Source organism: Micromonospora sp. NPDC048871, assembly GCF_043198155.1.
Taxonomy (GTDB): Bacteria; Actinomycetota; Actinomycetes; order Mycobacteriales; family Micromonosporaceae; genus Micromonospora.
Genome location: NZ_JBICUM010000002.1, coordinates 190076 through 246129, shown reverse-complemented (window position 1 = coordinate 246129; position 56054 = coordinate 190076). Strand labels below are relative to the sequence as shown.

The following is a 56054-nucleotide window of genomic DNA, read 5'->3' as shown; positions in this document are numbered from 1 at the left end:
TGGGCGGTGAACATGAACCTCCCGGGTGGCACCTCGGTCACCAACTCGTGGAACACCCAGGCGAGTGGCAACAGTGGCGCCGTGACCTTCCGCAACGTCGGCTACAACGCCAACGTGGCACCGGGCACCACTACCGAGTTCGGGTTCCAGGGCACGGGCTCCGCCCCCTCCGGCACCCCCACCTGCAACGCAGGCTGATCTGAAAGGAGGGGCCCCTTCCTAACGCCTCGTGCATAGGAAGGGGCCCCTTTTAACGCGTCCGGACGCTCAGCAGCGGTTGATCGTCGAGTTGTTCAGCCCCACATTGCTGATCACCAGGTTGGCCGTGCAGGGGCTCTCCAGGATCCGGCTGTTGACCAGGGCGAAGTTGCGCAGGGTGATGTCCCGGTTGCCGGGGAACTCGCTGCGCGCGGCCAGCCGCACCTCACCACCACCGCTGATGGTGCCCCCACCCGCGGCGATGTCCACCCCGTAGCAGTTCTCGATGAGGATGGCGTTGTTGCCGGTGTTGGCGATGTCCACCCGGTTGACCGCCAGGCCGCCGGACTCCGAGACACAGAAGATGCCCCGGCCGCCGCCGCGCGCCCGTACGGTGTCCACCCGGATGTTGATCGGGTAGCTGGAGCCGATCCGGCCGGCCCGGTTGGCGATCCGGAAGGCCGCGTACCCGGTGCCGGCGCCGGCGTTCTCCGCGTCGACCGTGTTCACGGTGGCGTTGATGGTCTGGTTGAGCAGCAGCCCGGACTCCCCGACATTGCGGGCGGTCACCGTGCCGATGGTCAGCCCGTCGACACCGTAGGTCTCCACGGCGTGCGCACGGGCACCGGAGACGTACACGTTGTCGATGCGGATGTTGCGGCTCCACTGGCTGGTGTCGCCCCGGTTGTCGATGCGGATCCCGAGCCCGCTGGACAGCCGCATGTCGATCTGACCGAGGATCACGTTGGTGACGTTGCGCATGAAGATGCCGTACAGCGGGGTGCCGGTGACGCTGAGGTTCTGCACCTCGACCTGGGTGGTGCCGCGCGAGTAGATCGGTGCCTGGTCGCCGCTGCCGGAGCCGGTCACATTGATCGTGCCGCACACGTCGATCGTGGTGTAGCTGGGCAGGGAGATCCGGGAGCCCGCGCTGATCGAGCCGGAGCCGCGTACCACGACCCGCTGCTTGCTGGTCCGCCCGGAGCTGAGGCTGTTGATCGCGGCCTGCACGGCCTCCCGCATGTCGCCGCCGGTGTAGACCGTCGTGCCGCCGTTGCGGGCCGTCCAGGTGCCACCGTTCAGCACCGCCTCGGCCTGGAAGCTGCCACTGCCGCAGCCACTGCCGCTGCCCAGGGTGATCAGCCGCCACTGCTGGTTGGCGCCGTTGACGTCCTGGTACTGCGAGATCATCGCCCCGTCGGCGGTGGACCAGCCCCACAGGTCCAGCGCCTTGTTGGAGTGTCGGTTGATGAACCGGACATGACCGCCGTCGGAGTCGGCCAGCCGGAAATGCTGCCGGGTGTTGCCGCCGGCCGAGGAGTTCTGCACCAGCTGTACGCCGTCGTTGGCGTTGGGCAGCTCAAGGACCTTTCCGCTGTGCACCGACCGGATCTGGTAGTAACCGTTGCCGGCGTCGACGAAGCGCCACTGCTGCACGGCGGCGTCGTTGCGGGTGAACTGGTTGATCGGGGCCTGGTCGGCGGTGGACCAGTTCCACACGTCCATCGCCTTGCCGCTGTGCCGGTTGACGAAGACGTAGGTGGCGTTCGGGTCGACCGTTGCGGCCTGCGCGGGGCTCGGCGCCGCGATGGCCGTACCGGCGGCGACCAGCAGCACCGTGCCGGCGGCGACCAGCCATCGGGGCGTACGCCGGGGTGTTGTCGTTCTGGACGGCATGTGAGCTTCCTTTCCGGACGGACGGGTGGTGGTGAAGAGGGCGAGGCACCTGTCAGGGTAAGCGCTTTCCTGGACGGCGCGAATCGGTCCCGACCCGCAGCGTGTACGAGGTGCCGGTGCGGTTCCCGTGCCGGCACCCCACGTCGTGCCCCCGTGGGGTGCCGGCCTTACCGGGATCAGCCTGAGAAGTAGCAGGAGCCGCCGTTGAGCGTGAAGACGCCCGGCTTGCCGGCGTCGCCGGTGTGGTTGGCCTGGAACCCGATCGTCGTCGAGGTCTTCGGCGCGATGGTGCCGTTGTAGGAGACGTTACGGGCGGTCACCGCTCCGGAGGCCGGCGAGTACGTCGCGTTCCAGCCGTTGGTGATGGTCTGCCCGGCGGGCAGGGTGAACGCCAGGGTCCAGCCGTTGATGGCCGTACTGCCGGTGTTGGTGATGGTCACCGAGGTGGTCAGCCCAGTGTTCCAGGCGTTGACCTCGTAGTGGACCTGGCAGCCCGGCCCCGGCGGCAGGGTCGGCGACGTCGTCGGCGACGGCGGCGGGGGCGGGGTGGGGGTCGGAGTGGGAGTCGGGGTCGGGATCGGGCTCGGAGTCGGATCAGGCGTCACCGACGGCGACGGGGACGGGTTGTTGAGGCCGAAGAAGCGGATCGCCTGCGCGGCGTCGACCGGCAGGTTGTGCGATACGCCCTGCATGCTGATCGCCTCCACCGGCGCCTGGTCGCCGGTGGAGCCGTAGCGGGTGCGGGTGTAGCCGGCCTGCGGGCTGTCGGTGTAGACGGGGGTCTGGGTCCGCCCTTGCACGTTGGTCCACTGCTTGATCTGCTCGCCGAAGTTCGGGTATCGCAGGATGTCGTCGTTGGTGCCGTGCCAGATCTGCATCCGCGGACGGTTGCCGCTGTAGCCCGGGTATGCATTGCGTACCAGGTCACCCCACTGCGCAGGGGTGCGGCTGATCTGCCCGTTGGCGCACTCGCTGTTCCACTCCGAGCCGTTGGTGGTGGCGAAACAGCCGAACGGAACCCCCGCGAAGGCGGCCCCGGCGGCGAAGACGTCCGGGTAGAGCCCGAGCATCACGTTCGTCATCATCGCCCCGGACGACACGCCGGTGGCGAAGATCCGGCCCGGGTCGACCGGGTAGCGGGCCCGGACGTGGTCGACCATCGACATGATGCCCACCGGGTCACTGCCGCCGCCCCGACGCAGTGCCTGCGGCGAGTAGACGTCGAAGCACTGGCTGCTGCGGGTCACCGACGGATAGATGACGATGTAGCCGTGCTGGTCGGCCAGGGCGGCGAACCGGGTGCCCGAGTGCAGGGCCGGTCCGGTGCCGGTGCAGTAGTGCATCGCGACCAGAATTCCCGGTCGCGGCGCTACCCGGTCCGGTACGTAGAGGTACATGCGCAGGTTGCTGGGGTTGGCACCGAAGTTGGTCACCTCGGTCAGGCTGGCCGCCGACGCCGGACTCGGGATCGACAGTGCGGCCAGCGCTGTCAGGATGATGGCCGCGAGCGCGGCCGAGCCGAGTTTGATCGCCTTCTTCATGGGCAGAATGTCCTCCGGACGGATGCGAACAGGGGGATGTTCCGATCGAGGCTGCCCGGTGCCTCGTCTCGTCCGGCTCAGGAACATTGATGATTATCAGTCGTGGGGGTGTGCGGTGACAAGCCGCGCCATGCTGCTCACCGTTCGTCGTCGACCACCTCGGACTCGCCGTCGTGGTCGTACCGCACCGCCGGATGCTCGTCGGGCTGTGGCGCCTCCGCCAGGGTGTGGTGCGGATCGCCGTCCGGGGAGAAGAGCACCCGATCGGTCTTGCGGGTCTTCTCCTGGTCCTCCTCCGGCTCGGTCACCGGCCTACTCCTCACCTCGGGGTCACGTCCCACCGACGCTATGCGGGTGCCCGCCGGCGGCTGCCACCGCCGGAGCAACCACCACCCGTTCGGGGGTACGCCATCAGGTGATCTACCTTGCGGTATCGCCGCAGGTCAGCGCCCACGCGGCCGGCGATGTGAGCTGTCCGACCCCGGGTGCCCGCAGACCGGGATTCGTCACCCAACCGTCATATGTCCGCGCGTTGCTCGCCACCTGACCGGTGCAGGGTGGGTGGTCGATCATTACGACGTGGGAAGGAGCCCGGTATGGCCGTCGTCCTGGCTGCCCAACTGGTCACCCTGACCTGTGACAACTGCGGGGACACCGTCGTCGGCGCGCGTCCGCCCGCCGACGGGGAGATGCTCTGGACCCTGCTGTCCGAGCACGGCTGGGGCGGATCGCCGCTGCCCGACGGCCCCCACCGGTGCGCCCACTGCATCCGGCTCGGCCCGGCCTCTGACGCCCTGTCCGGCGGCATCCTCGGCATCGAGCATCTCGGTGGGGTGACGGTGGTGACCGTCGCCGGTGACGTCGACCTGGACACCGGCGACACCCTGCGGATGGCACTGCAGCACGCGGCAGACATGGGTGGTCACGTACTTGTGGACCTCGTCCGAACCGATCTGATCGACTCCACCGCCCTGGGCATGCTGGTCCGCGCCCACCACGACGCCGTCGAACGGGGCGCGCGGTTCTGCGTCGCGGTCACCTCACCGCTGATCCGCCAGGTCCTCCAGGTCACCGGCGTGGACAAGGTACTGGCCGTAGCGGACAGCCGCCCCGCCGCCCTGGCCCACCTGACCACCACCCCCTGACACCCCCGGCCCGTCCGCGCTCGCCGGTGCCGGGCGGCGCGGACGGGCCGGAAGTCAGCGACGGCCGCGCCGATGCCCGACAAGCCGCAGGGCGTTGCAGACATCCGCGACGCCCTCGACATCCCAGGCCAGTTCACCGGCGGCCCGCCGGGTCTCCGCACCGGCGACCAGGCCGGTGAGGATCACGACGCGGTTCTGCACCATCACCGTGATCTGCTGTCGACGGGTGCTCCAGTCGGCGCTCAGTCGCTGGGCGACCAGCGCGGCGAGCCGGACGTCCTCGTCATGGTCCTGCGGCTCGTCCCACAGCGCCCGGAATGAGTGATCGTCGGGCATCGGCCAGGGCCAGGGCATCACCACAACGGTCTCCTTCGTCGTCGAGGCCGGCGACCCGACGCGCCGTCCCGATCGGTGATTACCTTGCGCAAGGACCTTGGAGTCGACCGCACGGTTGGATGACATTTGCGTGACAGATCCCGCCGCTCACCGGTGCCCACGTCCGGTGATGTCAGATCTTGAGGAGGCTACCCCTGGGTCCGTCAGGAGATTCACCTCGAAGGCGGCTTGGATCGTTCCGTGAACGCGGTGGCGGTTCAGGGGCGACGGTCGTCCGTCTTGATGCTGCTGACGAAGGCTTCCCAGGCGGTCGGGCCGAAGCTCAGCGTTGCGGCAGCAGGAGCCTTGGAGTCGCGTACGTCGATCTCGGTGCCTCGGTCGCGGACCTCGACGCACTGGCCGTTGCTGCCGGAACGGCTCGACGTGCGCCAGACGTTACGCTCCATGCGCGCTCAGCTCCTTGACGAACTTGATCGACTCGGCCGGCGACCTGGCCAGCATCCTCAGATTGTCGTACGCCGCCGACAGTCGCGCCAGGTCGCTGCTGGACTCCAGGAACAGCTCACCGGCCAGGGTCTCGATGTAGCCCAGCGGCGGCTCGTCCTGTTCGAAGCTGAGCAGCGCGAAGCCGCTGCTGATCGCCAGGTGGGCGCCCGCCTCGAAGCGGAGCACCTGGATGGTGACGTTGGGCAGTCGGCTCACCTTGACCAGGTGGTGAAGCTGTTCGGCCAGTACCTCCGGGCCGCCGACCTCGGTCCGCAGTGACGCCTCCGACAGGATGGCGTGCAGCCGTAGCGGGGTGGGCTGCCGGTGCAGCACCTCACCAGCCCTGCCCCGATCGTCTGTCCCGAATCACATGCAGCTTCAATCGATCATGATTACAAGCTTGCCTGACATCACTTGATGCGCCAATGCTCGATCACGCCGCCACCTTGGCGGATCGACAGGTCGACGCCACCGACCCGCACCACACCGGCTTCGGGCCGGTCGCCGTCGAACTGGCCCGGTCCCTCGCCGCCCACCGCCTCGGCGACACCATCGAGGCGGTACGCCGACACGAACACGCCGTACGCAGCGACGGATGGCGGCGGCTGTCGCCGGAACAGCGCGCCGCTGCCCTCGTCGACGCCGCCCGCGCCCACCTGGACACCGGCGACCCGGTCGCGGCCGGGCACGCCCTGCTCGACGCCGACCGCATCGCCCCCGCCGAGATCCGCAGCCGCCCGGTCGCCCGTACCCTCCTCGCCGAGGTCATCCAACGCGCCCCCGCCCCGCCCGACGTGGCGCGCCTGTCCACCACCCTCGGCCTCACCCCCTCGGGCAGTTGATCAAGAGGTTTCGGTCACGCGCCCGGCGTGTCGAAACCAAAACTTCTTGATCGACCCCTCGGGGAGGAGGGTTACCGTGCCGGTATTCATCCGGCGAATATCGTGTGCAGGGCATTGACGACCTCGTCGGCCCGGGTGAGCGGCGCGAGATGGACGGAGTCCCGCCGGACGACATGCCAGCCGGCGCGTTCGGCAGTGTCCGCGGCGTCATCGTAAGCGGGCGTGAGCCGGACGTACGCGTGCGGCAATCCGTCGAAGACGGGGGTCGGTGACGGGCACTTCTCCGCGCAGAGCGCGAACGGCGTCGGGCGTAGGTCGGCGCTGAACCTCTCGCGGACCTCATCGTCCGGTATCTCGGCGGCCAGCGCCTCGGCCGGAAACCAGGTGTTCCACGGCGGCAGTTCGCCGTCCGCGGCCATCTCGAGCAGCCGGGCCGCCCGTTCCCCGTCGAGGGATTCCAGCCAACTGAGTCCTGGATGCGGCAGGCGGGCATCCACGAAGATCGTGGCTGCCGCAGCCGGGCCGAGGGCCTCGACGATCGCGGGTACGAGCGGGCCGGCGGCGCTGTGGGCGACCAGCGTCGTCGGGTGCTCGACGGCGGCCACCACGGCTTCGCGCAGGCGACCCTGATAGGGCGGCGGGCCGGTCAGGGCCGGGCGAAGATCGGGCACGACCACGCGGTGACCGTCAGCCCGCAGCGTGCGGGCGACGGCATCCCAGCTGTACGGGCTCAGCAGCGGACTGTGAACGAGGGCGATCGTACGCATCATGAATACCTCTACTTGCAGATATTTACTGATATAGATCTAATTGGCAGATGGATCCGCGCCATTGTCTCAACCTCATCAACGATGCATGGCTGGCTGCGGAAGGAGAACGAGTCACTCCCAACGTCAACCCTGCCGACTCGGGTGACGTGATCGGACTGTTCGCCGATTCCTCCGCGGACGACGCACGGGCCGCGGTGGCCGCCGCCGCTGCCGCTGGTGCCGGCTGGCACGAGACTGGGCCGGTGGCGCGGGGGGCGCTGCTCTTCCGGGCGGCCGAGCTGCTCGCCGAGCGGGCCGGGGAGTTCGCCGAGGCGATCGCCCGAGAACAGGGAAAACGCCCGTCGGAGGCGCGGGCCGAGGTGGTCCGCAGCGGTGAGGTACTGCGCTTCCTTGCCGGCGAGGGCCGCCGGCTGACTGGTGTTACCGCACCTGCCGACGACGCCCGCACCCTCGCGTACACATTCCGGGCGCCGATCGGCGTGGTCGGGCTCATCACCCCGTGGAACTTCCCGCTCGCGATTCCGCTGTGGAAGTCGGCGGCCGCGCTGGTGGCCGGCTGCACCGCGGTCCTCAAGCCGTCGCCGCTCGCCCCCTGGACCGCGGCACTGATGGTGCAGCTGTTCCTTGATGCGGGCGTACCGCCGGGGGTGCTCAACCTGGTGCAGGGTGGCCGAGAGCCCGCGGAGACGATCGTGACGCACCGGGACGTCGCGGGAGTGTCGTTCACCGGTTCGGTTGCGGTCGGCGTCGCGATCCACGAGGCAGCGGCGCCGCGGCTGCTGCGCACCCAGCTTGAGCTAGGCGGCAACAACGCGGTGGTCGTCCTGCCCGGCGCCGACCTCGACGCGGCCATCAGCGCCGTGCTGTCCGGCGCGTTCGGCCAGGCCGGGCAGCGGTGTAGCGCGACCAGCCGCGTGATCGTGGACGCAGGTCTCGCCGCCGCGTTCCTGCCGGCGCTCGCGGCACGGGTGTCGGCCCTGCAAGTCGGCCGCGGCGACGATCCGGACGTGGACATGGGGCCGGTAATCACTGCCGCGGCACGCCGGCGGTGCCTCGACGCGATCGAGGACGCGCGGGCACGCGGTGCCCGGATCTGGTGCGGCGACGAACCGTTGCCCGGCGGGCTGCCCGACGGCAACTTCCTGCGGCCCGCAGTGCTGTCCGACGTGCCGCCGGATTCGGAGCTGGTGACGGGTGAGGTCTTCGGGCCGGTGGTCTCGGTCCTGGTGGCCGAGAGCCTGGACGCCGCCATCTCCATTGCCAACTCCGTTCCGTACGGTATGTCCGCGGCCGTTTTCACCCGCGAGACCGCCCTCGCCCTGGAAACCGTGCAACGGCTGCAGGCCGGGATGCTTCACGTCAACCGCCCGACCGTCGGCGCCTACGCGCACCTGCCGCACATGGGTACCAAGATGTCGCAGTTCGGCCCGCCCGAATGCTCGCCGGAGGCGATGGACTTCTTCACCGAGTTGCGGTCGGTCTGCGTCAGGTACTAACGGGCTTCTCGAAGACCAGGTGCCAGTGGAAAGAACCCGGCTGCTCGTGCTCCCGGTCCGCAGCGGAGACCAGACGTAGGTGCGGGTGAAGACGCAGTATGTCCCCCATATCGGTGTACAGGTGCGGATGCGCCTTATCCTCCGGCCCGTCGTGCTGAACGAAAACGTCCGGGGCGATCTGCTCGCCCCGGCCGTACTGGACATTGTGCTTCGACAGCATTGTGCTCAGGTACTGCCCGCCGGGCCGGAGGACGCGGGTGATCTCCGCAGCCGCCGTAGCAGCGTCCGCCGGTGTACCGTGATAGATCACATTCCAGGCGACGACGAAGTCGAAGCTGCCGTCCGTATACGGCAGCGACGTCATGTCGGCCATCCGTGTCGTGACTTCCACCTTGCGCCGGGCGGCCTCGGCGGCGACCCGCGCCAGGCCTGCTTCGCTGCGGTCGATCGCGTGGGCCTCGAATCCCATGTCGGCGAGGGCCAAGGCATGGCGGCCGATGCCACACCCCAGATCGAGGCAGCGCTGGCCGCCGGCGGCCAGCACCTTCTCACCGAGCGCTGTCACGTCCGGGTCCGGCTGCGCCCACGTGGTGATTCCCTCGGTACGGCGCCACTGCTGGTCCCAGTGCTGGTACGCGCCCACTGTGCTGGTCTCGGTCATCGGGCGTCCTCCGGGTCCGCGCTGTCCGCGCCGCCGTTCGGCGGGCGGGGCGTTCGCTTGCCGATCACATTGCCCTCCCGGTCCAGTCGCAGGCCCCGCGTGATGGCGGCGCCGCGACTGGCGGCGGTCACCGCGCCGCTTCCGTTCGTCATGGTCGACATGAAGTCGGAGAACCGGGGTTCCGGCGCGCCGATCTGCTCACCGGCGGCCCGGAAGAGGTCGAGCCAGCGGCGGCGGTGCTGGTTCGAGATTACGTACTCGAGGTGGGCGGCGATGAACGCCGGGTTCCAGCCCTCGGTAAGGTCCGGCGTGCCGTACATCCGCTCGAAGTGGCCCTTGAGGCGACGCGCGTGCTCCTCGGCCGAGCGGGCGGTGAACATGTGCCCCAGCAGCGGATCGTCCATCACCAGCTTGTAGAAGGCGGTACCGCTGAGGTGGGCGATGCCAAAAGCGGTCTCGGGCAATGTGCGAGCGGCGCGGCGGTAGTCGCGCAGGATCTTGCAGGTCTTCACGCGGGCCGGGGCGTGCTCGACGCGCGAGTTGACCAAGAGGTTTCGGTCCCGCGGTCCGGCGTGATGACCGAAACCTCTTGATCAACCCGGTGGACGGGGAGGAGCGGTCAGGGGCGGTGGCGGTCGGTGCGGTAGCGGCGGATGAGGGTGGCGGTGGAGGAATCGAGGGTGGTCAGGTCGGCCTCGTCGCCGGTGAGCAGCGGGGCCAACTGGTTGGCCATCACCTTGCCGAGTTCCACGCCCCACTGGTCGAAGGGGTTGATGTCCCAGATCGCGCCCTCGGTGAGGACGATGTGCTCGTACAGGGCCACCAGTTGGCCGAGGGTGGCCGGGGTCAGGCGGTCGGCCACGATCGAGGTGGTGGGGTGGTTGCCGGGCATCACCCGGTGCGGCACCAGTTCGGGCGGGGTGCCCTCGGCGGCGACCTGCTCGGCGGTGCGGCCGAAGGCCAGCGCGGCGGTCTGGGCGAAGAAGTTCGACATGAACAGGTCGTGCATGTCGCCGATGTCGTGGTGGGGTTCGCTGAAGGCGATGAAGTCCGCCGGGATCAGCCGGGTGCCCTGGTGGATGAGCTGGTAGAAGGCGTGCTGGCCGTTGGTGCCGGGCTCGCCCCAGAAGATCTCCCCGGTGTCGTACGACACCCGCTGGCCGTCGGTGCGGACGGACTTGCCGTTGCTCTCCATGGTCAGCTGTTGCAGGTACGCCGGGAACCGGTGCAGGTACTGCGAGTAGGGCAGCACGGCGTGGGTCTGCGCGCCGAGGAAGTTGGTGTACCAGACGTTGAGCAGCCCGAGCAGCACCGGGGCGTTATGAGCCAGGGGAGCGGTGCGGAAGTGCTCGTCGACGGCGTGGTAACCGGCCAGCATCTCGTCGAAGCGTTCCGGCCCGATCGACAGCATCACCGACAGACCCACCGCCGAGGGCAGCGAGTACCGGCCACCCACCCAGTCCCAGAAGCCGAACATGTTCTCCGGGTCGATGCCGAACTCGGCTACTCGCTGGGCGTTCGTGCTGACCGCGACGAAGTGCTTGGCCACCGCCGCCTCGTCCCCGCCGAGCCCGGCCAGCAGCCAGCGCCGGGCCTGGTGGGCGTTGGCCAGGGTCTCCTGGGTGGTGAAGGTCTTCGAGACCACCACGAACAGGGTGCTCGCCGGGTCCAGGTCGGCGGTGGCCTCGGCGATGTCGGTCGGGTCGATGTTCGACACGAAGCGGCAGGAGATGCCGGCGTCGCGGTACGCCTTCAGTGCCTCGTACGCCATCACCGGCCCCAGGTCGGAGCCGCCGATGCCGATGTTGACCACGGTGCGGATCCGCTCCCCGGTGTGCCCGCGCCACCGCCCGGCGCGTACCTGCTCGGTGAAGTGCGCCATCCGCTGCCGTACGCCGTGCACGTCGCCGACCACGTCCTGGCCGTCCACGGTCAACGCGGCGTCCGGTGGCAGTCGCAGCGCGGTGTGCAGCACCGCCCGGTCCTCGGTGCCGTTGATGTGCTCACCGGCGAACATCGCGGCGATCCGGTCGGTGAGCCCGACCCGCTCGGCCAGCGCGGTCAGCAGCCGGAGGGTCTCGTCGGTGACCAGGTTCTTGCTGTAGTCGACGTAGAGGTCGCCCACCTCGACGGTCAACCGTTCGCCCCGAGCAGGGTCGGTGGCGAACAGGTCCCGCAGATGCGTCGCGCGGATCTCGTCGGCGTGCTTGCGCAGGGCCTGCCACTCGTCGGTGGTGGTGACGTCCGCAGCCATCGGATCGATCGTCTCCTCGCAGAGTCGGCACACGCCGGCCTCAAGCCGGCCGATGGAACCCAGCCTGCCACACGAAGATCGCTGTGCCAGCCCGACGCCCGCGACCGGTCACCATCCGCAGGGGATCGGCTGCCCGGCGTACCCGCAGAGCCCAGCAGCTAGGCCGCGGTGCGACCCGGACCGGGCACAGGGCATGGTGGAGCACATGACGACGTCGGCCCCGAGCGCCCCCACTCACCCCAGACCCGTGACCACCCGCATCCCGCAGACCCTGCTGGTGCTCGGCGCCAGCGGTGACCTGGCCGGTCGACTGCTGCTGCCCGGCCTGGGCCGGCTGGTGGCCACCGGCGCCCTGCCCGGGTTGCGGCTGATCGGCAGCGGCATGGACGACTGGGACGACGAGCGGTGGCGTACCCGGGTGACGGAGTCCTTCGCCACCGTGGGCGCGCAGGGCCCCCGAGAGACCGAACTAATCCGCCAGAGCCGGTACGTGCCGGCCGACGTGACCCGGGAGGAGGACCTGCGGCGGCTGCTGGGCGGCTGCACCGGCCCCTTGGTGATCTTCTTCGCGTTGCCGCCGATGGTGGCCGCCCGCTCGGCCGCCGCCCTGGCCCGCATCGGCGTACCACCGGGCACCCGGCTGATGCTGGAAAAGCCCTTCGGGGTCGACCGGATCTCGGCCCGTTCCCTGAACAACCTGCTGGCCACCCTGGTGCCGGAGGAGCAGGTCCACCGCATCGACCACTTCCTCGGCAAGTCGACAGTGCTGAACCTGCTGGGCCTGCGCTTCGCCAACCGGATCTTCGAACCGGTGCTCAACTCCACCCATGTGGCCAGCGTGGACATCGTCTTCGACGAGACCCTGGGGCTGGAGGGTCGGGCCGGCTACTACGACGGCGCGGGTGCCCTGGTCGACATGGTGCAGAGCCACCTGCTCCAGGTGCTGGCCCTGCTCACCATGGAACCCCCGCCCAGCCTCGCGGCACCGGAGCTGCGCGACCGCATGGCCCAGGTGCTGCGGGCCACCCGGCTGTGGCACGACGACGCGGTGGTGGCCAGCCGCCGGGGCCGGTACACGGCGGGGGAGATCGCCGGGCGCCGGCTACCGGCCTACACCGACGAGCCGGGGGTTAACCCGGCCCGGGGCACGGAGACCCTCGCCGAACTGATGGTGACCGTGGACACCTGGCGCTGGGCCGGGGTGCCCTTCCGGCTGCGCTCCGGCAAGGCCATGGCCGGGGTACGCAAGGAGGCCGTCATCACCTTCAAGCAGCCGGACCGGGTGCCGGACGGCCTGACCGGGTACGAGCGACCGGACCGGCTGCGGATCGGGTTCGGGCCGGACCGGCTCGGCCTGGACCTCAACATCAACGGCCCCGGTGACCCCTTCGACCTGGACCAGGTGGACCTGACCGCGGAGTTCGGCCCCGGTGACCTGCCGGCGTACGGGGAGGTGCTGCGGGGTGCCTTCGACGGGGATCCGACCCTGTCGGTGCGCGGTGACGTGGCCGAGGAGTGCTGGCGCATCGTGGAGCCGGTGCTGACCGCCTGGAAGGCGGGTGCGGTGCCGTTGCAGGAGTATCCGGCCGGCTCCTCCGGCCCGGCCGACTCCTTGCTGGGCCCGGTCACCGGCTGGCGTCCACCGCGACCGGCGGAGGGGAACTCTCACCGATCGTGACACCTCGACCCCTCTCAGCTATCTCTCAGCTGGCGGTGTTAGCTTGCCGACCCGACGGGATCCATGGTGGACGGCGCTGATCCCGTTGCGGCACAACGGATTCGCGTAAGACTCTCGCGTCCGCGCCGCGCCCGCCGCTGTCGAGGGAGAAGCTCGTGGTGTTCAAGAAGATGCTGGGTGCCTTCGGGATCGGCGCGCCCAGCGTCGACACGGTCCTGACCAACCCGAGCACCCGCCCCGGGCTGATGCTCGGCGGGCAGGTGAACCTGACCGGCGGCAGTCACGACGTGGACATCGACCAGATCGTCGTGGGGCTGGTCACCCGGATCGAGATCGACGGCGAGGAGGGGGACTACGACGCCACGGTCGAGTTCCACCGGACCCCGGTCGCGGGTGGGCTGCGCCTGGCGCAGGGGCAGCAGTTGTCCCTGCCGTTCCAGGTCCAGATCCCGATCCAGACCCCGGTGACCGACGTGTACGGGCAACCCCTGCCCGGCATGACCATGGGGCTGCGTACGGAGGTGGTCATCCGCGGGGCGGTCGACAAGGGCGACCTGGACCCGGTGCACGTACACCCACTGCCGGTGCAGGAGCGCATCCTGGAGGCCTTCGGTCGGCTCGGGTTCCAGTTCAAGGGCGCCGACCTGGAGCGGGGGCAGATCGCCGGAGTGCACCAGACCCTGCCCTTCTACCAGGAGATCGAGTACTTCGCCGCACCCCAGTACGCCCACGGGGTCAACGAGGTCGAGCTGACCTTCCTGGCCGACGAGCAGGGCATGGACATCGTCCTGGAGTTCGACCGCCGAGGGGGTCTGTTCACCGGCGGCCACGACTCCTACGGGCGCTACCGGGTGGCGCACGCCGACGCCGAGCGACTCGACTGGGCCGCCGTGGTGGACGGCTGGCTCCGCGAGGCCCTGGAGCAGTACCGCGCCACCCAGCCCGGCTACGGCGCCCCCGGCTACGGCCAGCCCGGTTACGGCGCGCCCGGCTATGGCGCACCCGGGTACGGCCAGCCGGGCTACGGGATGCCGGCCGGGTATCCGCCGCACCAGCCCGCCTACGGCCATGAGCACGAGCATCACAGCCGGGGTGGGTCCGGAATGGGCGCGGTGGCCGCCGGTGTGGTGGGCGGCGCGGCGCTCGGCTTCGCCGGAGGCATGGTCGCCGAGGAGGTCTTCGAATCCTTCGGCGACGACGACGGCGGGGACGAGGGTGGAGACGACGGCGGCGACGAGTGACCCCAGCCGTTCCTCCGACGTCTGAGCCGGACTTCAGGGGAGCGTGGGCTGGCGGTCGAACCGTGATCGGCGCGGGGTGAGCGAACGTGGCATTGGCCACAGCGCGCTTTCTTGCCAAGAGTTTGCAACTGCGCAAGTATGGCGCTGTGGCGATCCAAGATCGCACCTGTCGGGCGGCCTGCCGGCCGATCACCTCGGGTGGGACGCCGCACCTATCGTCGCCACCCGCGAGGAGCGGTAACAGTCATGTCCCGAACGACCGGTGTCCGGCTGGCAGCCAGCGCCGCACTGCTGCTCGCCCTGGTCGCCTGCTCGTCGCCGACCACCCCGTCCGACAACCCGGGCGGGACCACATTGATCGTAGCGACCGCCGGGGAACCGGACACCCTGAACCCGGTGCTCAACTACGGGGTCGACGGCGGTTCGCTGATCTTCGACGGTCTGGTCGCCCGGGACGAGGGTAATCGTCTCGTCCCGGCCCTGGCCCGGGACCTGCCGGAGGTCTCCGGGGACGGCAAGACGATCACCGTACGGCTGCGCGAGGGGGTGCTCTTCCACGACGGCACCCCGCTGACCGCGAAGGATGTCGTCTTCACCTACCAGGCGGTGCTCGACGAGAAGGTCGACTCCGTCCTGCGCAGCGACCTGGACATGCTCGCCTCGGTCGCCGCCCCGGACGACACCACGGTGATCTTCACCCTCCGGTACGCCTACGCGCCCTTCCTGCAACGGCTGACCCTGGGCATCGTGCCGGCCGCCGCCTTCGAGGGGCAGGACCTCAACAGGGCCGCCTTCAATCGGCAGCCGATCGGCACCGGTCCGTACCGGGTCACCTCCTGGACCCCGGGCGACCGGCTGGTGTTGGCCGCCAACGACCGCTACTGGGGCGGCCGACCGGCCAACAGCGGGGTGGTGGTCGCCTTCGTGCCGGACGACAACGTCCGCGCCCAGCGCGCCCGCGCGGGCGAGTTCGACGCCGCCGAACTGCCCCCCAAGCTGGCCGTCGGCTTCGACAACCTGCCCGGCTACCGGGTGCACAAGGTCCCCACCGCGGACTACCGGGGGGTGATGCTGCCGATGGGCAACCCGGTCACCGCCGATGTGGCCGTGCGCCGCGCCCTGAGCGTCGCCGTCGACCGCACCGCGATGGTCGACGGGGTCCTCGGCGGGGCCGGTGAGCCGGCGTACGGGCCGGTGCCGCCCTCCTCGGAGTTCGTCGAGCCCGCCGCCGCCGGGGCGCCGACCGCCGACCCGGCCGCCGCTACCGCCCTGCTGGAGGCCGCCGGCTGGCGACCCGGCCCGGACGGCATCCGGGTCAAGGGCGGCACCCGGGCCGCCTTCAGCCTGATGTACCCGGCCGCCGACAGCCTGCGCAAGGAACTGGCCCTGGCGGTAACCGCCGACGCCAAGAAGATCGGCATCGCGATCACCCCGGAGGGCCTCACCTGGGACGCCATCACCCCCCGGATGGGCTCCGACGCCCTGATCATGGGGTACGGCACCCCGTACGACCCGGACTTCGTCTCCTACAAGCTGTTCCACTCCGACTTCGCCGGGCAGGGCTTCTTCAACCCCGGCTCGTACGCCTCCGAGGCGACCGACCGGGCGTTGCGTGAGGGGCGGGCCGAGGCCGACCCGGCCCGGCGCAAGGCCGCCTACGCCACCTTCCAGCGGCAACTGGCCACCGACATGCCGTGGGTGTTCCTCACCTACCTGGAGCACACCTACGTGGTGCGGGACTCCGTGCAGGGGGTGGTGGCCCGGGTCGAGCCGCACGAGCACGACGTGGCCAACAGCATCTGGTGGAACATCAACACCTGGACCCGACGTTCGTGACCGCCCCCACCCCGGTCCGGCGGCGCCGTCGCACCGGCGCCGCCCGCATGATCCGCAACCGGCTGCTGGTGGCCGTGCCGGTCCTCTTCGTCACCAGCGCCGGGATGTTCGCCCTCGGCGCCGCCTCGCCGATCGACCCCGCCCAGCAGTACGCCGGGGCGGCGGCCTTCACCACCAGCGAGGAGAACCTGGCCCAGATCCGGGCCAACTGGGGTCTCGACGACCCCCTGCCGGTGCAGTACCTGCGCTGGCTGGGCAACCTGCTGCGCGGCGACCTGGGCTGGTCGACCAGCCGACACGAGCCGGTGGTGGACGTGCTGGCCGCCCGGGCCGGCTGGACCCTGCTGCTGGTCGGCGCCGCCCTGGCCGTGGTGCTGGTGGCCAGCCTGCTGCTGGGCACCCTGGCCGCGTACCGCCGGGGTGGTTGGTTCGACCGGGCGCTGCGGACGACCGCGTACACCATCCAGTCGGTGCCGTCCTTCTGGCTGGGCCTGGCCGCGATCGCGGTCTTCGCCCTGAGCCTGGGCTGGCTACCCGCCGGCGGGCTGACCGACATCACCGCCACCGAGACCCGGGTAGCCGACGTCGCCTGGCACCTGATCCTGCCGGTCGGGGTGCTGGCGGTGTCCCAACTGCCGTGGTTCGTGCTGTTCATCCGCGACTCGGTCGCCGACAGCCTGCGGGAGGACCATGTGCTGGCCGCCCGCGCCCGTGGTCTGCCCGGGCGTACGGTCCTGTTCGGTCACGCCCTGCGTACCGGCCTGCTGCCCTTCCTCACCCTGATCGGCACCCACCTGCCCGAACTGGTCGGCGGGGCGGTGCTGGTGGAGACCGTGTTCTCCCTGCCCGGCCTGGGCGCGGTGACCGTGCAGGCCGCCCTGGGCAGTGACTTCCCGCTGCTGGCGGCGACCACCCTGGCGACCACCGTCGTGGTGCTGGCCGCGAACCTGGCCACCGACCTCGCCTACTCCGCCGCCGACCCCCGGGTACGCCTCGAATGACCGCCGTCACCCTGACCCGTACCCGCCGACTGCCCCGACTGCGTCCGGGCCGCCTCGGCGCGACCGTCGCCGGTACGGTACTCGCCATCACCGTGCTGGCCTGCGTGTTCGCCCCGCTGCTCTGGCCGTTGGACCAGAGCGCGATCGACCTGTCCCAGACCCGGTCGGCGCCCTCGCTGGCGCATCCCGCCGGCACCGACGACCTCGGCCGGGACGTGCTGCTGCGCAGCGTCTACGGGCTGCGGGTGTCACTGCTGGTGGGGGTCATCGCCGCAGTGGTCGCCGCGGTGATCGGTGGTGCCGTCGGCGCCCTGGCCGGCACCGTCGGCGGCTGGGTCGACCGGGTCCTGATGCGGCTGGTGGACACCATCGCGGCCATGCCCCACCTCCTGCTGGGCATCTTCATCGTGGCGATGCTGCGCCCCAGCCTCGGTGCGGTGGTGCTCTCCATCGGGCTGACCCACTGGCTGTCCACCGCCCGGATCGTCCGGTCCGAGCTGCTGAGCCTGCGGAGCCGGCCCTTCATCGACGCGGCCGTCAGCGGCGGGGCCGGCAGGATGCGGGTGCTCACCCGGCACCTGCTGCCGCATGTGCTGCCCCGGCTGGCCCTGGCGGTCACCCTGATGATCCCGCACGCGGTGTGGCACGAGACCGCCCTGTCCTTCCTGGGCCTGGGCCTGCCCCCACACCTGGCCTCCCTCGGCAACATGATCAACGATGGTCGGGGCTCCCTGCTGGCCGGTGCCTGGTGGGCCAGCCTCACCCCCGGCCTGGTGCTGATCGTGGTCACCCTCGCGCTGGCCACCCTCACCGCCCACTGGCGGGACCGTCTGGATCCCCGGGTACGCGCGGAGCTGCAACTGTGACCACCACCGAACCCCTGCTGGCCGTCGCCGGGCTGACCGTCCGGTTCCGGCTGCCCGACGCCGAGGTGCACGCCGTCACCGACCTGCACCTGAACATCCGCCCCGGGGAACTGGTCGCCGTGGTCGGGGAGTCGGGCTGCGGCAAGTCCGTCCTGGCCCACGCCCTGCTCGGCCTGCTGCCCGGCAACGCCACCGTCACCGGCAGTGCCCTGCTGCGCACCGGTTCGTCCCCCGCGATCGACCTGCTGACCTGCCCGCCCCGACAACTGGCCCGGCAGGTACGCGGGCGGGCCGTCGGGCTGGTGCCGCAGAGCCCGGCGACCTCCCTGACCCCGGTGCGTACCGGCCGTCGGCTGCTGGTGGAGACCCTGCGGGCGCACGGCCACACCCGGACGCAGGCCCCCGCCGCCGCCGACCGCCTGGCCGCCGAGGTCGGCCTGGACCCGGCCGACCTGGACCGCTACCCGCACGAGTTGTCCGGCGGGATGGCCCAGCGGCTGGCCACCGCCCTGGCGCTGGCCCCCGACCCGCCGCTGCTGCTGGCCGACGAGCCGACCACCGGCCTGGACCGCCCCCTGGTCGACCACACCCTAGATCTGCTGCGCCGCCGCTGCGACGCCGGAGCCGCCGTCCTGCTGATCACCCACGACCTCGCTGCGGCCCAGCGGGTGGCCGACACCGTGGCGGTCATGTACGCCAGCCGCATCGTCGAGCACGCCCCCACCGAGGCGCTGTTCGACACACCCGGGCACCCCTACAGCGCGGCGCTGCTGGACGCCCTGCCGCAGCGGGCCTTCCGGCCGGTGCCGGGTCACCCGCCGATGCTCACCGACCTGCCGGTCGGCTGCGCCTTCGCCGCCCGCTGCGACCGGGCCACCCCGGCCTGCCGGGTGCAGCCGGCCTTCACTGGCACCGGTGTCGGCCGGGTCGCCTGCCACCATCCGCTGGAGCACGCCGAACTGCGCGCCGAGGTGCCGGCATGACCGGCCGGGCCCTGGCCGCCTGCCAGGTCAGCGCCAGCTACGACCGGCAGCGGGTGCTCGATCGCGTCGATCTGCACATCGCCGCCGGGGAGACCGTGGGCCTGCGGGGCCCCTCCGGCAGCGGCAAGTCCACCCTGGCCCGGCTGCTGGCCCTGCTGCACCGGCCGGACTCCGGTCACATCAGCCTCGACGGCACCCCGGTGACCGGCACCCGCCACCAGGTGCCGGTGGCGGTGCGTACCCGGGTGGCGATCCTGTTCCAGAGTCCCCGCGCGGCCACCGACCCCCGGCTGACCCTGGCCGACATCATCGCCGAGCCGCTGCGCGCCACCGGCACCCCGCCGGAGCAGGTCCGGGAGCGGACGGCCGAACTGGCCGACACGGTGGGGCTGACCGCCGACCTGTTGACCCGCCGCCCGCACGCGGTCAGCGACGGCCAACTGCAACGGGCCTGCCTGGCCCGGTCCCTGGTGCACCGGCCCGGGTACCTGCTGTGCGACGAGGCCACCGCGATGCTGGACGCCTCCACCCAGGCCCATGTCGCGGCCGTGATCGGGGACTACCGGCGTCGGCACTCCGCCGGGGTGCTGGTGATCAGTCACGACTCCGCGCTGCTGGGCCGGTGGGCCGACCGGGTCGTCGACCTGTCCTGACCGTGGTCGCACACGTCGGCGGCCCCGGGGACAACTCCCCGGGGCCGTCGTGGCGTGGTGCTGATCAGCTGGTCGGGAAGTTGTCCGGGGTGCGGATGCGCTCCCGCATGAAGACCCCGGAGGGGGTCAGCACCGAGGTGCCGGTGTAGTTGCTGCCGTTGCAGGTGCCGGGCCGCAGCGCGGCACTGCCCTCGGCCTTGTCGGAGAAGGTCCAGTTCGCGTAGCCGATCTTCAGCCGGTCCAGCAGGTCCAGCCACTGGGTGCTGCTGGCCAGGTCGACGCCCCCGTCACCGGTGTAGTCCACCGTGCCGAACTCGGTGACGAACAGCGGCAGCCGGGCCGCCGCCCGCTCCACCTCGGCCCGGTAGTTGTCCCGGTGCGAGGCGGCGTAGAAGTGGAAGGCGTACATGATGTTGCTGGCGTTGACCGGGTTGTTGACGATCTCGGTGTGGTTGGACCCCTCGGAGACCCCCAGCGAGGACCAGCCCCGGGTACCCACGATGATCACCGCGTCCGGGTCGTTGGCCCGGATCACCGGAATGACCTGGTCGGCGTAGTTCTTGATGGTCGACCAGCTCACCCCGTTGGGCTCGTTGGCGATCTCGTAGATCACGTTGTTCTTCGACGCGTGCCGGGCGGAGACCGAGGCGAAGAAGGTCTTGGCCCGCTCCAGGTTGAACATCGGGTCACCCGGAGTGAGCAGGTGGAAGTCGATCATCGCGTACATGCCCCGCCGGGTGGCCTCCTCGACCAGGTTGTTCACCCGGTTGGTGAACCCGGCCGGGTCGGTCTCGTAACCCTGCTCCTGCACGTACATCGCGATCCGGAACAGGTCCGCCCGCCAGTCGGTGGCCAGGGCGTCCAGGGAGGCGTTGTTGTAGCAGTTGCCGAACCACTGGATGCCGTGGGTGCTCATGCCCCGCAGTTGGATCGGCCGCCCGTACTGGTTGCACAGGTTGACCCCGCAGACCCGCAGCTGGCCGTTGATCTGCACCGGGGTCTGCCCGGTCGGCGGGGGAGTGGTCGGCGGGGGAGTGGTCGGTGGCGGGGTGGTGGGCGGGGGAGTGGTCGGTGGCGGGGTGGTGGGCGGGGGAGTGGTGGTGGAACCGGTGCAGGGCACCCCGTTGAGGGTGAAGGAGGTCGGCGACGGGTTGCCGCCGGTGAAGCTGCCGTTGAAGCCGATGCCGGTGCTGGCCCCGGTGGCCAGGCTGCCGTTCCAACTGGCGTTGCGCGCGGTGACGGCGTTGCCGCTCTGGCTCCAGGTCGCCGACCAGCCCTGGGTGACCCGCTGCCCGCTGTCCGGGAAGCTGAACCCCAGGGTCCAGTCCCCGATCGCGTCGCCCAGGTTGGTGACGGTGATGTTGGCGGTGAAGCCGTTGGACCAACTGTTCGTCGAGTAGGTCACCGCACAGCCGGTGGCGGCCATCGCGTTCGTGGCGGGCAACGCCACGAGGGTGCCGAGGGCCAGCGCACCGACGGTGCCGGCTGCGACCAGGAGCCGCCGTGGACGAGACGGAGGACGCTTCATGTGGACCGTCGCAATCTGGTCGTGGTGGTGGGTACGGCAAGATTGGTCCGCCGACTCAGCCGGCGGCCCGGGAGCGCTCCCACGAGAGCCTACGTGGGGTCGAAACAATCACGCAATATTTCGATGCATCGAAGTCTCGGCAAGGGTTGACGCCCCGGAGGAGCGCTCCGGGGCGTCATGGGTGGGCGTACCTGATCAGGTTTGGTCGGCGGCGCACCTAGGGTTGGTCGGCGGCGCGGCGCCGATCCGCCTCGGCGTCGGCGGCCCCCACCGGGGTGGGGTCGAGGTCGCGCCGCGCGCCGCTGAGGTCGACCTCGGCACCCGCGCGAGCGGCATCGGCCGCCGCGTCGTCCGCGCCGATCACCTCGCCGCCCTCGGGGTCCCCGCCGTCGGCGACCAACCTGCCCGCCGCGTTGACCGCGATCGGGGTGTACCTGGGATCGGTGGTCATCTCATCCTCCCTTGTGCCGATGACCCCTCAGGTACCCGTCGGCGACCGCGGCCACACGGCCAGGCGAAGGTGGAGGTTACGCATCTTTGCCCTATGGCAAACACCACATCAGTGGCGGGAGAAGTGTCCTATTCGCCCGCACATTCGGACTACCCGGTAGCGCCCCGCACCGGCACCGACACCGGCAGTGGCCTCGGTGGGCCCGCGTTATCGAATCGTCGCGGCGTGGCCGTGCGCAGGTTTGCACCGGTCACTACCCTGGGCCTGATCATGTGCCAGAGAACCTCTCGACTTTGACAAGGGCCACACATGAGTGACAGTTATCCGCCGTACGGGGGGCAGCCGGATCCGAACGCGGGGGGCTGGGGCAATCCGCCCGGACCCCCGGCCGGACCGTTCCCTCCCGGCTCCCCGGTCGGTCAGCCACTCCCGCCCGGATCTCCGGTCGGTCAGTCCGGCTACCCGTCGCCGTACGGTGCCCCGCCCCCACCACCCCCGCCCCCGCCGTACGGGGTCCCACCGCAGCAGCAGAAGTCGAAGAACGGGCTCTGGTTGGGGCTCGGCATCGGCGCCGTCGTGATGGCCGTCCTCGTCGCCTGCGGCGGCACTATCGGCTACTTCATGCTCTCCGGCGACGACGAGGACAACCCCACCCCGGTGGCCAGCGGCTCCAGCAGCCCCTCCGCCGCTCCGGAGAACTCCGAGTCCCCCGACGCGGCACCGCCGCCGCCGGAGCCGGACAACCAGCCGGACAACAACAACGCGGTCACCGCCCGCAGCTCCAGCGACATGTCCGCGGTGTGTGACGGCAGCCCCATCCTCAACGCCGCGCCGTACACCAGCGCGAAGGGCGCCAAGGTCTACACCTTCGCCAACTCTCCGGAACGCCCGCAGTCCTGGCTGAGCAAGTCGGTGGGCTACAACAAGCCGTACTACGCCAAGATCGCCGACTGGGCGAAGGTCTCCGTGATCGGCTGCCTCACCTTCGAAGAGGGCAGCGAGGGCGAGCCGCGCAAGTGCGACTACAAGGACAGCGACGACAAGAAGATCACTGTCGACTACATCTCCGCGCGCTACACCCTGACCTTCTACGCCGCCAAGACCGGCGAGAAGATCGGTGACGGTGGCCGGGTCAACGCTCCGGCGGTCCGCTGCCCGAGCTTCATCTCCTACAACCGGTCGACCATGAAGGCGTACGCCTCGCCGGACGACGGCGCCCTCGAGCTGGCCCTGGACAAGTTCACCTCCTGACGAGTACGCGATGACGGCGGGGACCCGACCGGGTCCCCGCCGCGTCGTTGCACGGCTCGATCTGCCTGCTGTGAGGTGACCGGGACCGTGTCCATGAGTCGTCGCGTCGTCGGCATGGGGCAGACTGCGTCTCGTGAGTCCCATGAGTCGTCGCCGTAAGTCGAAGAGTCGATCCGTCCGTAGCGGTGCCCCGCTCGTCGTTATGGACCCGCCGGACGAGTGTGACTGCCCGCACTGTGCCGGGGGGCAGCCCACGCCGGAGCAACTCGACAGCCTGATGCCGCTGATCGACTTGGCCGCGATGCAGGATCCGACGGAGATCGAGGTGGCCGCCTCGATGTTCCTGGCGGTCGGTGCCCTCGTCGGGGAGGACTTCGACCAGGCGTTACCGGAGCTGTTCGTGCCGACACTGGAGGCGGTAGCCACGCCACCGGCACGCGCCATGCTCGCCGGCATCGCCGCGGTCTGCGACGGCGACACGAGCCGCTTCGCGGCACAGGCGGCTGGCCGGCTCGCCGAGGCCGGGGTCGACGCGCCGGCCTGGCTCGCAGAGTTGGACGCCCCGATCGTGGCACAGGAGTGCCGCCAGTTCCTCAACCCGATGGGGGAGACCTTCCTGCTGGCCGGCATGTTCCAGCGGGCCGGCCGGTCGCTGGCCGCGTTCGTGGTGCTCGATCCCCTCGATTGTGGTGCTGCGCAGGAGATACTCCTGATCGACCCCGACCAGTGGGATGGTGCGCGCCATTCGCTCCAATCCGACCTGCGGGCCGATGGCGTCTCCATCCGGGACGAGGAGATTCAGCCGGCCGACTTCCGTCGCGCCGTACAGGAGGCACTGGAGATCCGTGCCGACCACGACCAGGACCGCGACGTGGACGACCTCCTCGACGACGAGGAAGGCCCCGGCTACCCGGCGTTCGCCCTGCTCCTGCGCAGTTGGCTGCGGACGCTGCCTGAGCCGGCCAGCCTGCCCCGTCACCGGCACGACGGCGAACTGGACATCGCCTCGATCGCCGCGCTGCTGGACCGCATACCGGGGCGTGGACGAAGAGGTGCCGTACCGAGACCCCGCACCGCCGCCCTGCCGTCCAAGCGGAAGAAGTCCGCCGGGCCGGCCCCCATCTACCGGATCAAAGTCGGGCTGAGAGGAGCCCGTCCGCCGATCTGGCGTCGCCTTGAGGTGCCCGGGGACATCACGCTGGCCCGGCTGCACACGCTGATTCAGGTCGCCTTCGACTGGGACGACAGTCACCTGCACGTCTTCGAGACCCCGTACGGCAGCTTCGGTCGTCCGGACGCAGAACTCGGTCATCGGGCCGAGTCACGGGTCAACTTGGAGCAGGTCGCTACCGCCGTGAACGACAAGCTCCACTACACCTACGATTTCGGTGACAGTTGGGAGCACGACATCCTGGTGGAACAGATCCTCGATCGTGATCCGGCCGTGACGTACCCGCACTGTGTCGGTGGCCGGCGGGCTGCCCCACCGGAGGACTGCGGAGGCGTGTGGGGTTACGCGGAGTTGGTGGACATCCTCGCCGACCCCACGCACCCCGAACACCAGGACCGCCGCGACTGGCTGGGCCTTGCCGAGTCCACCCCCTTCGACCCGGCCCACTTCGACGCGAAGGCGATCACCGCCGCGCTGCAACGGTTGCGCTGACGCCACCAGCCGCCGGGTTGCCGGAGGCTGGCAGGGTATGCGCCATGGGGAGCCTCGTTGCGCAGTTGCCCGCCCTGCTCGGTGTGCTGGTCGGCACCATCGGCACGATCGTGGCCACCTCGCTCGCCGACCGCGCCCGGTGGCGCCGACACCAGGGCGTGCGATGGGACGAGCGGCGGTTCGACGCGTACGCCGAATTCGCCCGCGTGCTCAAGGAGGTGCTCACCATCGCCAGCCGGCTGATCGGCGGCTACCTCGACCGGGAGCAGGAACTCGCCCTGCTGACCGAGGCCAACTTCCGGCACACCATCGCCTGGGAGAACGTCCTGCTGCTCGGCGACGCCCCGACAGTGAAGGCCGCCCGGGCCTGGCGCGACGCGGTCTGGGAGGTCGAACGCCTGGCCCGCGACGGCTCCGCCGCGGACGGGCTGCCCGACCTGCTGCACCGGGTCAACGAGGCACGGGACCAGTTCTACGACGCGGCCCGCGGTGGCCTCGGCGTCAGCGGCGGCTCGGTCGCCCAGGCCGCGCTGCTGGTCGACCGGCTGTACCCACGTCACACCCGCCCACCGGCACCACGCTGACCTGCACCCCGGACGCGATGGTGGCTGACGCTCAGGCGTGCTGCGCGGGTTGGTCCAGGATGGCGCTGAACCGCTCCTCGGCCAGGTCTAGCTGGTCGAGGATGTGCCGGCGCACCGGCTCGGACAGGGGAGTGTCCGCGCGGGTGACCAGATCGCGGAAGACCGGCACCAGGGGACGGTACTTGCGCGCCAACGCCTCCACCTTCGGCCCGACCGAGTGGATCACCCCGACACCGTTGTCGGTGAAGTCGGAGACCTTGATGACCCGGGCCCACGGCTCACCGTCGAGACTGTGCACCAGGTGCTCGCGGTACTGCTCGTTGCGGTCCCGTTCCGGATCCCACCGCGGATTGGTGACCGCCGCGACCAGCCGCGCCACCCGGGCACCGAACCGGTCCGCGAGCACCGCCAGCGCCGCCGGAGTCGGATCACCCCCGGCGTACGCCGGGCCGGCCAGCTCCGCCGGATGATCCTCCACCGCGTCGTGCAGCAGCCCGGCGACGATCACCTCCGGGTCGCGTACCTGGTAGTGGTGCATCAACCGGATCGTGACCCGCAGCAGATGGTTGACGTACGGCTCCCGGGACCGCCGGTCGTCGCGGTGCAGCCGGCCGGCCAACTCCAACGCCTCGTCCAGCCGACCCCGGGCGTCGGCGTCGAAGGCCGCACACTCCAGCCGGAACCTCTCCCGCAGGCCCGGCTCCCCGTGCATCTCCGTGATGGCGTGCATCGGCATGCTGGCCAGATACGGCGGCAGATCCATCCGTCTCTTATATCGGATCACCACGCCACCGGTCACCACCCGCCGACCCGACCGGCCGGGACCGGGGCACGTGCTCGGCTGTCCTGGCACCTCGATGGAGAGCGCATAGGATCTGCCCATGCAGGAGGGCCGGTGGACGACGATCACCCCGTCGCAGTTCGCTGCTCTGCCCGATGGAGGACCCTGGAGTCCTGCCCAAACTTGACGGTGCCGTGGTGCGCGTCGGCGACAACGAATGGATCGCCCTCCCCGACGCCTGGGCCACCAACGCCCACCGCAGCGCCGCCCTAACCTGACCCCCCTTCCACGTCCCCTGATCGTGGCAGTGCGGCTGCGCGACACGCCGACACCTGAACAGCCACACCGCCACGATCAGGGTGGCCTACCAGATGTGGACGGGTTTTGGGGGTTGTCCACAGGGGTGTGGTTGTCCACAGGGGGCGGGAGCTGTGGCTGCGGGTGGGTGGGGCAGGGTGGCACGGTCGGCGGTGTGGATACGGTGTTGGCGGAGCTGGTGAGGCGCGGGAACGGGCTGGTGACCCGGTCGGTTGCCGAGCAGGTCGTGCCGGAGTGGGTCTTGCAGCGGGCGTGCACCAACGGCGAACTCGTACGGGTGCTGCCCGAGGTGTTCGCGGCGGCACACCTGTTGAATGACGAGAGCCTTCCGCCGCTCAGCCGGATCGGCCCGGCCCTCGGCCGCCGTGCGGTCGCCGCCTGGATGCGGGGGCGCGGTGCCCTCAGCCACCTCACCGCCCTCGACGTGTGGGGACTGCGCCAACAACGGCCCGGAGACCTGCTGCACGTGAGCGCACCTGCTGGCAGCGGCCTGCGAAACTGGCCCGGGGTGCGAGTCCACCGGCGTCGACACCTCACCCTCACTCCACCATCGACGGTGGTACGACAGGGGATGCCGGTGACCACCATCGAGCGAGCTTTGGTCGACTCCTGGCCGATGCTCGCGCTGGAGGAGCAACGGACGCCGATGATCAGGGCGTTCAACAACCGGCTGACCACCCCCGGCCGCCTGCAAGCTGTGCTCGACGGCACGGCAAGGGTGGCTAGCCGGGTAGCGCTGCGTACGCTGCTGACCCGCCTTGCCGACGGTTGCCGCAGCCCGCTGGAGATCTGGGGACACGAGCGCGTCTTCACCGGCCCTGGAATGCCGACCTTCCAGCGGCAGGCGCAGATCCGGCTCGGCCAGCGCAACGTCTACCTGGACCTGTACGCCGAGCCGGAACGGGTCAACATCGAACTCGACGGGGCCACCACCCACGGCGACCCCCGGCAGCGCGAAATCGACCTACGTCGTGACGCGCAACTGGCCGCCCTCGGCATCCTGGTCGTCCGCTTCGCCCATCGTCGGCTCGTGCGTGAGCCGGAGACCGTACGCCGGGAAACCCTCGCCATCCTCGCCACCCGTCAAACCAGGTAGGCGCCTCCACGAGCCCGACGACGTACGCGTCAGCGCCCTACCTGGACGGGACGGTCGTGCCGACCCTCCGTGCGGCCCACCAGCTCCACCGCGTCGGCTGACCTGGCGGGGCGCCGCCGGTTCCGAGGAGCGGAGAGACCGGCGAGTTGGACGTAGATTTCGCGTTTGGTGGTGGCGTTGCCGCGCCGGCTGAGCACGTAGCCGGTCAGCCAGACCCAGCCGTCGTACGCATGGCGGTCGCTGACCGAGACGACGCGCAGGGTCAGCGCCCGGTCCCCGGCGAACTGCACCGAGGCGCGGCCGTCGATCCGGAGCAGGTCGCCGGGGGAGGGGCGCACAGTCACCAGTGGCCGTCGTTCGCTGGTCGGCATTCGCGGGCGTGCATGGTCTGCCAGTCGCGCAGTGCCCGCTTGAGCCGCTCGTTCTCCTCAGCAAGGGTGTGGATCTGCCGGTGCAGGTCGGCCAGGTCATCGGCGACCCGGGCCTGGAACTGGCGTACCTGATCGGGATCGACGCCACGGCGACGCGGGTCGAAGCTGCGGGTGCGTACCTCGTGCGGGGTCAACCGGGCCGGCAGCCCGGTCCCGTAGAGCTGGCCGGATCGATACACCTGGGCCACGTCGGTCCTCTCCTGGGCGAGCGGAAGCGCGAAAGGTCGGTGCGGTGGGTCTGGAAGGGCGGGCCGTGCGTGGCCGGCGTCCGCACGGCCCGCCCGCTCGGCCGCCGCAGCCCAGTTCGGCGGTACGACGACAGAGCAGCCTGTCTGGGCCGGGACGGGCACACGCACCCGCCCCGGCCAGGGGATGAGCCGAACTCGTTGCCACGCGAGGAGCGGCTCGAAACCAACATATCTAGACATGTCAGATGAGTCAACGTTGCTTGTTAGGCGCGTTGCGGTGTGATCGAATCGGATTGCCACGCGAGGAGTGCCATGCGAGAAGTGCCGGACTACTGGCGCATCGCCGATGATGTGATCGCCGACGTCAAGTCCAAGAAGTTGAAGCCGGGGGACAGGCTGCCCTCGATCGCCGACACACGCGCCACCTACAACGTCAGTCACGGAACCGTGCAGATGGCCTACGCGCGCCTCGAAGCGCTGCGGGTCATTCGGCGGCAGCAGGGCAAGGGCGTCTTCGTGACCGATCCGGGCACCTGGATGCGGGAGCCCTGAGTTGGCTGTCTGCCGAGATCCGACCGTTCCGGGTGTAGCGGGTAGATCATGTTCGGTGCAGGATGATCGATGTGAAGGCTTTTGTAGGCGTGACGGACGAAAAGTGGTACCGGTTCCTAGCAGCGCGTCCCGGCCTGGGTGAGGTCAACTTCTGGCGGCCGTCTGGCGGCAACTTTCGTGCTCTCACGCCTGGCGAACCCTTCTTCTTCAAGGCGCACTACCCACTCAATCGGATAGTCGGAGGAGGCTTCTTCAGCGGCTTCACCCAACTGAGGATCTCGGAGGCGTGGGAGTTGTTCGGCGAGGCCAACGGTGTCGCTAGCTTGGACGAGATGCGCCGCAGCGTCGGGCGCTACCGCAAGCAGCCGATCGGGCTCGACGAGGACCCGGTCATCGGCTGCATCTTCGTTCGCGACAGCGTCTTTTTCCCTGATGAATCGACTGTTGGCCCACCACCGGATTTCGCTTCCAATGTGGTACAGGGCAAGACGTACGACCTCGCTGATTCCTCCGTCGCCGGGTACTTCGATCTCCTGCTGCACCGCATACTGGGCGTGGCCGTCGCACTGGACCTCAGTGAGCCCTGGCATCGACCCGGGCCGGTGTATGGTGATCCCCGGCTCGTACCGCAACGCCTCGGTCAGCAGTCGTTCAAGGCTGTGGTGCTGAGTGCCTACGGACGACGTTGCGCCATTACCGGCAACAGGGTCCAGCCGGTGCTGCAGGCGGCCCATATTAGGCCGTTGCAGCAAGGCGGGGACCATCGGATCGACAACGGCTTGCTGCTCAAGTCGGACGTGCACATTCTCTTCGATCGGGGGTACCTTGGTGTTGACCCGAAGTACCGCTTGATGGTCAGTCCTCGCCTGCGCAGTGAATTCGGGAACGGTGACCAGTTCTACGCAAAGGCCGGCACGACCATCGCACTTCCGCAACGGGCGCCTGATCGGCCCAATGCCGATTTCCTCGAGTGGCATCTGGACACCGTCTTCAAGGCTGCCTGACGCCGTATGCCTCGATCGCCATCTGTTTGCCTGGGCATAACTGGACTGGTCCTGCCGTCGACCGGCCTGACTCGCTGCGGGTGTCCTCTTTCAGGAATGTCTGCCGGGGTCTCGGCGGCCAGAACCAGTTAACTCATCGCCTGCGACCCCTGGGGCGCGCAACCGACCTCATTCTGGTGCCGGCTCGGACCGCTCATCGACGCGGCGAGACCGGCACCCTTGTGCACGACTTCACCGACCCGGAGTGGGACACCCGCTTCCTCGGCGACCTCTACCAGGACCTCTCGGAGGTATAAGTTGTCCGACCCGACAGAAGTCAGTTCCGCTACCCCCTGGTGGACCGCAGACGACGTGGCCGAAGTGGCCGAAGCTCTAGAGTCCCGGCGCTCTCGGCTCTGGGGGATCGTCTCACCGGCCGACCTGGCCGACTGGATCTTCGCCGAACCGGTCCCGGCACCACTTCACCCACTGCCGGTCGAGAGCGACGACAAATGCGCGAACGGCTTGACGGGGTCGAAAAAGATAGCCTGGGCGCTGGCCGGTTGGGCTGCTCGGATGGTGGTGCCGGAGCCAGCTACGACTGCGGGACGACACTGGCATCTGTCGTATCTCGATGACACCACACCTGCCGTACTGCGGTTGACGGTCGGGGTGCTGGAGATCATCGGCCTGTACGAGTCCGGTGAGAGTGTGTGGTTGCGGCTACACGCCGGGCCTGTCGGTCTGGCCCTCGAAGCAGGGGTGGCCAGCGAAAAGGAGTGGGAAGAACGCGGCATCGAGATCCTGGAGGACAGGACGAAGACCCTCGCCGAGGAGAAGCTTCTCCTGCGCTGCCCGGACCTGGCGACGGCGTTCTGGCTATTGCGACAGCGGCCGGTCATCGCGGGGATGCGATTGTTGAGTTGTTGGGTGGCTGCCGGGCCTTACTCCTTCGAGAGCAGCTACCACCCTGAAGTAGTGGGACGTGCGTGGCTTGCGTCAACGTCGTTGAGTAGCAGCTCAGCCGAGTGAACTGGCGGTAGGCGTCCTTGCTGTGCAACTTGTGACTTCCCCGCTGCATGTGCAAGGTGAGGCGGCCCTCGTACCAACCATTGTGGACGTTCTGTCGATGGGCAGGCAGCGGAAAGCTCTCGTACCGATGCGGTTTCGTCACCCCGGGGAGGTTGAGATGCCGAGGCGCAAGGGTGTCTTTTGTATCGAGGGCGAATGGCATCCCGACCTGACCAAGCGCTGGTCGGTGCGGCCGACTCTTCAGCTGCTGGAGCAGTTGGAGAGCCTGCGCTACATCCATCAGAGCGCTGTCACCCGGGATCAGCTGAAGTACTACGTCGAACAGTGGTCCTTGCGCAAGTACTCCTCGTACGAGGTGGGCTTCTTTGCGCTGCACGGGTCTCCCAGCCAACTGTGGCTGTCCAACTCACAATCGACCAGTTTGCACGAGGTCGCGACCTGGATATCACCAGGCTGCTGGCAGGGGAGGCAGATCTACATCGGCGCGTGCTCGGTGCTGCAGGGGTCCGACAGGGACCTGAGCGAGTTCCTGAAGCAGACGGGCGCGTCGATGGTGTGTGGCTTCACCAAGCAGATTGACTGGATCGAGTCGGCGGCCTTCGAGACGGTGGTCCTGGATCGGCTGGTCAACGCCGGCAAAGTCAACAGCCTTCAACAGTTGGTTTCCTCGGCACGTTGGGCGCCGCTGGCACAACACCTCGGGTTCCGGGTGGTCTACGCCACGGGTGAGAGCTTCAAGATCCCGTCGATGCGATCCAAAGGGTCGAGCGTCACTCTATGATCGCGGCGGCCTCGTCCCGACCCGCGACCACCGGCTCGCTGCACCGAGCACTACCGCCGCACCTGCAGTCCGCCATCGACGCCTACTCCCACCGTGTCGTCGCCCTCGCCGACCCGCAACGACACCATCGTCTACCGTGTTAGCAACCACTGTTAGAAAGCGGGTCTGACAGGTCGGCTGCTCAGCAGTGAACGTCTGCCTGTTTCGAGGCCACCGCATCGACCCTCCGTGCCTGCTGGCCGATTTCGATTCTGCTTCGGCCGTGCCCAGAGGACGGGCCGGTCAGGCTTCCTATGTGTCAACGTCGCGGATGCGGGCGGCCAGGTCGAGGGCGGCTCGGATCGGGTCGGCGTTCCAGTGGCTGGCGAAGGCGTCGTACAGGCGCCATCCGGCGCGGGCCAGGGTCCGTTGCCGCTCGACGTGTGCGGCCACGGAATCCGGATGGACCCCGCAGATCACCCCGACCGCCTCGGTGTCCGCCCCGACACACAGGTCGATCTGCCAGCGGCCGACGGGGTAGTCGACCCGTACCGGCAGTCCCAGCTTTTCGAGTTCGACGGCCAGGGCCCGGGTCCAGGGGTCCGAGGCGGAGGTGGCCGGGCCGGCCGGGGGTGTCGGGGGCTGTTCGGCGTAGCGCAGGTAGTCGCCGATGATGCCTTCGGGGGAGCGCAGCGAGGTGACCACGGTCAGATGTTTCCTGGCCCGGGTGATCAGGACGTTGAACAGGCTGGGGTCGGCCAGGAAGCGGTGTCGGGCCGGTGGGTCCTCGTCGACCAGCCCGAGTGAGGCGATCACCACGTCCGCCTCGCTGCCCTGGAAGGCGTGCACCGTCCCGGTACGCAGACCGAGCCGCTGGATCTCGTCGAGGTCGTACGCCGACAGCAGGGCCGCCTCCACCGCGTCCGCCTGGGCCCGGAACGGGCTGATCACCGCGATCCCGCCGGCCGGGGGATCGGTGGCCAGGGCCCGGACCAGGTCGAGTACGGCCTGCACCTCGGCCTGGTTGACGCCGTCGATCACGGTCGCCCGGTCGACCGTCAGCACGTCGATGGCGTCGGCCTGTTCGTTGCGCGGGTGCCGGGTGACCAGTTCCAGTCTGCCGTCGTAGAACCGTTCCCCGGAGAACCCGATCAGGTGCGGCGCGGACCGGTAGTGCTCGGCCAGCCAGGTGACCCGGGCGGCACCGGCCGCCAGGTCGTAGACGCTGGACCGTCGCACGTCGAGCCGGTCGGCCAGCCGGTCCAGCCCGTGCCGGTGCAGGGTGGCGGTCACCTCCACGTCGGCGACGAAGGAGACGAACCGCAGTTGCCGGGGGTCACCGGCGACCAGGGCGTTGCGGGCGCGGGCCAGCACCGGGGCGGCCCGTACCTGGTCGATGTGGGCGGCCTCGTCCAGCACCACCAGGTCGAACATGCCGGCCACCGGTGGCAGCAGATCCTCGACGTCGGTCACCGTGCCCACCCACAGGGGCAGGGCCCGCACCAGCGCCTCGGCGTCCAGCCCGGCCAGCAGTTCCCGGCGCCGGTTGCGTCCGGCCCGCAGGGCGGTACCCAGACCGTTGGCGGCCCGCCGGGCCTGCGGGGTCCACCGCTGGGCGCTGGTGGTGTGGTGCCGCAGGGCGGTGCCGACCGCCTTGGCCAGTACGGTGTCCGCCTCCGCCAGGGACTGCCAGGCGGCGGAGAGTTCGGTGCCGCCCTGGGCGGGGAGTCGAGCCGCCGCCTGGAGGGCCTCGGCCGCCTCCACCGCCGCCTCCAGCCGATCCCGGGGCAGGTCGGGACCGGCCCCGGTCAGCCGTCGCAGCCGCCGTTCGGCGTACGACCGTCGCAGTCGCGGCCACCAGCCCGCGCCCTGGCGGCCGGTATCCCGCAGGGCGTGCCGGATGGCGGTGAGGTCGGCGTCCGGGTCGAAGACCCGTGGCGCGTCCTGACTCAGCGCGGGCAGCAGGGGCTGCCAGCCCGGGAGGGTGGCGGCGCGTCGCTCCTGCTCCAGGGCAGCGGTGATCCCGGCTCGGACGGTGGCGACCCGGTGCCGGGCCGCCGCCACCGCGGCGGCGTCGGTGCGCAGTTGATCGTCGCGCACCCCACCGGCGGCCCCGTCGGCCAGGTCGGCGGCGACCGCCTCGCGTCGCTCCGCGTCCCCGAAGAGCACCGGGGGTGGGCCGGGATGCCGGCGCAGCAGGGTGCCCAGGGCCTCCGCAGCCGCCACGGACTGGGTGGCCACCAGCACCGACTTTCCCCGGTCGACCGCGTCCAGGGCGGCGGCGACCAGGGCGTGACTCTTGCCGTTGCCGGGGGCACCGGAGACCACCACGACCGCTTCGGTACGGGTGCGTCGGACCACCTCCGACTGGGTGCCGTTCAGCGGCAGCGGGGACAGCACCTCCTCGTCGTCGTGGCCGGTCTTGTCGTCGTGCTCGTCGGAGGGGCCGAGGTAGAGCCGGCTCAGGGCGGTGTCCGCCAACCCGGGACGGCCCGCCCAGTTCAGCAGGGTGTCGCGAAGCCGGCCGGCGAACACGTCCCGGGTAACGAAGATCGCCGCCGCGGCAACCCCGGTGAGGCTCTGATCGTCGAGGCGGCGCGGCGGACGGGGTACGACCTTCTCCACCTTCAGACCGGCCGCCTCGGCCGCCGCGGTGATCCAGGCGGCCGTGCCGGGGGCGGTCAGCCAACCCGGCCCGGCCAGCCCGGGTGCGGCCTCCAACCGGGCGGCGAGATCCCGATCCTCGATCAGCGAGGTCATCTCCAGGTCACCGGCGGGGACCACCCGGTAGCCGCCTCGGCCCCGCTCCAGCCGTACCGGTTGGGCCAGCAGCGGCAGCCGGATCCGCCGCCGTACCCCCTCGATGTCCGCCCCGCCGACCAGGAAGGCCAGGCCACGGCGCAGGATGCGTTCGTCGCGGTGCAGGGCGTCCTGCGCCGCCAGGCGGTCCAGGTGGCCGCTGTGGGGGCCGCGGTGCGGCTCCGGCAACCAGACCAGCGGCCGGTTGCCCGCGGCCACGTCGAGGACCCGCTCGGCCCCGGCCGGAGCCAGGTCGGCGAGCGCGGTGAGGATGACACCGGCGTCCATCGCCCGCACATTCTGCCGTACGCCCGGACGCCGCCGACACGCCGCAACAAGCCCGTCGGCGTGGACTCCCTGGGGGGTATGAGGGTGGGGGCCGTCGGCGTCGACGGCCCCCACCAGGCTGGTGCTCGGGTGCCGGCCGGGCCGGCAGATCAGGTGACTATCCGGCGTACGTCTCGAACTCGGCGATCCGCGGGGTGCCGGAGGAACTGGTGATGTCGAAGGTGATCTTCCGCAGCGAGGTGGCCGGGAAGGAGATCACCCCGGCGGTGCTGCCGCTGGCCAGGACCGCGCCGGTGTCATGGTTGAGCAGCCGCCACGACCGGACGTTGCCGACCGCCCCGGAGGCCTCCCGGATGTTGACCCGGGAGACCCGGGTGGCGGTGTCCCACTTGATGGAGATCTGACCGGTGGACCCGGACGGCGACCAGGCGGTGCTCATGTTGCCGTCGCGTACGTCGCCGTAGCTGGTGCCGCTGGCCTTGCTGGACCCGTCGGAGCCGGCCCCGATGCTCAGGTTGGTGCCGCTGGGCTGGCTCGGGCCCGGGGTCGGGCTGGTCGGACCGGGGGTCGGGGTGGTCGGGCCCGGAGCGGGGGTGGTCGGGCCGCTCGTCGGGGTGGTCGGGGTGCAACTGCCGTTCGAGGTACGGATGCCCTTGTTGGCGCCGGCGGTCTGCCGGACGATGTCCGGCACGCAGTTGGCCGGGTCCAGGCGGTACGAGTAGGGAACGCTGACGCTGGTGTTGGAGGTCGGGTTGGGGCCGGCCGGGTTGGTGTCCCCGCCGCGGGAAGACCAGGTCACGTTGTCGAAGATGTTGCCGCTGACCTGCCAGTAGCCGGCCTGGTCGGTGTAGAAGGTGCCCAGCACGTCCTTGGCGTTCTGGAAGTAGTTGTTCTCCACCTTGGCCCGGGCCCCGGCCCGGGAGTTGATGCCGGACTCGTTGATCCGGGAGAAGTGGCTGTTGAAGATGTGCGCGACGCCGCCGCGCAGCAGGGGAGTGCGGGAGTCGATGTTCTCGTACAGGTTGTGGTGGAAGGTGACGTACCCGTTCGACAGGTCGCTCTCGCTGGACCCGATCAGACCACCCCGGCCGGAGTTGCGCAGGATGCTGTAGGACAGGGTCACGTACTGGGTGTTGTTCTTCATGTCGAACAGCCCGTCGAAGCCCTGCGACTCACCGCCCGAGGCCTCCAGGGTGACGTGGTCGACCCAGACGTTGCGGACGTTGGCCTCCATGCCGATGGCGTCACCGCCGTTGGAGGTCGGCGAGCCGGACTTCTTGACGTTCCGGACGGTCACGTTCTGGATGATGATGTTGCGGGCCTCGCGGATGTGGATGCCGATCTGGTCGAAGGTGGCTCCGTTGCCGACCCCCAGGATGGTGACGTTGCTGATCTGCTTGAGTTCGATCACGTCGGCGGCGGTGCTGCAGCTCGACCCGGAGACCTTCGTGGTGTTCCCGTGGTTGATGGTCCCCTCGACCTGGATGATGATCGGGGTGCTGCTGCTGGCCCGGTTGCACAGGGCCGCGTGGATCTGGGTGCCGGTGGTGGCGCGGACGGTCTGCCCGCCGGCCCCACCGGTGGTGCCGCCGTTGCTGCTGGCGAAGCCGGTGGCGCTGCCGACGGCCGCCGACGCCTGCGGCGTCGTCAATGCCACGCAGACGACTGCTCCGGTGGCTGTGGCGGCGAGGGCCGCCAGGACTCGTGGCGCGAGGGTGCGTCTCATCCTCGTCTCACCTTCCTTGCTGTTGTTGGTGGTGGTGAAAGGAAGGGCCCCTTGTTAACGCCTCCGGCATAGGCGGGGCCCCCTTTTAACAGCGGGGTGCCGCTACAGCGGCAGCCGGTCGGCGCCGGCGAGCGGTCCGACGACCAGCGGCACCAGGGGGGCCGGCAGCACCGGACCGTGCCGCAGGGTCGGGGTCCAACCGGCGTCCGGGGACAGGTCGGGGTCGTGTACGGCGTTGTACGCGGCCACCAGGTCGACCGGCCGCGGCAGCCCACTCGCCGGGGTGACCCAGTTGCCCCGGGTGGTGATGGCGGTGCCGCTCCAGTCGTAGAGCAGGTCGGCGGCGGAGATACCGGCACCGAGGGTGAAGTGGTTGTTCTGCGCGTACACCGCGGACTGCACCCCGACACCGATGGCGTACTCGAAGCCGGCACCGGCGATCCGGTAGGCGTTGTTGTAGAGGTCGACCTGGCCGAAGCGCACCCGGGGCAGCCGTTGCAGGGACCCGTCGAACAGGTTGTGGTGCAGGGTGACGTTGAGCCGACCGAGGTCCGGGCCGACCGTGTTGGAGGAGCCGATCAACATCACCTTGTCCCGCCCGTCGAACCGGTTCCAGGCGACCGTGACCAGGCTGGCGGTGTGGGTGATGTCCAGCGCGCCGTCGTGCACCTGGTAGGGGCGGCCGAAGTGGACCGGTTGGGCACTGTCCGGGTTGTCCCCGTCGGTGAAGGTGTTGTGCTCGATCCAGACGTTCTCGCTGCGGCGCACCGAGACCAGGTCGTACTGGGAGTTCCAGTTGCCGGTCTCCCCGTCGGTGGGGGACCAGGCGGGGAAGCAGTCCCGGGCGTCGTCGAAGGTGATGTTGCGGACGATGACGTTGGAGACCCGGTCGATCATCAGGGTGAGGCCGGTCAGCCGCGCCCCGCGCAGCCCGATGATGGTGGTGTTGGCGCCGACGTTGATCTGGGTGTGCCGGGTCTGGTTGGTCACCGACCGCACCCGGGCGGACTCGATCGGCCCGCTCGGCGCCACCCGACCCCAGACCCCCGGGTCGTACGCGGCCAGGTACGCCTCCAGGGAGTAGCCGGGGTCGGCCAGGTCCGTGCAGTTCAGCAGGCTGCCGTCGGGGCCCTCGAATCCGTCGATGGTGCCCTTGACGTACACGATCTTGGGGGTGGCGTTGCCGGCGTTGGTGGCGTTGTCGCCGCCGAGCGCGGCGATCAGCTCGGCCCGGGTGGTGACGACGTGCACCTGGTCCGCGCTCGCGGTCGAACCGCCGGTGGTGCCCGGCCCGGCGGAGGCCCAGCCGTCCCCGGCCGGCAGGGTCTGTCGGCCGAGCTGGCGGGCCAGGGGGGACAGGGCCGGGGGAGCGGAGGTCGGCGAGGGCCGGGCGGCCAGGTCGGTCCCGGCCGGGGCGTGAGCGGCGGCGGGAGCGGGGGCGGCGGTCAGGGTGAGTGTGATCAATGCCGCGTACGCGGCGACTCTGCGCATTGTTTGTCCGTTCCTTCGTCGTGTTTCTTGCTGGTAACGAAGGTTACGGATTGTGTTTGATATCGGTCAATATGCTGGATATGCAGGTTTGTTGCACTAAATGCGATCGGCCGACATTGACCCGACCTATCCTGATCGGGAAGCCGCAGGTGAACGCATTGCGTCGATCCACTCCGGAACGACGATTTGCAGTCCGGTTGCCGTACCTCCTATTCCTGGGATGTCGTTTTCGGTGCCGCCACGGCCTGCCACGGCGGCACGGCCCATGCCACACCCGACTCCGACGGTAGTTCGCCATCCTCGGCGGCCCGGCGCAGCACCGCGTTGACCTCGCGGATACGCAGCACCCGCTGCGGCCCCTCGCCGACCGGTTCCACCAGGTCCCCGCCCAGCAGGGTCGGCTCGGGTGCGGCCTGAAGCGCGGTCAGCAGCTCGGTGAAGGCGGCGGTCCGGGCCAGGGGGGCGATCAGCGGAACCCGGGGGTCGGCCCGATGGGCCAGCAGGTTCTCCAGCAGACCCCGCCGGCCGGGCACCAGGTCCGGGCCCGCCTGCCCGGGCAACCACAGGCGGTCGGTCGGGTACTCCAGGATCGCCCGGCCGCCGGTGCCGGTGACGATCACCTCGCCGGCCACGAAGTCCTCCCCGGCGAGGGTCACCGCGGCCACGATCGGTGGCCCCTCCGCCGGCCGCAGGCGCAGCACGGCGGTGTCGTCGACCTCGATCGGCCGTACCCGGTACCGCTCCACCTCGATGGTGGCCGGCTGCACCGGCTGCCCGGTGACCGCCTCGGCGACCGCCAGGCACTGCATGACCGCGTGCGCCAGCGGGTTGGCCAGGGCCCCGTCTAGCACCGGCCGACCGTCCAGCAGTCGCCGTCCGGCCCAGGGGGCCCGGGCATAGTAGGCGTCCGGCCGTTGCCAGGCCGCGACCGTGGCGATGCCGGTGACCGTACCCAGTCGGCCGGTCGTCACCGCCTCGGTCAGTGCGGTCAGCGCCGCCGAGCCGAGGGCCTGGAACCCGACCTGGGCCACCCGGCCGGTGGCCGCCAGGAGCGCCGCCAACTCCTCATGCTCGGTGCTGCAGAGCACCGGCGGCTTCTCCAGCAGCAGGTCGGCACCGGCGGTCACCGCGTCCCGGGCGATCGGCAGGTGGGTGTGCGGCGGGGTGCAGATCACCACCACCTCGGGGGCCACCTCGGCCAGCATCTTCCGATGGTCGGTGAAGATCCGGGTACCCGCCGGCACCGGTGCGGCCGGTTCCTCCTCGATCGGCCTGGGGTCGACCAGGGCGGCCAGCCGCAGCCGCCCGGCCTCGTGCAGGGGGCCGATCACCCGCCGGTGCCAGCGACCGTGCCCGTTCGCCCCGATCAGCGCGATCCGTGGAGTGTTAAGCGGGGACCCTTCCTCTACCGCAGGCGTTAAGAAGGTGCCCTTCCTTGCACTCATGCGGCGGCGGTGAGGGTGGGGCGGACGCCGTAACGGGTCAGGTCGGTCAGCCAGGCGGTGATGTCGGCGCGTACCTGGGGGTCGGCGGCCACCTCCGGCGGGACGACCTCGTCCAGGGCCAGCACGGCCTCGACCGCCCCGGCGGGGGTCTGCGCCGCCTCGGCCAGGGCGGTACGGATCCGGTCTGCCAGCGGGTCGTCCAGGGGCAGCGGCGAACCCTCGTCGGTGGCACCCTGGGCGAACCGGATCCAGGCGGCGATCACCAGGGTCGCCCAGCGCGCCGAGCGGCCGGCGGCCCGCAGGTCGGCGATGGTGTGCAGGATCCGCTGGGGCAGCTTCTGCGAACCGTCCATCGCCACCTGGAGGGTGCGGTGCCGGATCGCCGGGTTGCCGAACCGGGCCAGCACCTGCTCGCCGTAGTCGACCACCTCGACCCCCTCCGGCGGGGTGAAGCTGACCGCGATCTCCTCGGCGATGAGCCGACGCAGCACGGTGTCCAGGTGCGGCAGCGCCAGGGCCTCCGCGATGGTCTCGCAGCCGGCCAGGGCCCCCAGGTAGGCCGCCGCCGAGTGCACCCCGTTGAGGGTGCGCAGCTTGAGCCGCTCCCAGGGCCCGGCGTCGGCGCAGAGCACCGCCCCGGCCCGGTCCCAGGCCGGACGTCCGCCGGGGAAGTCGTCCTCGATGACCCACTGGGTGTACGGCTCGGCCGCCACCGCCGCCAGATCCTCCACCCCCAGGGCCCGCCGGGCCGCCGCCAGGGTCTGCGCCGTGCTGGCCGGGACGATCCGGTCCACCATGGTGCCCGGGAACCCTACCTGGGCCCCGACCCAGTCCAGGGCCGGTCGGGGTGCCTTCGCGTACGCCAGGGCGTGCTGGACCAGGCCACGGAGCCGGCGGCCGTTGGCGGGCAGGTTGTCGCAGCTGACCAGGGCGATCGGCCCGGCGTCGGCGGCGGCCCGGGCCAGCAGCCCGCGCACCAGCAGACCGGGCACGGTCACCGGGGGCCGGTCCGTGGTCAGGTCGGCCACCAGGGCCGGGTCCGGGCGCAGGGTTCCTGCGGCCGGATCGAGTTGGTACGCCTTCTCGGTGACCGTCAGGGTGACCACCCGGATCGCCGGGTCGGCCAGCAGCGCCACCACCGCCTGCGGGTCGGCGGCGGCCAGCCGTACCCCGGTCAGCGCCCCGACCACCCGGGTGTGCTGGTCGGCGGCCGACAGGGTGCTGACACTGAACAGGTTGTCCTGCGCGGTCAGCACCCGCACCAGGTCGGCGTTGCGCGGCGCCACCCCGAGGATGCCCCAGTCCCCGCCGGCCAGGGCGATCGCCTGCTCGGTGTAGACCGCCTGGTGGGCCCGGTGGAAGGCGCCGAGCCCCAGGTGCAGCACCCCGGCCGGCACGCTGCCGGGCTGCACCAGCGGACGGGACCCGGCCGGCAGCCGACGCAGCGCCCCCAGGTCGAGTCGGGAGGCCCCCACGGTCACCGCCATGCCGGGCCGTCCGGGAAACCGAAGGTGGCGATGGACTCCGGGCGCATGGTGGCGCTGTAGCCCGGCTCGGTCGGCAGCAGGTACCGTCCGTCGCGGGTGCGTACCGGGTCCAGGAAGTGTTCGTGCAGGTGGTCGACGTACTCCACCATCCGCCCCTCCAGGCTGGTGCCCACCCGCAGGTAGTCGAAGATCGCCAGGTGCTGGACGTACTCGCAGAGGCCGACCCCGCCCGCGTGCGGGCAGATCGGCACCCCGAACTTGGCGGCCATCAGGATCTCGGCCAGCACCTCGTTGACCCCGGCCACCCGGCAGGCGTCGATCTGCATCACCCCGATCGCCTCGGCCTGCAACAACTGCTTGAAGATGACCTTGTTGGCGGCCACCTCGCCGGTGGCCACCCGGCACCGCCCGCCGGTCAGCTCGGTCACCGCCCGGGCGATGCGGGCGTGCCCGAGGATGTCGTCGGCGTGGGTCGGCTCCTCGATCCAGTAGGGATCCACCTCGGCCAGGGCGGTCATGTTGGTGATCGCCTCGTCGACGTCCCACACCTGGTTGGCGTCCATCATCAGCAGCGCCTCCGGGCCGATCTCCGACCGGATGATCCGGGCCCGCCGCAGGTCGTCGGCGGGCGGGCCACCGACCTTCATCTTCATCGCCCGCCACCCGGCCGCGTACGCCTGTCGGGTCAGGGCTCGCACCTTGTCGTCCGGGTAACCCAGCCAGCCCACCGAGGTGGTGTACGAGGGAAAGCCGTCGCGCTCCAGCACGGCCAGCCGGTCGGCGAGCCCGTCGCGGCCCTTGTCCAGGATGGCGGTGGCCTCTTCCGGGGTCAGCGCGTCCGTGATGTGGCCGAAGTCCACATTGGCCACCAGCTCCTCGGTGGGCAGCTCGGCCAGGTAGCGCCACATGGGTTTGCCGGCTAGCTTGGCCCGCAGGTCCCACACCGCGTTGACCAGGGCCCCGGTGGCCATGTGGATGACCCCCTTCTCCGGGCCCAGCCAGCGCAGCTGTACATCGGCGACCAGGGAGCGCCAGAAGGCCACCGGCTCGGCGGTGATCTCGGCGACCGTACGGCCGGTCACGTGGTGGGCCAGGGCCCGTACCGCCGCGCAGGTGATCTCGTTGCCGCGACCGTTGGTGAAGGTGAACCCGGCCCCGGTCGGCCCGTCGTCGGTGCTCAGCTCGACATAGGTGGCCGAATAGTCACCCCGGTTGATGGCGTCGGAGCCGTCGCCGCTGGCGGCGGTAGGAAACCGTACGTCGTGCACGGTGACCTCGGTGATGGTGGTCATTGTTGCCTCTCCCCGAACTTGAAGACCTGCTTCGGCAGGCGGTACGCCAGGTCGACCATGGTCTCGGCGGCCTCGTCCATCGGCAGCCGGTGCTCGGCCACCAGCCGGGCCAGGTAGCCGGCGTCGATGCGCCGGGCCACGTCGTGGCGTACCGGGATGGAACAGAAGGCGCGGGTGTCGTCGACGAACCCGGCGGTGTTGTAGAAGCCGGCCGTCTCGGTGACGGTCTCCCGGAACCGGCGCAGCACCTCGGGGGAGTCCAGGAACCACCAGGGTGCGCCGAGCAGCAGGGCGGCGTACCCGCCCGCCAGGGGAGCCAGTTCCCGGGTGAAGGTGTCCTCGTCGAGGGTGTAGAGCACCACCCGCAGCCGGGGGTCGTTGCCGTGCGCCTCCAGCAGCGGGGCCAGGGCGTGCACGTACTCGGTGGCCTGCGGGATGTCGCCGCCGACGTCCCGGCCGTGCCGGGCGTACAGCCACCGGTTGTGGTTGCGCACCGCACCGGGATGCAACTGCATCACCAGCCCGTCCTCCAGGGACATCCGGGCGAACTCCAGCAGCATGTGCGCGGCGAAGACCTCGGCGTCGCCCGGCTCGGCCCGGCCCCGGCGGGCCCGGTCGAACACCCTGGCGGCGCCCGCGCCGAGGTCCAGGGTCCGGGCGGTCAGGTGACCGTGGTCCGAGGAGGTGGCGCCGGCGGCGATGAACGCCGCCCGGCGGGCCCGCAGGGCGGCCAGATAGCCGGGGTACGTGCCGGTGTCCTCCCCGGTCAGCTCGCCCAGCCGGTCGATGTTGGCCGCCCAGTCCTCGAAGTCCAGGTCGACCACGTTGTCCGGGCGGAAGGTGGTGACCACCCGCCCGCCCGGCCCACCCCAGCCGTCCGCGGCCAGCTTGGCGTGCCTACCCAGGTCGTCCAGGGGGGACTCGGTGGTGGCCAGCACCTCGATGTTGAACCGTTCGAACAGGGCCCGGGGTCGGAAGTCCGGCTCGGACAGCTTGGCGGCCAGGGCGTCGTACACCTCGTCGGCGGTGGCCGGGGACAGTCGGGTGTCGACGTCGAAGACCTCGGTGAAGGTCTGCTCCAGCCACAGCCGTGACGGGGTGCCCCGGAACAGGTGCCAGTGTTCGGCGAAACGGCGCCAGATCCGTCGCCCGTCGGTCTCCACCGGAGTGCCGTCGCGGCTGGGCACCCCCAGCTCGGCGGGGGGAACCCCCTGGCTGAGCAGCATCCGGGTCAGGTAGTGGTCGGGCACGATGAGCAGCTGCGCCGGGTCACCGAAGGGCCGGTCCTCGGCCAGCAGGGCCGGGTCGACATGCCCGTGCGGGGAGATGATGGGCAACCTTGCCACCAGCGCGTACAACTCCCGGGCCAGTGCGCGTTGGCCCGGGTCGGCGGGGAGGAGCAGGTCTGGTCGGGTCGAGGTGGGCACGGGGTGCGACTCCTGGGGTAGAGGTCAGTCGAGGGACAGCAGGTCGGCGACGCGGACCGGGGCCCCGGTCTCGAAGGACCGGTTGGCGGCGAGCCCGGTGAGCAGGGCCAGTGCGCCGTCCCGGGCGGTGGCCGCGCGGTGCAGCGGGTCGGTTGCGCCGCCGAAGAGCACCTGGGTCATCCGGGCGTCCGCGCCACCGTGCCCGTGGCGGGTGTACCCGTCGACCTCGATGCGTCGTGGTGGGGACCAGAAGGGGCGCAGGGTCAGGGTGGCCGAGCCCCCCTCGGCGGCGGCCTGGTCCCCGTGCAGGGCGGCCCCCTTGAGGGCCCCGGCCGCAGCCGGGCTGACGTATTCGCTCTCGGTGACCTCCAGTTCCAGGCGGCCCCGGCTGCCGTTGACCATCACCCGGTAGCCCTCCCAGGGGGCGTACGCGGTGAGGTGGTAGGTCATGGTGGCCCCGGTGGAGTAGGTGGCCAGCACGGCCATGTCGTCCTCGATGCTGACCCCGGGGGCGAAGACGTTACGGTCCCGGTGATACCCGTCCTCCGCCTCGGCGTCGAGGTACAGCTCCCGCAGTCGGGGATGCTCGGCCAGGCGCAGGGCGAAGGGGTCGTCCTCGGCGGCGGGGCTGGCGTGGGCCCGGTCGTAGTCGCGGGCGTAGCCGTGCCGGCGGCCGTTCTCCCCGTAGAAGAACAGCCGTCCGGCCGCGTACACCTGCACGGGGGTGGCGGAAAGCCACCAGTTGACCAGGTCGAAGTGGTGGCTGGCCTTGTGCACCATCAGCCCGCCGGAGCTGGCCTTGTCGCGGTGCCAGCGGCGGAAGTAGTCCGCGCCGTGGCGTACGTCCAGCAGCCACTCGAAGTGCACCGAGCCGATCTCGCCGACCGCGCCCTCGGCCAGCAGCCGGCGCACCTGCTCGTGCAAGGGGTTGTAGCGGTAGTTGAAGGCGACGGTGACCCGGCGGCCGGTGCGGCGGACCGCGTCGAGGATGCGTTGGCAGCGCGCCGCGTCCGTGGTCATCGGCTTCTCGGTGACGACGTCGCAGCCGGCCTCCAGGGCGGCCACCACGTACTCGTCGTGGGTGACGTCGACCGAGGTGACCAGGACTACCCCGACCCGCTCCTTGGCCAGCATCGCGGTGAAGTCCCCGGCGTGGTACGTGGGCACCCGGGGGTGGCCGAGTTCGGCCAGCCACCGGTTGTGGGCGTCCATCCGGGCCTGGTTGACGTCGGCGAAGGCGACCAGTTCGGCGGTGTCGGCGTGGTCGTGGACCAGGGCGCGGACGAACATCTCGGCGCGGGCGCCGGTGCCGACCACGGCGTAGCGGGCCCGGCTGCCGGGTTGCGGAGACACGAACCGATCCTCCTCGATTTCTCTGCAAACCTTTGCAGTGAAGTAATCATGCTCGATGCCTCGACGTCAACGGTGCACCGGCAACCGATGGCATTTGCACCAATTCCTCAGCTTTAGCGACCGGTGTCGAAACCTAGCTGTAATCATCGGCCGTTGACACTGGAGCAACCGTTTGCATTAATTGGCGGCACCCGTGACCGCCGACACAGCTACGAAGGGGGCCGCAGTGCCAGTCACGATCCGGGACGTCGCACGGGCCTCCGGGGTGCACATCTCCACCGTCTCCCGCACCTTCTCGGCGCCCCACCTGGTCAACCCGGAGACCCGGGTACGGGTGCTGGCCTGCGCCGAGGACCTGGGCTACCGCCCCAACCGGGCCGCCCGGGCCCTGATCACCGGCCGCACCCACAACATCGGGCTGATCATCGCCGACATCGCCAACCCCTTCTTCCCGCCCCTGATCAAGGCGGCGGAGAGCCAGGCCCGGCACCGCGACTACCACGTCTTCGTGGCCGACACCAATGAGGACGCCGCCGCCGAGGAGGAGCTGGTCCACGCCCTGGCCAAGCAGGTCGACGGGGTGCTGCTGTGCAGCCCTCGGATGAGCAACAGCCTGATCGAGCAGCTCAGCCGGGAGGTCCCGCTGGTGGTGGTCAACCGCCAACTGTCCGGGCTGCCCTGCGTGCTGATGGATGTCGGCCAGGGGGCCCGGTCGGCCATCGAACACCTGGCCGCTCTGGGCCACCGGGAGATCGCCCTGCTCGGTGGGCCGCGGGGCTCCTGGACCAGCCGGGAGATCCGGCGGGCCGCCGGTGCGGCGGCCCGGGCGGCCGGCGCGGAGCTGACCGTGCTCGGCCCCAATCCACCCACCGAGCACGGTGGACTGGCCCAGGCGGAGCAGGTCCGCCGGGCCGGGGTCAGCGCCGTGCTCGCCTACAACGACCTGATGGCGATCGGCCTGCTGGAAGGGCTCGACGCACTGGGAGTGGCGGTGCCGCAGGAGGTGAGTGTCGTCGGGGTAGACGACATCTCACTGAGCCGGCTGACCCGCCCCAAACTGACGACGGTGGCCACCCCGACCGCGGCCGCCGGCCGGACGGCCGTCGACATGTTGCTGCAACACGACACCGACCTGCCGCGCACCGGGCGGGCCGGCGGTGTCGGAGCCACAGTCGGCGTCCGTCGTACCACCGCACAGGTAATGCTCCAGACCGAGTTGGTCATCCGCGACTCCACCGGACCGGGCCCCTACGCCGGTCGGGAACGTCCCGGTGCCACTGCCGCAGGCCCGGGCCCGCATCGCCGTGCGGACCCGGGCGGCCCGAAGGTGGCCGCCGGTGACGTCGTCGCCTCCTAACGCCAAGGAGTGAGCGCACATGCACCCCGCAACGCACCCCACCAGCGCGCCCGACGGGCGCACTTACCGTACCCCCCTGCTGCGCCGCCGGTTGCTGCGCGGCCTGCTCGCCGCAGTCGTGGCCCTGCCCCTGGTCGGGGCCGCGGCGGCCTGCGGTGGCGACGACGCCGCCGACGGCAAGACCAAGATCTCCATCTTCTGGTGGGGCGGTGACGCCCGCAACGCGCTGACCGTGCAGGCGCTCGACCTCTACACCAAGAAGAACCCGAACGTGGTCTTCGAGACCACCTGGCAGGCCAACCAGGGCTACTTCGACAAGCTGGCCACCCTCACCGCCGGCGGCAACCCGCCGGACATCTTCCAGATCGACGACAACTACCTGACCGAGTACGCGGCCCGTAACGCCACCCTGGACCTGAAGAAGTACCAGGACTCCGGTGACCTGGACACCACCAAGTTCCCGCCCAGCCTGCTCCAGTACGGCGAGGTCGACGGCAAGCTCGCCGGTCTGGCCGCCGGGGAGAACACCCAGGGCCTGGTCTACAACAAGACCCTGCTGACCAAGAACGGGCTGCCCGAGCCGACCACCGGGATGAGCTGGGAGGAGCACATCGCCTGGGCCGAGCAGGTCAGCAAGAAGACCGGGGTGCCCGGCACCCAGGACCCCAGCGCCGACTACAAGGCCTTCTGGGTGTGGCTGCGCCAGCAGGGCAAGGACCTCTACTCCGGCAGCGACCTGGGCTTCACCGCCGAGGATGTGACCAAGTGGTTCGAGCTGTGGAAGGGGGCCCGGGACTCCGGCGCCACCCCGACCCCGGACGTCATCCACGAGGGCAACGCCACCGACATCACCAAGCAGCTAGTGGTCACCGGCAAGTCGGCCACCTCCTGGGTCTGGGTCAACCAGATGCCGGAGCTGAAGAAGAACACCGCCGACGAGCTGGGGGTCATCGCCTACCCCGGTGACCCGAGCGCCCAGTGGGCCCGCGCCTCGATGTACTGGTCGGTCTTCCGGGGCAGCAAGAACGCCGACATCGCGGTCGACGTGATCAACTTCCTGGTCAACGACCCGGAGGCGGTCAAGCTGCTCGGCACCGACCGGGGTCTGCCCTCCAACCTGGACCTGCGTCGGGTGGTCAGCGACGACACCACCGACCCGGCGATGAAGCAGTCCATCGAGGTGGAGACCAAGCTGGCCGAGACCTTCGGCGCGGCCCCCCAGGTGCCGATCAAGGGCCACAGCAAGGTACGCGCCGAGCTGACCAAGGCCGCCGAGAACGCCCAGTACGGCCGGGCCACCCCCGCCGAGGCCGCCGCCCAGTTCGTCGCCGCCGGCAAGGCAGCGATCGCCTCCTGAGCGCCGCGATACCCGGAGAGGAGCAGTTCGTGGCCCTGACCACGGCGCCCGACCCGACCCGCCGCGGCACCGGATCCGTCCGACCCCCCGCCACCCGGCGCGGGACCGGACGGATCCGGCACGGGGAAGGTCTGGCCGGCTACATCTTCCTGTCGCCCTGGCTCATCGGTCTGATGGGCATCACGGCGCTACCCATGCTGTTGTCGCTGTACCTCAGCTTCACCAACTACGACATCCTCACCCCCTGGTCCGAGGTGGAATGGGTCGGGCTGGCCAACTACGAACGGATGTTCACCGCCGACCCCTCGTGGTGGCACTCCGTCCGGGTCACCCTGCGCTTCGCCCTGATCGCCGTACCGCTGAAACTCGCCGCGGCGCTCGGGGTGGCCCTGCTGCTCAACCGGGCCTGGCGCGGGGTCGGGCTGTTCCGTGGTCTGTTCTACCTGCCGTCGCTGCTCGGCGGCAGCGTCGCACTGGCCATCGTCTGGGTGAACATGTTCAACCGCGAGGGAGCCTTCAACTCCTTCCTCGCCCTGTTCGGCATCGAGGGCAAGCCCTGGGTCAACGACCCGGACTGGGCCCTGGAGACCCTGATGGTGCTGGCCATCTGGCAGTTCGGCGCCCCGATGGTGATCTTCCTGGCCGGGCTGAAGCAGGTGCCGACCGAGCTGTACGAGGCCGCCGCGGTGGACGGGGCCGGCAAGTTCCGGCAGTTCGTCAGCGTCACCCTGCCGATGCTCTCCCCGGTGATCTTCTTCAACCTGGTGCTGGAGACCATCAACGGTTTCCAGGGCTTCACGGCCGCCTTCGTGCTCAGCAACGGCACCGGCGGGCCGATCGACTCGACCCTGATGTACACCCTCAACCTGTACATCGCCGGGTTCACCGATCTGGAGATGGGCTACGCCTCCGCGATGGCCTGGGTCTTCCTGATCGCCATCGCGCTCATCACGGTCGTCTTCTTCAGCACCGGCCGGTTCTGGGTGCACTACTCCGACGGGGAGGACCGCTGATGGTGGCGAGCACCGTGGCCCCGCCCGTGGCGGCCCGCCCGCAGCGCTCACGCAGCCGGTCCTGGCTGCGGCTGATCATCCTGCTGGCCATCGTGGCGGTCGTGCTCTACCCGCTGATCTGGATGATCGGCACCTCGGTGAAGTCGCAGCAGGAGATCGTCAGCAACATCGGTCTGCTGCCGGAGCGCTTCACCCCGGGCAACTACACCGACGGGTGGAGCAACTTCGACGTCAGCTTCGGCCGGTTCTTCCTCAACAGCGCGATGGTCAGCCTGCTGACCGTGGTCGGCAACGCGGTGAGCTGCCTGCTGGCCGCGTACGCCTTCGCCCGGTTGAGGTTCCGGCTGCGGCGGCTGTGGTTCGCCGTCATGATCGGCACCCTGCTGTTGCCGGCGCACGTGCTGATCGTGCCGCAGTACATCCTGTTCCGCACCCTCGGCCTGGTCGGCGGGGACTGGCCGTACCTGCCGCTGCTGATCCCGCAGTTCCTGGCCACGGAGGCCTTCTTCGTCTTCCTGATGGTGCAGTTCATGCGGGGCATCCCGCGCGAGTTGGACGAGGCCGCCCGGATCGACGGTGCCGGGGCCTTCGGCATCTTCCGGCACGTCATCCTGCCGCTGAGCCGACCCGCCCTGGTCACCACGGCGATCTTCTCGTTCATCTGGACCTGGAACGAGTTCTTCCGGCAACTGGTCTTCCTGTCCGAGCTGAGCGACTACACCGTGCCGGTGGCGTTGACCCTGTTCATCGACTCGACCAGCCAGAGCGCGATCGGCCCGATGTTCGCCATGGCGGTGCTCTCCCTGCTGCCGGTCTTCGTGTTCTTCGTAGCCTTCCAACGGATGCTCGTCGAGGGGATCAACACCAGTGGAATCAAGGGTTGACCAGCCGCCGGACCGCGACTGGCGGGACACCGTACGCGACGGGGCCGACCTGGCCCTGGTGGGCATCCTGACCGTGCTCGCCTCGGCTCCGGTGCTGACCGCCGGGGCCGCGATCGGCACGGCCAGCGCGGCCGTGCACGACTGGCTGGCCACCGGCAGTTGGCCGACCGCCCGGCAGACCCTGTCCCGGTTCGGTAGGGGACTGCTGCCCGGCCTGCCGGCCACCCTGCTGGGTCTCGGCAGCCTGGGACTGCTCGTCACCAACCTGGTGGTGCTGGCCACCGGCCGGGTGCCGGGGGGAACGGTGGGGATGGTCCTCACCACCGCAGTGGCGACGATCCTGCTCGGGTACGCCGCCGCGATCGTGGTCGAGGTGGGCCGCACCGGGGGCACCGGGTGGGCCCCGGCGGTCACCCGGGCCGCCCGGGGCTGCCTGGACCACCCGGCCACCTGCGCCGGGCTGGCCGGCACCAGCCTGGTAGCCCTGCTGCTGGGGGTGCTGGTCACCCCGGTGGCGGTGCCGATCCTTGCCGGGTACGCGCTGGCCGCGGTGCACGCGGTGGCCCGCCGTCGACCGGTCACCCGCACGGAGCTGTCGTGAGCGCCGAGGTAGCCGATCAGGAACTGCTGGTCGAGGGCATCCCGGTGGCCCGGTACGTACTGGCCCCCGACCTGGCGGCCAAGCACGGCCCCCGGCCCTACCTGCATCCGGTGCGTACCCTGGCCGGCACCCCGGTCACGGACGCCCTGCCCGCCGACCATGTCTGGCACCTCGGGGCCTCCCTGGCGGTGCAGGACGTCAACGGCACCAACCTGTGGGGCGGGCGCACCTATGTCCGGGACCAGGGCTACACCTGGCGTGCCGACCACGGCCGGATCGTGCACACCGGTTGGGAACACCGCTCGACCGACCGGCTGGACCACCGGCTGCACTGGTGCGAACCGGCCGGGGAGGTCCTGCTGACCGAGCGGCGTACCCTGACCGCCGCAGCCGACGGGGCCGACCGGTGGCGGTTGGAGATCGACAGCACCCTCACCGCCCCCGCCGACCGGGAGGTCGTGCTGGGCAGCCCGGCCACCAACGGTCGTCCCGGTGGTGCCGGCTACGGAGGATTCTTCTGGCGGGGGGTGGCCGCCGAGACACCCCAGGTGTTCACCGCCTCCCTCACCGGCGAGGAGGCCGTCAACGGGTGCGCCGAGCCCTGGGTGGCGATGACCGGCCGGGCACCGCAGGGCGGGGAGTACACCCTGGTCTTCAGTGGCCTGGGCGCGGGGGACCGGTGGTTCGTCCGCGCGGGCATGTATCCCGGGGTCTGTGTGGCCTTCGCCTTCGCGCAGACCGCCACCATCCCGGCCGGCCAGGCCCGCCACAACCGCTACCAGATCGTCATCGCCGACGGCACCCGAACTGCCGCGGAGATCCAGCGGTGGCAGCCCAGCTGGTCCTCCGGGGGTGCGGGCGACAGCTGAGCTGCCACCGCTTGGAGGGCGCGTGGGGTGGGCGCCCTGAGGGCCTGAGTCAGCCGGCGCCCAGGCAGACGAAGGCGGCGGCGGTGGCCGGGGCGGTGGGGTCGCCACCGGTGACGAAGGCCTGCTGGGCCTCGGCCAAGGCCTGCGCCGGGCCGACCCCGGCGTGCATCCGGCGGTGCAGATCCAGCATGAGGGCGGTGGTGGGTTCCGCCGGTACCGGCAGCACGGTGGCGATCAGACACCGGGTGCCCAGGGCCAGCAGCACGGCCGCGAAACCCATGATCTCGTCCCCGGGGCGTACCCCGGTCAGCCCTGATTCGCAGGCGGAGAGCACCACACAGCCGGGCGGTCGGGCGATGCCCTCCCACTCGTAGGCGAACAGCGGCCCGTCGGCCAACTCCAAAGTGGAGAACTGGGGGTTGTCCGCGCGGAAGGCGCCGTGCGCGGCGATGTGCACCATCGCGGCCCCGTCCAGGGCGGCCGTCAGGGCGGTGGCGGTGGCCTGCCCGCCGGTGAGCAGCCGGGCGGCCGGCAGCACCTGGGCCAGCCGGTGGACCTCCACCGCGCCGGCGGGCAGCCGGGGACCGGCGGCCAGCACCGGGGTGCCCCGGGGCGCGCCCTGCTGCTCGGCGGCCAGCCAGGCGGCGGCCGAGGGGGCCACCGTGACCGCCCGTCCGGTGCCGGTGGGCAGCCCGGCCCAGCCGACCGAGTGCAGGGCCCCGACCGGCACGATCACCAGCGGCCGGTCGGCCAGGCGTCGGCGCAGCGGGTCGAACAGTTGCCGGTCCAGGGCCGTTGCGGCGTGCTCGACGGCGGCCCGGGCGGCGGCGGAGTCCCCGGTGACGATCAGACGGCGCAGCCCGAACCGGTGCCACCGGGTCAACCGGGTCGCCTCGGTCAGAGAGCCGAGGTCGTGCAGGCTGGCCCGACCGTCGCGGACCAGCACCGCCCCCAGCCGGTCCCCGTGCGCGAACAGTTCGACCAGCACCCGGGAACCGAGCCGGGCGGCCAGGTTGTGCACCCGGGGCGGGGTCAGGGTGCCCGGGCCGCCGGCAGCGTGCCGGGACAGGTCCCGGATGCGCTGCTCCAACCGGGCCTGCCGACCCCGCAGGGCGCGTACCGGCCGACCGGTCAGCACCGCGTCCTCCAGCAGGCCGCTGACCAGCCGGAGTTCGGCCAGGGCCGCGACCAGGTCGGCGTCGTCCGGTGGCAGGGCCGGGCGGGTCCGTACCGAATGGGCTCGCCACCGTTCCGCCCAGGCCAGCACCCGGGTCGGTGCCCCGGCCCGGACGGCGATGTCCAGCCCTTCGGCGGCCAGTTCCTGGCCGTACGCCCCGCTGTTGGCCCGCAGTTCGGTGGCGCCCAGGGAGGTGCGGTGCCGGTCGAGGACGGCCAGTCCTCGGCGCAGGGCCCGGGCGGCGGCAGGTTCCTCGCCGCGCAGCCGATGCCACCGGGCCTGGGCGTACCACCCCTGGGCCCGTCGTGGGGCGGTGCCCCGACCCCGGGTGCCGGCGGCGACGGCGAACAGCTTTGCGGCCCGGTCGGTGCGGCCCAGCTCCACCGCCAGTTGGCCGGCGTCGATGCGGGTGAGCAGGGCGGGATCGGCCCAACCGGTGGCCTCCAGCCGGTCGGCGGTGCGCACCATCGCGGTCAGCAAGGCGGCCGTACGGGTCCCCCGGCGGAACTCGGCCCGCAACTCGACATGCCGGGCGAAGGCTGCCCAGGTCCGGCGGCCCTGCCGGCGGAACCGGCTTCCGGCCGCGGCGGCGGCCTCGGTGGCGATGTCCAGGTCACCGGCGAGCAGGGCGGCCCGCGCCTGAGCCAGCAACGCCTCGGCCAGGTCGGAGGCCATGCCACGGCGACGCAGTTCCCGGATGGCCGCCGCGGCCACCTCGGTGGCCTCCTCCACCAGGGGCACCGAGAGCAGCAACTCGAAGCGGTCCAGCAACAACGCCGGTCGGGGTACGGCCAGCCGTTGGTACTCCTGCCCGACGGCGGCGAACCGGCGCAGCGCCCCGGCGATGTCCCCGCGTCGACCGGCCGCGATTCCGCTGTTCCAACTGGCGTCGGCGGCGGCCAGGTCCAGCCCGAGATCGCGGAAGACCGCCGCCGCCCGGGCCAGGTCGTCGACATCGCCCGGGGCGCCCCGGTGGGCGTTGAGCAGCCCCCGGTTGTTGCGGGCGCGGGCCTCCAGCAGCAGATCCCCCTCCCGTTGGGCGGTGTCGATGGCGAGGGTGTAGTCCCGGACCGCCTCGTCGTACCGACCCCGGTAGTGCAGTACCACCCCCCGTTGCATCCGGGCCCGTCCGGCGTCGGCCCCGGTGAGTTCGGGCAGGGCGGCGGTCACCGCCCGCAGGGCCGCCGAGGTGCGGCCGACATTGGCCAGGACGTACCCCAGACTCATCCGGGCCAGGGCCCGGGTCCGGGCCGTCCCGGCGATCCGGACCGCCCGACGCAGGTGGCGCAGGGCGCCGGGGAGGTCGTTGAGTTCCCGCAGTGCCAGGCCGATGGCGCGCTCCGCCGTGGAACGTTCGTCGCCGTCGCCGGTGGCTAGGACCCGCTGGGCGATCATGATCGCCTCACGGGGACGGCGCTGGACGGTGTCGAGCGCCGACTGCGCGGTGCCGCCGGCACCGGCAGCGGTGCTGTCGGGCATGGATCAAGCGTTCCCCAACTGTCGTGGAGCGTCAATGTCGGCAAATGGCCTGACGGTCGGATCGGGGTGGGCAGCCCGTTAGGGTCATTGACATCCACCGATTGATTGGAAGAATCGGTAAGGCCCGCGGAATTCGCCTCGCCGGCCACCCGTGGCCTGCCGATTCCGGGGCCATCTGGGAGGGCCTGTGCATTCTGACCACCCCCGACCAGGCAGCTGGTTGTCCCGACGGCGGCTGCTGGTCGCGTCCGTACTGGCTGCGGCGGCCACCCCACTGGGGGCCGGATGGCGCCCGGGTCCGGCCCTGGCCGACCAGGACGCCGACGACGCGGCCTATCAACTGGCCTTCGACCGGTTGGTGAATGCGGATCGCAATGTGCGTCGGCATACAGTTGCGGGTAGGGAAATTCTCTACCGCCCCCGGCAACTGCTCACCGCCGCCGAGGACACCGGGCGAGTAGCCGCCTGGTTGCGTAAAAGCGGACATCAGGTGCTCATCGGTGACGCTTTCGCCGGGGTGACCCGGTTGCTGTTCTCCGCCGAGGCCGACATCCCGGCGATCGTGACGCTGCTGCGCGACCCCCGGCAGTGGCCCGGTCAGCGGATTCCGCTGGTCCAACCGCACCATGTGCTGCTCGGCCTGGGCAACATCATGGGCAACCCGGGCGGACCACCCCGGACGATCGCCGCGCTGGCGCCACCGGATCCGGCCCGGGCGGCCGAGGGGGCCGGGGTGACCGTGGGGATCTGCGACACCGGCATCTGGCGGTACGCCGGCGGGCAGCACCCGGACTGGCTGGGCGGGGCCTACCTGCCGGAGCCGGACGACGAGGACCCCCTCTACCTGCACACCGACGTGCTCGCCCCGCAGGGCGGCCACGGCACCTTCGTCGCCGGGGTGGTACGCCAGGCCGCCCCGGGGGTACGTGTCGACCCCGAGACTGCCCTGGAGCCCACCGGCATCGGCGACGAGTCGACGGTGGTGGCCGCCCTGAGCCGACTGGCCTCCCAGGTCAGCGTGGTCAACCTCTCCCTGGGCGGCTTCACCCTGGACGACCAGCCCTCGTTGCCCCTGGCCAACGCCGTGGCCGCGTTGCCACCGACGACCGCGGTGGTGGCTGCGGCGGGCAACGCCGGCACCAACCGACCGCTGTGGCCGGCCGCGCTGGACCGGGTAGTGGCCGTGGCGGCGGTCCGGATGGGTTCCGCCGGCCTGGTGCCGGCCGACTACAGCGGATTCGGGCCCTGGGTGGACGCCTGCGCCCTGGGTCAGCACGACAGCACCTTCGTCCCGGGCATCCTGCCGCTGCCCGGACGACCCACCCGGGTCTTCCACCGCTACGCCCGCTGGTCCGGTACCTCCTTCGCCACCGCCCAGGTCAGCGGTCGGCTGGCCGCCATGATGACCGCCGGTGGCCTGAGCGCCGACGCCGCCCGGCTGGCCCTGCTGGCCATGCCGCGCTGGCACCCCGACTACGGGGTGCTGGTCGGGTGAGTGTCGACGGCGGCGGTGCCGTGGTGACCGGCCGCAGTACGAGTGATCTGGTAGCCGCCGCGGCCAACGGGGACGAGTCGGGCTGGGTGGAACTGGTCCGCCGCTACACCCCGCTGGTGTACTCGGTGATCCGGGTCCACGACCTGACCGCCGCCGACGCCGCCGATGTCAACCAGACCGTGTGGCTGCGTCTGGTGGAGCGCCTGGACCAGGTACGCGAACCGGAGGCGTTGGCGAGTTGGCTGGCGGTCACCACCCGACGGGAGTGCTACCGGATCTCGCGGCTGGGTCGGCGTACCCAACCCTTCGACCCCTCCGACGGGGCCTTTCAGGGGTGCCACCGGAGCGGGGCGGAGGCGGCCAGCCCGGACGAGGATCTGCTCCGCGCCGAACGGCACCAGGCCCTGCGGGAGGGCTTCGCCGAGCTACCGCCGCGCTGCCAGGTACTGCTGTCCCTGCTGACCGCCGATCCGCCGCTGAGCTACCGGCAGATCGCCGAGCGGCTGGGGACCCCGGTCGGCAGCATCGGCCCCACCCAGGCCCGCTGCCTGCGCCGGTTGCGGGAGTCCGGGGCGCTGGCCGCGTACCTTAAAGGGCATCGATCCGCCGCCTCGACGGGAGGGGAGCGCGATGGAGCCGTGGCCGCCGGGCGATGACGACCGGCTGACCGCCGAGCTGGGTGCGGCGCTGTCGGACAGCAGGGGAGTGCCCGAGGAGCACCTGGTCGCCGCGCGGGCGGCGTTCGCCTGGCGGACGGTGGACGCCGAACTGACCCTGGCCGAGTTGACCTTCGACTCGGCCTGCCAGGCGGAACCGGCCGGGCTCACCCGATCGGCCGGTTCCGTGCGGAGCCTGTCCTTCCGGGGCGGCCCGGTCCTGCTGGAGATCGAGGTCAGCCCGGCGGGAATCGTCGGGCAGCTCTGCCCCGCCGAGGGTGGCCGGATCAGTGCCCGGACGGCCACCGGCACCTACGACGAGACAGCGGTCGACGCGGTGGGACTCTTCTCCCTCGGCGTACCGCCGCCCGGGCCGGTCCGACTGCGGGCCGAGGCCGGCGGGTTCACCGTGGTCACCGACTGGGTCTGTCTGCGCTGAGGCCACAAGGGCCGTGGCCGGACAGGGCCACGGGGGTGGGGGGGGGGGGGGGGCCCCGCCCCCCCCGACAAACCCCCCCCGGCCGGCGTTGGGGGGCGGGTTAGTGGCTGGGACCCCCCCCCCGGGGGGGGCGGTGG

At 70.8% G+C, this 56054-nt stretch carries 53 protein-coding genes (1 of these 53 cut by a window edge); 29 read left to right on the top strand and 24 right to left on the bottom strand.

Going from position 1 to position 56054, the window contains the following annotated elements:
* A protein-coding gene (locus ACGFIK_RS05750) for an endo-1,4-beta-xylanase (RefSeq protein ID WP_393337887.1) crosses the window boundary here: on the top strand, positions 1-198 show its 3' end. It extends 1254 nt beyond the left edge of the window; the window shows 198 of its 1452 coding nt (coding positions 1255-1452); the start codon falls outside the window, past its left edge; it ends in the stop codon at positions 196-198.
* 69 nt (positions 199-267) lie between these two features.
* Here ACGFIK_RS05750 and ACGFIK_RS05745 read toward each other — a convergent pair whose 3' ends face one another.
* From ACGFIK_RS05745 to ACGFIK_RS05735, 3 genes are all read right to left on the bottom strand, one after another.
* Complete coding sequence (locus tag ACGFIK_RS05745; RefSeq protein ID WP_327025313.1) at positions 268-1875, bottom strand: RICIN domain-containing protein; 1608 nt, start codon at positions 1873-1875, stop codon at positions 268-270.
* A gap of 176 nt (positions 1876-2051) precedes the next feature.
* On the bottom strand, positions 2052-3416 hold the full coding sequence (locus ACGFIK_RS05740; RefSeq protein ID WP_327025314.1) for a PHB depolymerase family esterase: 1365 nt from the start codon (positions 3414-3416) through the stop codon (positions 2052-2054).
* 137 nt (positions 3417-3553) lie between these two features.
* Complete coding sequence (locus tag ACGFIK_RS05735; RefSeq protein ID WP_327025315.1) at positions 3554-3724, bottom strand: hypothetical protein; 171 nt, start codon at positions 3722-3724, stop codon at positions 3554-3556.
* A 288-nt stretch (positions 3725-4012) separates the two neighbouring features.
* Here ACGFIK_RS05735 and ACGFIK_RS05730 point away from each other — a divergent pair, with 288 nt between their 5' ends.
* The gene (locus ACGFIK_RS05730) at positions 4013-4561 is read left to right on the top strand and encodes an STAS domain-containing protein (protein WP_327025316.1); all 549 of its coding nucleotides are present in this window, start codon (positions 4013-4015) and stop codon (positions 4559-4561) included.
* A gap of 54 nt (positions 4562-4615) precedes the next feature.
* On the opposite strand, the gene ACGFIK_RS05725 is transcribed toward ACGFIK_RS05730, so the two are convergent.
* The 3 genes from ACGFIK_RS05725 to ACGFIK_RS05715 all read right to left on the bottom strand — a co-directional run bounded on the left by ACGFIK_RS05725 (position 4616) and on the right by ACGFIK_RS05715 (position 5716).
* Positions 4616-4915 carry a BON domain-containing protein gene (locus tag ACGFIK_RS05725; protein ID WP_327027084.1) on the bottom strand — a complete coding sequence of 100 codons (300 nt, stop codon included), beginning with the start codon at positions 4913-4915 and terminating at the stop codon, positions 4616-4618.
* 239 nt (positions 4916-5154) lie between these two features.
* Positions 5155-5343 (bottom strand): DUF397 domain-containing protein, encoded by a 189-nt coding sequence (locus tag ACGFIK_RS05720; protein WP_327025317.1) that lies wholly within the window; start codon positions 5341-5343, stop codon positions 5155-5157.
* Positions 5333-5716, bottom strand: coding sequence for a DUF5753 domain-containing protein (locus ACGFIK_RS05715; protein WP_327025318.1), 384 nt, complete (start codon positions 5714-5716; stop codon positions 5333-5335). The genes ACGFIK_RS05720 and ACGFIK_RS05715 overlap by 11 nt, the downstream gene beginning before the upstream one ends.
* Positions 5717-5808: 92 nt before the next feature.
* Between ACGFIK_RS05715 and ACGFIK_RS05710 the strand changes: the two genes are divergently transcribed.
* Positions 5809-6225: a hypothetical protein gene (locus ACGFIK_RS05710; protein WP_327025319.1), complete on the top strand. Its 417-nt coding sequence runs from the start codon at positions 5809-5811 to the stop codon at positions 6223-6225.
* Between the two features lie 86 nt (positions 6226-6311).
* Here the strand turns inward: ACGFIK_RS05710 and ACGFIK_RS05705 are convergent, their stop codons facing one another.
* Positions 6312-6992 carry a hypothetical protein gene (locus tag ACGFIK_RS05705; RefSeq protein ID WP_327025320.1) on the bottom strand — a complete coding sequence of 227 codons (681 nt, stop codon included), beginning with the start codon at positions 6990-6992 and terminating at the stop codon, positions 6312-6314.
* A 50-nt stretch (positions 6993-7042) separates the two neighbouring features.
* Here ACGFIK_RS05705 and ACGFIK_RS05700 point away from each other — a divergent pair, with 50 nt between their 5' ends.
* Positions 7043-8491, top strand: a complete 1449-nt coding sequence (locus ACGFIK_RS05700; protein WP_327025321.1) for an aldehyde dehydrogenase family protein — start codon at positions 7043-7045, stop codon at positions 8489-8491.
* Here ACGFIK_RS05700 and ACGFIK_RS05695 read toward each other — a convergent pair.
* From ACGFIK_RS05695 to pgi, 3 genes are all read right to left on the bottom strand, one after another.
* On the bottom strand, positions 8481-9152 hold the full coding sequence (locus tag ACGFIK_RS05695) for a class I SAM-dependent methyltransferase (protein WP_327025322.1): 672 nt from the start codon (positions 9150-9152) through the stop codon (positions 8481-8483). The genes ACGFIK_RS05700 and ACGFIK_RS05695 overlap by 11 nt on opposite strands.
* Positions 9149-9700: a truncated hemoglobin gene (locus ACGFIK_RS05690; RefSeq protein WP_393337879.1), complete on the bottom strand. Its 552-nt coding sequence runs from the start codon at positions 9698-9700 to the stop codon at positions 9149-9151. Before ACGFIK_RS05690 ends, ACGFIK_RS05695 begins: the two co-directional genes overlap by 4 nt.
* Before the next feature lie 71 nt (positions 9701-9771).
* Complete coding sequence (gene pgi / locus ACGFIK_RS05685; RefSeq protein ID WP_327025323.1) at positions 9772-11406, bottom strand: glucose-6-phosphate isomerase; 1635 nt, start codon at positions 11404-11406, stop codon at positions 9772-9774.
* Positions 11407-11611: 205 nt separating this feature from the next.
* On the opposite strand from pgi, the gene ACGFIK_RS05680 reads away from it, so the two are divergent.
* The 7 genes from ACGFIK_RS05680 to ACGFIK_RS05650 all read left to right on the top strand — a co-directional run bounded on the left by ACGFIK_RS05680 (position 11612) and on the right by ACGFIK_RS05650 (position 19664).
* Complete coding sequence (locus tag ACGFIK_RS05680; protein WP_327025324.1) at positions 11612-13084, top strand: glucose-6-phosphate dehydrogenase; 1473 nt, start codon at positions 11612-11614, stop codon at positions 13082-13084.
* 155 nt (positions 13085-13239) lie between these two features.
* The gene (locus tag ACGFIK_RS05675; protein ID WP_327025325.1) at positions 13240-14325 is read left to right on the top strand and encodes a sporulation protein; all 1086 of its coding nucleotides are present in this window, start codon (positions 13240-13242) and stop codon (positions 14323-14325) included.
* 246 nt (positions 14326-14571) lie between these two features.
* Complete coding sequence (locus ACGFIK_RS05670; RefSeq protein ID WP_327025326.1) at positions 14572-16161, top strand: ABC transporter substrate-binding protein; 1590 nt, start codon at positions 14572-14574, stop codon at positions 16159-16161.
* Positions 16128-17162, top strand: coding sequence for an ABC transporter permease (locus ACGFIK_RS05665; protein WP_327025327.1), 1035 nt, complete (start codon positions 16128-16130; stop codon positions 17160-17162). The genes ACGFIK_RS05670 and ACGFIK_RS05665 overlap by 34 nt, the downstream gene beginning before the upstream one ends.
* The gene (locus ACGFIK_RS05660; RefSeq protein ID WP_327025328.1) at positions 17159-18028 is read left to right on the top strand and encodes an ABC transporter permease; all 870 of its coding nucleotides are present in this window, start codon (positions 17159-17161) and stop codon (positions 18026-18028) included. The genes ACGFIK_RS05665 and ACGFIK_RS05660 overlap by 4 nt, the downstream gene beginning before the upstream one ends.
* Entirely contained in the window at positions 18025-19011 is a 987-nt protein-coding gene (locus ACGFIK_RS05655) for an ABC transporter ATP-binding protein (protein ID WP_327025329.1), read from the top strand. Before ACGFIK_RS05660 ends, ACGFIK_RS05655 begins: the two co-directional genes overlap by 4 nt.
* Positions 19008-19664 carry an ATP-binding cassette domain-containing protein gene (locus ACGFIK_RS05650; protein ID WP_327025330.1) on the top strand — a complete coding sequence of 219 codons (657 nt, stop codon included), beginning with the start codon at positions 19008-19010 and terminating at the stop codon, positions 19662-19664. The genes ACGFIK_RS05655 and ACGFIK_RS05650 overlap by 4 nt, the downstream gene beginning before the upstream one ends.
* 64 nt (positions 19665-19728) lie before the next feature.
* Here ACGFIK_RS05650 and ACGFIK_RS05645 read toward each other — a convergent pair whose 3' ends face one another.
* Positions 19729-21192 (bottom strand): cellulase family glycosylhydrolase, encoded by a 1464-nt coding sequence (locus ACGFIK_RS05645; RefSeq protein WP_327025331.1) that lies wholly within the window; start codon positions 21190-21192, stop codon positions 19729-19731.
* A gap of 217 nt (positions 21193-21409) precedes the next feature.
* Positions 21410-21643, bottom strand: a complete 234-nt coding sequence (locus tag ACGFIK_RS05640; RefSeq protein ID WP_327025332.1) for a hypothetical protein — start codon at positions 21641-21643, stop codon at positions 21410-21412.
* 309 nt (positions 21644-21952) lie between these two features.
* Between ACGFIK_RS05640 and ACGFIK_RS05635 the strand changes: the two genes are divergently transcribed.
* The 3 genes from ACGFIK_RS05635 to ACGFIK_RS05625 all read left to right on the top strand — a co-directional run bounded on the left by ACGFIK_RS05635 (position 21953) and on the right by ACGFIK_RS05625 (position 25141).
* Positions 21953-22894 carry a hypothetical protein gene (locus ACGFIK_RS05635; RefSeq protein WP_327025333.1) on the top strand — a complete coding sequence of 314 codons (942 nt, stop codon included), beginning with the start codon at positions 21953-21955 and terminating at the stop codon, positions 22892-22894.
* A gap of 202 nt (positions 22895-23096) precedes the next feature.
* Positions 23097-24557, top strand: a complete 1461-nt coding sequence (locus ACGFIK_RS05630; RefSeq protein ID WP_393337872.1) for a plasmid pRiA4b ORF-3 family protein — start codon at positions 23097-23099, stop codon at positions 24555-24557.
* Between the two features lie 44 nt (positions 24558-24601).
* Positions 24602-25141: a hypothetical protein gene (locus ACGFIK_RS05625; RefSeq protein ID WP_327025335.1), complete on the top strand. Its 540-nt coding sequence runs from the start codon at positions 24602-24604 to the stop codon at positions 25139-25141.
* 31 nt (positions 25142-25172) lie between these two features.
* Here ACGFIK_RS05625 and ACGFIK_RS05620 read toward each other — a convergent pair whose 3' ends face one another.
* Complete coding sequence (locus tag ACGFIK_RS05620; protein WP_393337869.1) at positions 25173-25904, bottom strand: HD domain-containing protein; 732 nt, start codon at positions 25902-25904, stop codon at positions 25173-25175.
* A gap of 173 nt (positions 25905-26077) precedes the next feature.
* Between ACGFIK_RS05620 and ACGFIK_RS05615 the strand changes: the two genes are divergently transcribed.
* A complete protein-coding gene (locus tag ACGFIK_RS05615; protein WP_327025337.1) occupies positions 26078-26200 on the top strand; it encodes a hypothetical protein in 123 nt (40 codons plus the stop codon).
* A 194-nt stretch (positions 26201-26394) separates the two neighbouring features.
* Positions 26395-27336, top strand: a complete 942-nt coding sequence (locus ACGFIK_RS05610) for a DUF559 domain-containing protein (RefSeq protein ID WP_327025338.1) — start codon at positions 26395-26397, stop codon at positions 27334-27336.
* A gap of 29 nt (positions 27337-27365) precedes the next feature.
* Here the strand turns inward: ACGFIK_RS05610 and ACGFIK_RS05605 are convergent, their stop codons facing one another.
* Both ACGFIK_RS05605 and ACGFIK_RS05600 read right to left on the bottom strand, forming a co-directional pair.
* On the bottom strand, positions 27366-27680 hold the full coding sequence (locus tag ACGFIK_RS05605) for a hypothetical protein (RefSeq protein ID WP_327025339.1): 315 nt from the start codon (positions 27678-27680) through the stop codon (positions 27366-27368).
* On the bottom strand, positions 27677-27955 hold the full coding sequence (locus tag ACGFIK_RS05600) for a DivIVA domain-containing protein (protein WP_327025340.1): 279 nt from the start codon (positions 27953-27955) through the stop codon (positions 27677-27679). Before ACGFIK_RS05600 ends, ACGFIK_RS05605 begins: the two co-directional genes overlap by 4 nt.
* A gap of 312 nt (positions 27956-28267) precedes the next feature.
* Between ACGFIK_RS05600 and ACGFIK_RS05595 the strand changes: the two genes are divergently transcribed.
* From ACGFIK_RS05595 to ACGFIK_RS05580, 4 genes are all read left to right on the top strand, one after another.
* Positions 28268-28507 carry a winged helix-turn-helix domain-containing protein gene (locus ACGFIK_RS05595; protein ID WP_327025341.1) on the top strand — a complete coding sequence of 80 codons (240 nt, stop codon included), beginning with the start codon at positions 28268-28270 and terminating at the stop codon, positions 28505-28507.
* A gap of 62 nt (positions 28508-28569) precedes the next feature.
* Entirely contained in the window at positions 28570-29511 is a 942-nt protein-coding gene (locus ACGFIK_RS05590) for an HNH endonuclease (RefSeq protein ID WP_327025342.1), read from the top strand.
* 351 nt (positions 29512-29862) lie between these two features.
* Entirely contained in the window at positions 29863-30522 is a 660-nt protein-coding gene (locus ACGFIK_RS05585; RefSeq protein ID WP_327025343.1) for a hypothetical protein, read from the top strand.
* Positions 30523-30679: 157 nt separating this feature from the next.
* Entirely contained in the window at positions 30680-31303 is a 624-nt protein-coding gene (locus tag ACGFIK_RS05580) for a DUF6642 family protein (RefSeq protein ID WP_327025344.1), read from the top strand.
* Between the two features lie 291 nt (positions 31304-31594).
* On the opposite strand, the gene ACGFIK_RS05575 is transcribed toward ACGFIK_RS05580, so the two are convergent.
* The 8 genes from ACGFIK_RS05575 to ACGFIK_RS05540 form a co-directional block, all read right to left on the bottom strand.
* On the bottom strand, positions 31595-34369 hold the full coding sequence (locus ACGFIK_RS05575) for an AAA domain-containing protein (RefSeq protein ID WP_393337863.1): 2775 nt from the start codon (positions 34367-34369) through the stop codon (positions 31595-31597).
* A 157-nt stretch (positions 34370-34526) separates the two neighbouring features.
* Positions 34527-36095 (bottom strand): pectate lyase, encoded by a 1569-nt coding sequence (locus ACGFIK_RS05570; RefSeq protein ID WP_327025346.1) that lies wholly within the window; start codon positions 36093-36095, stop codon positions 34527-34529.
* 102 nt (positions 36096-36197) lie between these two features.
* Positions 36198-37586, bottom strand: a complete 1389-nt coding sequence (locus tag ACGFIK_RS05565) for a pectate lyase (RefSeq protein WP_327025347.1) — start codon at positions 37584-37586, stop codon at positions 36198-36200.
* A 209-nt stretch (positions 37587-37795) separates the two neighbouring features.
* A complete protein-coding gene (locus ACGFIK_RS05560; protein WP_327025348.1) occupies positions 37796-39031 on the bottom strand; it encodes a Gfo/Idh/MocA family oxidoreductase in 1236 nt (411 codons plus the stop codon).
* On the bottom strand, positions 39028-40518 hold the full coding sequence (locus ACGFIK_RS05555) for a mannitol dehydrogenase family protein (protein WP_327025349.1): 1491 nt from the start codon (positions 40516-40518) through the stop codon (positions 39028-39030). The genes ACGFIK_RS05560 and ACGFIK_RS05555 overlap by 4 nt, the downstream gene beginning before the upstream one ends.
* Positions 40509-41810 (bottom strand): enolase C-terminal domain-like protein, encoded by a 1302-nt coding sequence (locus tag ACGFIK_RS05550; protein ID WP_327025350.1) that lies wholly within the window; start codon positions 41808-41810, stop codon positions 40509-40511. Before ACGFIK_RS05550 ends, ACGFIK_RS05555 begins: the two co-directional genes overlap by 10 nt.
* Positions 41807-43237, bottom strand: a complete 1431-nt coding sequence (uxaC, locus tag ACGFIK_RS05545; RefSeq protein ID WP_327025351.1) for a glucuronate isomerase — start codon at positions 43235-43237, stop codon at positions 41807-41809. Before uxaC ends, ACGFIK_RS05550 begins: the two co-directional genes overlap by 4 nt.
* A 24-nt stretch (positions 43238-43261) precedes the next feature.
* Complete coding sequence (locus ACGFIK_RS05540; protein ID WP_327025352.1) at positions 43262-44590, bottom strand: Gfo/Idh/MocA family oxidoreductase; 1329 nt, start codon at positions 44588-44590, stop codon at positions 43262-43264.
* Positions 44591-44816: 226 nt separating this feature from the next.
* On the opposite strand from ACGFIK_RS05540, the gene ACGFIK_RS05535 reads away from it, so the two are divergent.
* The 6 genes from ACGFIK_RS05535 to ACGFIK_RS05510 are packed head-to-tail and all read left to right on the top strand — an operon-like array spanning position 44817 to position 50671.
* Positions 44817-45947, top strand: a complete 1131-nt coding sequence (locus ACGFIK_RS05535) for a LacI family DNA-binding transcriptional regulator (protein WP_327025353.1) — start codon at positions 44817-44819, stop codon at positions 45945-45947.
* 19 nt (positions 45948-45966) lie between these two features.
* On the top strand, positions 45967-47304 hold the full coding sequence (locus tag ACGFIK_RS05530) for an extracellular solute-binding protein (RefSeq protein WP_327025354.1): 1338 nt from the start codon (positions 45967-45969) through the stop codon (positions 47302-47304).
* A 29-nt stretch (positions 47305-47333) separates the two neighbouring features.
* On the top strand, positions 47334-48317 hold the full coding sequence (locus ACGFIK_RS05525) for a sugar ABC transporter permease (RefSeq protein ID WP_327025355.1): 984 nt from the start codon (positions 47334-47336) through the stop codon (positions 48315-48317).
* Positions 48317-49201, top strand: a complete 885-nt coding sequence (locus tag ACGFIK_RS05520; RefSeq protein WP_327025356.1) for a carbohydrate ABC transporter permease — start codon at positions 48317-48319, stop codon at positions 49199-49201. The genes ACGFIK_RS05525 and ACGFIK_RS05520 overlap by 1 nt, the downstream gene beginning before the upstream one ends.
* The gene (locus ACGFIK_RS05515; protein ID WP_327025357.1) at positions 49185-49802 is read left to right on the top strand and encodes a hypothetical protein; all 618 of its coding nucleotides are present in this window, start codon (positions 49185-49187) and stop codon (positions 49800-49802) included. The genes ACGFIK_RS05520 and ACGFIK_RS05515 overlap by 17 nt, the downstream gene beginning before the upstream one ends.
* A complete protein-coding gene (locus tag ACGFIK_RS05510; protein ID WP_327025358.1) occupies positions 49799-50671 on the top strand; it encodes a PmoA family protein in 873 nt (290 codons plus the stop codon). The genes ACGFIK_RS05515 and ACGFIK_RS05510 overlap by 4 nt, the downstream gene beginning before the upstream one ends.
* A gap of 49 nt (positions 50672-50720) precedes the next feature.
* On the opposite strand, the gene ACGFIK_RS05505 is transcribed toward ACGFIK_RS05510, so the two are convergent.
* Positions 50721-53327 carry a CHAT domain-containing protein gene (locus tag ACGFIK_RS05505; protein WP_327025359.1) on the bottom strand — a complete coding sequence of 869 codons (2607 nt, stop codon included), beginning with the start codon at positions 53325-53327 and terminating at the stop codon, positions 50721-50723.
* Positions 53328-53514: 187 nt separating this feature from the next.
* On the opposite strand from ACGFIK_RS05505, the gene ACGFIK_RS05500 reads away from it, so the two are divergent.
* From ACGFIK_RS05500 to ACGFIK_RS05490, 3 genes are read left to right on the top strand one after another with little or no spacing between them, the layout of a single operon-like run.
* The gene (locus ACGFIK_RS05500) at positions 53515-54822 is read left to right on the top strand and encodes a S8/S53 family peptidase (RefSeq protein WP_327025360.1); all 1308 of its coding nucleotides are present in this window, start codon (positions 53515-53517) and stop codon (positions 54820-54822) included.
* Entirely contained in the window at positions 54819-55478 is a 660-nt protein-coding gene (locus ACGFIK_RS05495) for a sigma-70 family RNA polymerase sigma factor (RefSeq protein ID WP_327025361.1), read from the top strand. Before ACGFIK_RS05500 ends, ACGFIK_RS05495 begins: the two co-directional genes overlap by 4 nt.
* The gene (locus ACGFIK_RS05490; protein ID WP_327025362.1) at positions 55453-55917 is read left to right on the top strand and encodes a carboxypeptidase-like regulatory domain-containing protein; all 465 of its coding nucleotides are present in this window, start codon (positions 55453-55455) and stop codon (positions 55915-55917) included. The genes ACGFIK_RS05495 and ACGFIK_RS05490 overlap by 26 nt, the downstream gene beginning before the upstream one ends.
* The last annotated feature ends 137 nt before the right edge of the window (positions 55918-56054 follow it).

Bases quoted from the DNA above. Each gene is read 5' to 3' on its own strand.
- ACGFIK_RS05745 (WP_327025313.1), bottom strand. From the start codon at position 1,875: ATGCCGTCCAGAACGACAACACCCCGGCGTACGCCCCGATGGCTGGTC.
- ACGFIK_RS05740 (WP_327025314.1), bottom strand. From the start codon at position 3,416: ATGAAGAAGGCGATCAAACTCGGCTCGGCCGCGCTCGCGGCCATCATC.
- ACGFIK_RS05730 (WP_327025316.1), top strand. From the start codon at position 4,013: ATGGCCGTCGTCCTGGCTGCCCAACTGGTCACCCTGACCTGTGACAAC.
- ACGFIK_RS05725 (WP_327027084.1), bottom strand. From the start codon at position 4,915: ATGCCCTGGCCCTGGCCGATGCCCGACGATCACTCATTCCGGGCGCTG.
- ACGFIK_RS05720 (WP_327025317.1), bottom strand. From the start codon at position 5,343: ATGGAGCGTAACGTCTGGCGCACGTCGAGCCGTTCCGGCAGCAACGGC.
- ACGFIK_RS05710 (WP_327025319.1), top strand. From the start codon at position 5,809: ATGCTCGATCACGCCGCCACCTTGGCGGATCGACAGGTCGACGCCACC.
- ACGFIK_RS05705 (WP_327025320.1), bottom strand. From the start codon at position 6,992: ATGCGTACGATCGCCCTCGTTCACAGTCCGCTGCTGAGCCCGTACAGC.
- ACGFIK_RS05700 (WP_327025321.1), top strand. From the start codon at position 7,043: ATGGATCCGCGCCATTGTCTCAACCTCATCAACGATGCATGGCTGGCT.
- ACGFIK_RS05695 (WP_327025322.1), bottom strand. From the start codon at position 9,152: ATGACCGAGACCAGCACAGTGGGCGCGTACCAGCACTGGGACCAGCAG.
- pgi (WP_327025323.1), bottom strand. From the start codon at position 11,406: ATGGCTGCGGACGTCACCACCACCGACGAGTGGCAGGCCCTGCGCAAG.
- ACGFIK_RS05680 (WP_327025324.1), top strand. From the start codon at position 11,612: ATGACGACGTCGGCCCCGAGCGCCCCCACTCACCCCAGACCCGTGACC.
- ACGFIK_RS05670 (WP_327025326.1), top strand. From the start codon at position 14,572: ATGTCCCGAACGACCGGTGTCCGGCTGGCAGCCAGCGCCGCACTGCTG.
- ACGFIK_RS05660 (WP_327025328.1), top strand. From the start codon at position 17,159: ATGACCGCCGTCACCCTGACCCGTACCCGCCGACTGCCCCGACTGCGT.
- ACGFIK_RS05650 (WP_327025330.1), top strand. From the start codon at position 19,008: ATGACCGGCCGGGCCCTGGCCGCCTGCCAGGTCAGCGCCAGCTACGAC.
- ACGFIK_RS05645 (WP_327025331.1), bottom strand. From the start codon at position 21,192: ATGAAGCGTCCTCCGTCTCGTCCACGGCGGCTCCTGGTCGCAGCCGGC.
- ACGFIK_RS05640 (WP_327025332.1), bottom strand. From the start codon at position 21,643: ATGACCACCGATCCCAGGTACACCCCGATCGCGGTCAACGCGGCGGGC.
- ACGFIK_RS05635 (WP_327025333.1), top strand. From the start codon at position 21,953: ATGAGTGACAGTTATCCGCCGTACGGGGGGCAGCCGGATCCGAACGCG.
- ACGFIK_RS05630 (WP_393337872.1), top strand. From the start codon at position 23,097: ATGGACCCGCCGGACGAGTGTGACTGCCCGCACTGTGCCGGGGGGCAG.
- ACGFIK_RS05625 (WP_327025335.1), top strand. From the start codon at position 24,602: ATGGGGAGCCTCGTTGCGCAGTTGCCCGCCCTGCTCGGTGTGCTGGTC.
- ACGFIK_RS05620 (WP_393337869.1), bottom strand. From the start codon at position 25,904: ATGGATCTGCCGCCGTATCTGGCCAGCATGCCGATGCACGCCATCACG.
- ACGFIK_RS05615 (WP_327025337.1), top strand. From the start codon at position 26,078: ATGGAGGACCCTGGAGTCCTGCCCAAACTTGACGGTGCCGTGGTGCGC.
- ACGFIK_RS05595 (WP_327025341.1), top strand. From the start codon at position 28,268: ATGCGAGAAGTGCCGGACTACTGGCGCATCGCCGATGATGTGATCGCC.
- ACGFIK_RS05590 (WP_327025342.1), top strand. From the start codon at position 28,570: ATGATCGATGTGAAGGCTTTTGTAGGCGTGACGGACGAAAAGTGGTAC.
- ACGFIK_RS05580 (WP_327025344.1), top strand. From the start codon at position 30,680: ATGCCGAGGCGCAAGGGTGTCTTTTGTATCGAGGGCGAATGGCATCCC.
- ACGFIK_RS05575 (WP_393337863.1), bottom strand. From the start codon at position 34,369: ATGGACGCCGGTGTCATCCTCACCGCGCTCGCCGACCTGGCTCCGGCC.
- ACGFIK_RS05570 (WP_327025346.1), bottom strand. From the start codon at position 36,095: ATGAGACGCACCCTCGCGCCACGAGTCCTGGCGGCCCTCGCCGCCACA.
- ACGFIK_RS05565 (WP_327025347.1), bottom strand. From the start codon at position 37,586: ATGCGCAGAGTCGCCGCGTACGCGGCATTGATCACACTCACCCTGACC.
- ACGFIK_RS05560 (WP_327025348.1), bottom strand. From the start codon at position 39,031: ATGAGTGCAAGGAAGGGCACCTTCTTAACGCCTGCGGTAGAGGAAGGG.
- ACGFIK_RS05555 (WP_327025349.1), bottom strand. From the start codon at position 40,518: ATGGCGGTGACCGTGGGGGCCTCCCGACTCGACCTGGGGGCGCTGCGT.
- ACGFIK_RS05550 (WP_327025350.1), bottom strand. From the start codon at position 41,810: ATGACCACCATCACCGAGGTCACCGTGCACGACGTACGGTTTCCTACC.
- ACGFIK_RS05530 (WP_327025354.1), top strand. From the start codon at position 45,967: ATGCACCCCGCAACGCACCCCACCAGCGCGCCCGACGGGCGCACTTAC.
- ACGFIK_RS05520 (WP_327025356.1), top strand. From the start codon at position 48,317: ATGGTGGCGAGCACCGTGGCCCCGCCCGTGGCGGCCCGCCCGCAGCGC.
- ACGFIK_RS05505 (WP_327025359.1), bottom strand. From the start codon at position 53,327: ATGCCCGACAGCACCGCTGCCGGTGCCGGCGGCACCGCGCAGTCGGCG.
- ACGFIK_RS05490 (WP_327025362.1), top strand. From the start codon at position 55,453: ATGGAGCCGTGGCCGCCGGGCGATGACGACCGGCTGACCGCCGAGCTG.